This is a genomic window from Bacillus sp. FJAT-27001, assembly GCF_019039175.1.
Taxonomy (GTDB): Bacteria; Bacillota; Bacilli; order Bacillales; family Bacillaceae; genus Bacillus; species Bacillus velezensis.
Map to the genome: position 1 here is coordinate 22,028 of NZ_JAHOAA010000009.1, position 57,671 is coordinate 79,698.

The 57,671-nt window shown below is 43.7% G+C and carries 57 protein-coding genes and 1 pseudogene (1 of these 58 cut by a window edge); 37 read left to right on the forward strand and 21 right to left on the reverse strand.

Features of this window, described 5'->3' with window-relative positions; translation table 11 throughout:
• Positions 1–270 precede the first annotated feature (270 nt).
• From gyrA to dnaA, 7 genes are all read right to left on the reverse strand, one after another.
• Entirely contained in the window at positions 271–2,730 is a 2,460-nt protein-coding gene (gyrA, locus tag BGM27_RS18460) for a DNA gyrase subunit A (RefSeq protein ID WP_007409912.1), read from the reverse strand.
• 215 nt (positions 2,731–2,945) lie between these two features.
• Positions 2,946–4,862: a DNA topoisomerase (ATP-hydrolyzing) subunit B gene (gyrB, locus tag BGM27_RS18465; protein WP_007409911.1), complete on the reverse strand. Its 1,917-nt coding sequence runs from the start codon at positions 4,860–4,862 to the stop codon at positions 2,946–2,948.
• Positions 4,863–4,918: 56 nt separating this feature from the next.
• Positions 4,919–5,164: an extracellular matrix regulator RemB gene (gene remB / locus BGM27_RS18470; protein ID WP_004392908.1), complete on the reverse strand. Its 246-nt coding sequence runs from the start codon at positions 5,162–5,164 to the stop codon at positions 4,919–4,921.
• 17 nt (positions 5,165–5,181) lie between these two features.
• Positions 5,182–6,294, reverse strand: coding sequence for a DNA replication/repair protein RecF (gene recF, locus BGM27_RS18475; protein ID WP_007409910.1), 1,113 nt, complete (start codon positions 6,292–6,294; stop codon positions 5,182–5,184).
• A 15-nt stretch (positions 6,295–6,309) separates the two neighbouring features.
• Positions 6,310–6,525 carry a ribosome maturation protein RlbA gene (gene rlbA, locus BGM27_RS18480; RefSeq protein WP_004392910.1) on the reverse strand — a complete coding sequence of 72 codons (216 nt, stop codon included), beginning with the start codon at positions 6,523–6,525 and terminating at the stop codon, positions 6,310–6,312.
• A 134-nt stretch (positions 6,526–6,659) separates the two neighbouring features.
• Positions 6,660–7,796 carry a DNA polymerase III subunit beta gene (gene dnaN, locus BGM27_RS18485; protein WP_007409909.1) on the reverse strand — a complete coding sequence of 379 codons (1,137 nt, stop codon included), beginning with the start codon at positions 7,794–7,796 and terminating at the stop codon, positions 6,660–6,662.
• 184 nt (positions 7,797–7,980) lie between these two features.
• A complete protein-coding gene (gene dnaA, locus BGM27_RS18490) occupies positions 7,981–9,321 on the reverse strand; it encodes a chromosomal replication initiator protein DnaA (protein ID WP_007409908.1) in 1,341 nt (446 codons plus the stop codon).
• Between the two features lie 621 nt (positions 9,322–9,942).
• Between dnaA and rpmH the strand changes: the two genes are divergently transcribed.
• The 10 genes from rpmH to BGM27_RS18540 all read left to right on the forward strand — a co-directional run bounded on the left by rpmH (position 9,943) and on the right by BGM27_RS18540 (position 19,311).
• Positions 9,943–10,077, forward strand: coding sequence for a 50S ribosomal protein L34 (gene rpmH / locus BGM27_RS18495; protein ID WP_003178075.1), 135 nt, complete (start codon positions 9,943–9,945; stop codon positions 10,075–10,077).
• Positions 10,078–10,230: 153 nt separating this feature from the next.
• A complete protein-coding gene (gene rnpA / locus BGM27_RS18500; protein ID WP_004392944.1) occupies positions 10,231–10,581 on the forward strand; it encodes a ribonuclease P protein component in 351 nt (116 codons plus the stop codon).
• A gap of 160 nt (positions 10,582–10,741) precedes the next feature.
• Complete coding sequence (gene spoIIIJ / locus BGM27_RS18505; protein WP_007409906.1) at positions 10,742–11,491, forward strand: YidC family membrane integrase SpoIIIJ; 750 nt, start codon at positions 10,742–10,744, stop codon at positions 11,489–11,491.
• Positions 11,488–12,129: an RNA-binding cell elongation regulator Jag/EloR gene (jag, locus tag BGM27_RS18510; RefSeq protein WP_015418654.1), complete on the forward strand. Its 642-nt coding sequence runs from the start codon at positions 11,488–11,490 to the stop codon at positions 12,127–12,129. The genes spoIIIJ and jag overlap by 4 nt, the downstream gene beginning before the upstream one ends.
• A gap of 289 nt (positions 12,130–12,418) precedes the next feature.
• Entirely contained in the window at positions 12,419–13,798 is a 1,380-nt protein-coding gene (gene mnmE, locus BGM27_RS18515) for a tRNA uridine-5-carboxymethylaminomethyl(34) synthesis GTPase MnmE (protein WP_007409903.1), read from the forward strand.
• Between the two features lie 16 nt (positions 13,799–13,814).
• On the forward strand, positions 13,815–15,701 hold the full coding sequence (gene mnmG / locus BGM27_RS18520) for a tRNA uridine-5-carboxymethylaminomethyl(34) synthesis enzyme MnmG (protein ID WP_007409902.1): 1,887 nt from the start codon (positions 13,815–13,817) through the stop codon (positions 15,699–15,701).
• 13 nt (positions 15,702–15,714) lie between these two features.
• On the forward strand, positions 15,715–16,434 hold the full coding sequence (gene rsmG, locus BGM27_RS18525; protein WP_007409901.1) for a 16S rRNA (guanine(527)-N(7))-methyltransferase RsmG: 720 nt from the start codon (positions 15,715–15,717) through the stop codon (positions 16,432–16,434).
• A gap of 121 nt (positions 16,435–16,555) precedes the next feature.
• On the forward strand, positions 16,556–17,407 hold the full coding sequence (gene noc / locus BGM27_RS18530) for a nucleoid occlusion protein (protein ID WP_007409900.1): 852 nt from the start codon (positions 16,556–16,558) through the stop codon (positions 17,405–17,407).
• Between the two features lie 298 nt (positions 17,408–17,705).
• Positions 17,706–18,467 (forward strand): sporulation initiation inhibitor protein Soj, encoded by a 762-nt coding sequence (gene soj, locus BGM27_RS18535; protein ID WP_007409899.1) that lies wholly within the window; start codon positions 17,706–17,708, stop codon positions 18,465–18,467.
• Positions 18,460–19,311, forward strand: a complete 852-nt coding sequence (locus BGM27_RS18540; RefSeq protein WP_007409898.1) for a ParB/RepB/Spo0J family partition protein — start codon at positions 18,460–18,462, stop codon at positions 19,309–19,311. Before soj ends, BGM27_RS18540 begins: the two co-directional genes overlap by 8 nt.
• A gap of 29 nt (positions 19,312–19,340) precedes the next feature.
• Here BGM27_RS18540 and yyaC read toward each other — a convergent pair whose 3' ends face one another.
• The gene (gene yyaC / locus BGM27_RS18545; RefSeq protein WP_004392969.1) at positions 19,341–19,955 is read right to left on the reverse strand and encodes a spore protease YyaC; all 615 of its coding nucleotides are present in this window, start codon (positions 19,953–19,955) and stop codon (positions 19,341–19,343) included.
• Between the two features lie 173 nt (positions 19,956–20,128).
• Entirely contained in the window at positions 20,129–20,632 is a 504-nt protein-coding gene (locus BGM27_RS18550) for a GNAT family N-acetyltransferase (RefSeq protein ID WP_007409897.1), read from the reverse strand.
• A gap of 143 nt (positions 20,633–20,775) precedes the next feature.
• On the opposite strand from BGM27_RS18550, the gene BGM27_RS18555 reads away from it, so the two are divergent.
• The 12 genes from BGM27_RS18555 (at position 20,776) to BGM27_RS18610 (ending at position 30,126) form a co-directional block, all read left to right on the forward strand.
• Positions 20,776–21,801, forward strand: coding sequence for a YkvI family membrane protein (locus BGM27_RS18555; RefSeq protein WP_088005468.1), 1,026 nt, complete (start codon positions 20,776–20,778; stop codon positions 21,799–21,801).
• A gap of 85 nt (positions 21,802–21,886) precedes the next feature.
• On the forward strand, positions 21,887–22,093 hold the full coding sequence (locus BGM27_RS18560; RefSeq protein ID WP_004392973.1) for a DUF951 domain-containing protein: 207 nt from the start codon (positions 21,887–21,889) through the stop codon (positions 22,091–22,093).
• A gap of 46 nt (positions 22,094–22,139) precedes the next feature.
• Positions 22,140–24,143 (forward strand): molybdopterin-dependent oxidoreductase, encoded by a 2,004-nt coding sequence (locus BGM27_RS18565; RefSeq protein WP_007409896.1) that lies wholly within the window; start codon positions 22,140–22,142, stop codon positions 24,141–24,143.
• 126 nt (positions 24,144–24,269) lie between these two features.
• Positions 24,270–25,370, forward strand: a complete 1,101-nt coding sequence (gene ychF / locus BGM27_RS18570) for a redox-regulated ATPase YchF (RefSeq protein ID WP_004392975.1) — start codon at positions 24,270–24,272, stop codon at positions 25,368–25,370.
• A gap of 111 nt (positions 25,371–25,481) precedes the next feature.
• Positions 25,482–25,769 (forward strand): 30S ribosomal protein S6, encoded by a 288-nt coding sequence (rpsF, locus tag BGM27_RS18575; protein ID WP_004392977.1) that lies wholly within the window; start codon positions 25,482–25,484, stop codon positions 25,767–25,769.
• A gap of 39 nt (positions 25,770–25,808) precedes the next feature.
• On the forward strand, positions 25,809–26,327 hold the full coding sequence (gene ssbA, locus BGM27_RS18580; protein WP_004392979.1) for a single-stranded DNA-binding protein SsbA: 519 nt from the start codon (positions 25,809–25,811) through the stop codon (positions 26,325–26,327).
• Between the two features lie 43 nt (positions 26,328–26,370).
• Entirely contained in the window at positions 26,371–26,610 is a 240-nt protein-coding gene (gene rpsR, locus BGM27_RS18585; protein WP_004392983.1) for a 30S ribosomal protein S18, read from the forward strand.
• Between the two features lie 186 nt (positions 26,611–26,796).
• Complete coding sequence (locus BGM27_RS18590) at positions 26,797–27,378, forward strand: bifunctional transcriptional activator/DNA repair enzyme AdaA (RefSeq protein ID WP_007409895.1); 582 nt, start codon at positions 26,797–26,799, stop codon at positions 27,376–27,378.
• The gene (locus tag BGM27_RS18595) at positions 27,375–27,932 is read left to right on the forward strand and encodes a methylated-DNA--[protein]-cysteine S-methyltransferase (protein WP_007409894.1); all 558 of its coding nucleotides are present in this window, start codon (positions 27,375–27,377) and stop codon (positions 27,930–27,932) included. Before BGM27_RS18590 ends, BGM27_RS18595 begins: the two co-directional genes overlap by 4 nt.
• Positions 27,929–28,687, forward strand: a complete 759-nt coding sequence (gene xth, locus BGM27_RS18600) for an exodeoxyribonuclease III (protein WP_007409893.1) — start codon at positions 27,929–27,931, stop codon at positions 28,685–28,687. The genes BGM27_RS18595 and xth overlap by 4 nt, the downstream gene beginning before the upstream one ends.
• A gap of 62 nt (positions 28,688–28,749) precedes the next feature.
• Positions 28,750–29,694, forward strand: coding sequence for a LacI family DNA-binding transcriptional regulator (locus BGM27_RS18605; protein ID WP_007409892.1), 945 nt, complete (start codon positions 28,750–28,752; stop codon positions 29,692–29,694).
• A gap of 51 nt (positions 29,695–29,745) precedes the next feature.
• The gene (locus BGM27_RS18610) at positions 29,746–30,126 is read left to right on the forward strand and encodes a VOC family protein (RefSeq protein ID WP_007409891.1); all 381 of its coding nucleotides are present in this window, start codon (positions 29,746–29,748) and stop codon (positions 30,124–30,126) included.
• 32 nt (positions 30,127–30,158) lie between these two features.
• Here BGM27_RS18610 and BGM27_RS18615 read toward each other — a convergent pair whose 3' ends face one another.
• Positions 30,159–31,490, reverse strand: coding sequence for an MFS transporter (locus tag BGM27_RS18615; protein ID WP_007409890.1), 1,332 nt, complete (start codon positions 31,488–31,490; stop codon positions 30,159–30,161).
• Between the two features lie 214 nt (positions 31,491–31,704).
• Here BGM27_RS18615 and BGM27_RS18620 point away from each other — a divergent pair, with 214 nt between their 5' ends.
• On the forward strand, positions 31,705–32,601 hold the full coding sequence (locus BGM27_RS18620; RefSeq protein WP_007409889.1) for a CPBP family intramembrane glutamic endopeptidase: 897 nt from the start codon (positions 31,705–31,707) through the stop codon (positions 32,599–32,601).
• On the opposite strand, the gene BGM27_RS18625 is transcribed toward BGM27_RS18620, so the two are convergent.
• The gene (locus BGM27_RS18625; RefSeq protein ID WP_020954394.1) at positions 32,598–34,667 is read right to left on the reverse strand and encodes a thioredoxin domain-containing protein; all 2,070 of its coding nucleotides are present in this window, start codon (positions 34,665–34,667) and stop codon (positions 32,598–32,600) included. The genes BGM27_RS18620 and BGM27_RS18625 overlap by 4 nt on opposite strands.
• 149 nt (positions 34,668–34,816) lie before the next feature.
• Positions 34,817–35,728, reverse strand: coding sequence for a DMT family transporter (locus BGM27_RS18630; protein WP_007409886.1), 912 nt, complete (start codon positions 35,726–35,728; stop codon positions 34,817–34,819).
• Positions 35,729–35,857: 129 nt separating this feature from the next.
• On the opposite strand from BGM27_RS18630, the gene BGM27_RS18635 reads away from it, so the two are divergent.
• Positions 35,858–37,306: an aminotransferase-like domain-containing protein gene (locus tag BGM27_RS18635; RefSeq protein WP_007409885.1), complete on the forward strand. Its 1,449-nt coding sequence runs from the start codon at positions 35,858–35,860 to the stop codon at positions 37,304–37,306.
• A gap of 300 nt (positions 37,307–37,606) precedes the next feature.
• Here BGM27_RS18635 and BGM27_RS18640 read toward each other — a convergent pair whose 3' ends face one another.
• On the reverse strand, positions 37,607–38,392 hold the full coding sequence (locus tag BGM27_RS18640; RefSeq protein ID WP_007409884.1) for a 3-hydroxybutyrate dehydrogenase: 786 nt from the start codon (positions 38,390–38,392) through the stop codon (positions 37,607–37,609).
• Between the two features lie 118 nt (positions 38,393–38,510).
• Here BGM27_RS18640 and BGM27_RS18645 point away from each other — a divergent pair, with 118 nt between their 5' ends.
• Together BGM27_RS18645 and BGM27_RS18650 are read left to right on the forward strand one after the other, a co-directional pair.
• Complete coding sequence (locus BGM27_RS18645; protein ID WP_007409883.1) at positions 38,511–39,419, forward strand: LysR family transcriptional regulator; 909 nt, start codon at positions 38,511–38,513, stop codon at positions 39,417–39,419.
• Positions 39,420–39,523: 104 nt separating this feature from the next.
• Positions 39,524–39,925, forward strand: coding sequence for a carboxymuconolactone decarboxylase family protein (locus BGM27_RS18650; RefSeq protein WP_007409882.1), 402 nt, complete (start codon positions 39,524–39,526; stop codon positions 39,923–39,925).
• 210 nt (positions 39,926–40,135) lie between these two features.
• Here the strand turns inward: BGM27_RS18650 and BGM27_RS18655 are convergent, their stop codons facing one another.
• Together BGM27_RS18655 and BGM27_RS18660 are read right to left on the reverse strand one after the other, a co-directional pair.
• Entirely contained in the window at positions 40,136–41,002 is an 867-nt protein-coding gene (locus BGM27_RS18655) for a DUF1259 domain-containing protein (RefSeq protein ID WP_007409881.1), read from the reverse strand.
• Positions 41,003–41,354: 352 nt separating this feature from the next.
• Positions 41,355–41,786 (reverse strand): GNAT family N-acetyltransferase, encoded by a 432-nt coding sequence (locus BGM27_RS18660; protein ID WP_007409880.1) that lies wholly within the window; start codon positions 41,784–41,786, stop codon positions 41,355–41,357.
• Positions 41,787–41,906: 120 nt separating this feature from the next.
• Between BGM27_RS18660 and BGM27_RS18665 the strand changes: the two genes are divergently transcribed.
• From BGM27_RS18665 to BGM27_RS18685, 5 genes are all read left to right on the forward strand, one after another.
• Complete coding sequence (locus tag BGM27_RS18665; protein WP_007409879.1) at positions 41,907–42,359, forward strand: MarR family winged helix-turn-helix transcriptional regulator; 453 nt, start codon at positions 41,907–41,909, stop codon at positions 42,357–42,359.
• A gap of 183 nt (positions 42,360–42,542) precedes the next feature.
• On the forward strand, positions 42,543–43,421 hold the full coding sequence (locus BGM27_RS18670) for a YitT family protein (protein WP_007409878.1): 879 nt from the start codon (positions 42,543–42,545) through the stop codon (positions 43,419–43,421).
• Positions 43,422–43,532: 111 nt separating this feature from the next.
• Positions 43,533–43,994, forward strand: coding sequence for a MarR family winged helix-turn-helix transcriptional regulator (locus BGM27_RS18675; RefSeq protein ID WP_169510223.1), 462 nt, complete (start codon positions 43,533–43,535; stop codon positions 43,992–43,994).
• Positions 43,995–44,007: 13 nt separating this feature from the next.
• Complete coding sequence (locus BGM27_RS18680) at positions 44,008–44,646, forward strand: nitroreductase family protein (RefSeq protein ID WP_004393039.1); 639 nt, start codon at positions 44,008–44,010, stop codon at positions 44,644–44,646.
• Between the two features lie 30 nt (positions 44,647–44,676).
• Positions 44,677–45,045: a DUF1304 domain-containing protein gene (locus BGM27_RS18685; RefSeq protein ID WP_007409876.1), complete on the forward strand. Its 369-nt coding sequence runs from the start codon at positions 44,677–44,679 to the stop codon at positions 45,043–45,045.
• A gap of 84 nt (positions 45,046–45,129) precedes the next feature.
• Here the strand turns inward: BGM27_RS18685 and BGM27_RS18690 are convergent, their stop codons facing one another.
• Positions 45,130–45,708 carry a LysE family translocator gene (locus BGM27_RS18690; RefSeq protein WP_022537149.1) on the reverse strand — a complete coding sequence of 193 codons (579 nt, stop codon included), beginning with the start codon at positions 45,706–45,708 and terminating at the stop codon, positions 45,130–45,132.
• A gap of 126 nt (positions 45,709–45,834) precedes the next feature.
• Here BGM27_RS18690 and BGM27_RS18695 point away from each other — a divergent pair, with 126 nt between their 5' ends.
• Entirely contained in the window at positions 45,835–46,707 is an 873-nt protein-coding gene (locus tag BGM27_RS18695) for a LysR family transcriptional regulator (protein WP_007409874.1), read from the forward strand.
• Positions 46,708–46,876: 169 nt separating this feature from the next.
• Here the strand turns inward: BGM27_RS18695 and BGM27_RS18705 are convergent.
• A pseudogene (locus BGM27_RS18705) lies at positions 46,877–46,984 on the reverse strand (LysR family transcriptional regulator); the annotation flags it as partial.
• 235 nt (positions 46,985–47,219) lie between these two features.
• Between BGM27_RS18705 and BGM27_RS18710 the strand changes: the two are divergent.
• Together BGM27_RS18710 and BGM27_RS18715 are read left to right on the forward strand one after the other, a co-directional pair.
• Positions 47,220–48,362 (forward strand): delta-aminolevulinic acid dehydratase, encoded by a 1,143-nt coding sequence (locus BGM27_RS18710; RefSeq protein ID WP_007409872.1) that lies wholly within the window; start codon positions 47,220–47,222, stop codon positions 48,360–48,362.
• 103 nt (positions 48,363–48,465) lie between these two features.
• Positions 48,466–49,416 (forward strand): DMT family transporter, encoded by a 951-nt coding sequence (locus tag BGM27_RS18715; protein WP_007409871.1) that lies wholly within the window; start codon positions 48,466–48,468, stop codon positions 49,414–49,416.
• 43 nt (positions 49,417–49,459) lie between these two features.
• Here the strand turns inward: BGM27_RS18715 and BGM27_RS18720 are convergent, their stop codons facing one another.
• A complete protein-coding gene (locus BGM27_RS18720; protein ID WP_007409870.1) occupies positions 49,460–51,637 on the reverse strand; it encodes an anthranilate synthase component I in 2,178 nt (725 codons plus the stop codon).
• Between the two features lie 278 nt (positions 51,638–51,915).
• Here BGM27_RS18720 and BGM27_RS18725 point away from each other — a divergent pair, with 278 nt between their 5' ends.
• The 3 genes from BGM27_RS18725 (at position 51,916) to BGM27_RS18735 (ending at position 54,712) form a co-directional block, all read left to right on the forward strand.
• On the forward strand, positions 51,916–52,545 hold the full coding sequence (locus BGM27_RS18725; protein WP_007409869.1) for a response regulator transcription factor: 630 nt from the start codon (positions 51,916–51,918) through the stop codon (positions 52,543–52,545).
• A gap of 389 nt (positions 52,546–52,934) precedes the next feature.
• The gene (locus tag BGM27_RS18730; protein ID WP_007409867.1) at positions 52,935–54,152 is read left to right on the forward strand and encodes an MFS transporter; all 1,218 of its coding nucleotides are present in this window, start codon (positions 52,935–52,937) and stop codon (positions 54,150–54,152) included.
• A gap of 50 nt (positions 54,153–54,202) precedes the next feature.
• A complete protein-coding gene (locus tag BGM27_RS18735) occupies positions 54,203–54,712 on the forward strand; it encodes a DinB family protein (RefSeq protein WP_007409866.1) in 510 nt (169 codons plus the stop codon).
• Between the two features lie 77 nt (positions 54,713–54,789).
• Here BGM27_RS18735 and BGM27_RS18740 read toward each other — a convergent pair whose 3' ends face one another.
• The 3 genes from BGM27_RS18740 to BGM27_RS18750 all read right to left on the reverse strand — a co-directional run.
• Positions 54,790–55,452, reverse strand: coding sequence for a GntR family transcriptional regulator (locus BGM27_RS18740; protein WP_007409865.1), 663 nt, complete (start codon positions 55,450–55,452; stop codon positions 54,790–54,792).
• A gap of 79 nt (positions 55,453–55,531) precedes the next feature.
• On the reverse strand, positions 55,532–57,088 hold the full coding sequence (locus BGM27_RS18745) for a glycoside hydrolase family 32 protein (RefSeq protein ID WP_094031903.1): 1,557 nt from the start codon (positions 57,086–57,088) through the stop codon (positions 55,532–55,534).
• A 61-nt stretch (positions 57,089–57,149) separates the two neighbouring features.
• Positions 57,150–57,671: the 3' portion of a glycoside hydrolase family 68 protein gene (locus tag BGM27_RS18750; RefSeq protein ID WP_015240964.1), read on the reverse strand. The gene runs 900 nt beyond the window's last position; 522 of the gene's 1,422 nt are visible here — the last part of the coding sequence; its start codon lies off the right edge, out of view; its stop codon occupies positions 57,150–57,152.

Sequence of the window (57,671 nt, forward strand, 5' to 3'; positions counted from 1 at the left end):
GTGCGATTTATTTAAAACTTTGAATTAACAGGTACGTTTTGTCTTGTTTAGTTTTCAAAGAACTTTGTTGCTTCTCTCGAAGCGACCTCTTAATCATAACATTTTCAGTTTGCTAGGTCAATACTTTTTTAAAAAATATTTTCGCTAGGCTTGCCTTTCTATTAAAAAGACAACAAAAATGATTATATCAGCATCATCACTATGTGTCAAAGCTTTTTTTCATTTCTTTATATAGTAAAAGCGCAGCCTGCTACAGCTGCGCTTCTACGTTTATACTTCTTCCGTTTCTTCCGGCTCTTCTTCATTCTTTTCCACAAGCGCCACAGTGGCTACATGCTCTTGATCAGACATGCGGATCAGACGGACGCCTTGTGTTACGCGTCCCGTAGTGGAGATATCATTAATATCCATTCTGATTAACACGCCGCTTGCCGTAATAATCATTAAGTCCTCTTCGCCTTTTGTTGCTTTCACGGTTACTAACGGACCGTTGCTGTCAGTGATTTTACATGTTTTAAGGCCTTTTCCGCCCCGGCTTTGAACTCTGTATTCTGAAGCCGGTGTGCGTTTGCCGTAGCCGTTTTCTGTCACTATGAGGACATGGGAGTCTTCTTCAAGAATCTCCATGCCTACAACGACATCATCGTCTGTCAGCGTGATGCCTTTAACACCCGCAGCTGTGCGTCCCATTTGTCTTACATCTTCTTCAGGGAAACGGATCAGCAAACCGTTCTTCGTTCCGATGATGATTTGTTTCTTGCCGTCAGTCAGGCGGACGGCCATCAGTTCATCGTCTTCCCGGAGACCTAGGGCGATCAGCCCGTTATTCCGTATATTCGCAAACTGGGACAGTGCCGTACGTTTCGACACCCCTTGTTTGGTCGTAAAGAAGAGGTATTGCTCCTCATCAAACGTGCTGACCGGAATAATGGCATTAATCCATTCGCCTTTTTCAACCTCCAGAAGGTTAATAATCGGAATGCCTTTTGCCGTACGGCCGTATTCAGGGATTTCATATCCTTTAGAACGGTATACCTTCCCTTTATTAGAGAAGAACAGGATCGTATCGTGCGTTGATGTGGAAATTAAGTGTTCCACAAAGTCATCTTCATTCGTTCCCATTCCCTGTACGCCTTTTCCGCCCCGTTTTTGGCTGCGGTATGTGGACGCCGGGAGACGTTTAACATAGCCGTTATGGGTCAGTGTGATGACGATATTTTCTCTCTCGATAAGATCTTCATCTTCAATTGTTTCAAGACCGGACGTCACGATTTCAGTGCGTCTCTCATCATTGAAACGCTCTTTGATTTCATTGAGCTCTTCACGGATGATCTCAAGAACTCTTTCTTCATTGGCTAAAATATCTTTCAGCTCGGCGATAAGCGCAACAAGTGATTGATATTCCTCTTCAATCTTTTCGCGCTCCAGACCGGTTAATCGCTGAAGGCGCATATCCAGAATGGCTTGCGCTTGTTTTTCAGTCAGTGAGAATTGTTCGATCAAACCTGTTCTCGCAATTTCAGCCGTCTGGGAATTGCGGATAAGAGAAATAACGGCATCTAAATGATCGAGAGCAATTCTTAAACCTTCCAGAATGTGAGCTCTCGCTTCCGCTTTGCGGAGTTCGTAAGCCGTTCTGCGCCGGATCACAACCTTTTGGTGATCAAGATAATGCTCCAGACATTGTTTCAGGCTTAGTACCTTCGGCTGTCCGTCAACGAGCGCCAGCAGGTTGATTCCGAAAGACGTCTGCAGGGCCGTTTGTTTGTACAGGTTATTCAAAATGACGTGAGCATTGGCGTCACGGCGAATCTCAATGACGATTCTCATTCCGTTACGGTCGGATTCGTCACGCAGATCCGTAATTCCTTCGATTTTTTTGTCCCGGACAAGATCTGCGATTTTTTCAATTAATCTCGCTTTGTTCACCTGATAAGGAAGTTCCGTGACAATAATTCTTTCTTTTCCCGATGATGTCTCTTCGATTTCAGCCTTAGCCCGGATCGTAATGGATCCCCGTCCGGATTCATATGCCTTGCGGATGCCGCTCCGGCCTAAAATCTGACCTGCAGTCGGAAAATCCGGGCCCGGGATGTATTCCATCAGCTCCTGGTTTGTAATCTCAGGATTCTCACTTACGGCAAGCACGCCTTCAATGACTTCCCCAAGCTGATGCGGAGGAATATTTGTCGCCATTCCGACCGCAATACCGGCAGCTCCGTTGACGAGCAGATTCGGAAATCTCGAAGGCATGACGACAGGTTCTCTTTCTGCGCCGTCATAGTTATCTTGATAATCAATCGTATCTTTCGTAATGTCCCGAAGGATTTCCATTGCGATTTTTGACATTCTCGCTTCTGTGTAACGCATCGCGGCCGCTGAGTCGCCGTCAACCGAACCGAAGTTGCCGTGTCCGTCAACAAGCATGTAGCGATAGTTAAAATCCTGCGCCATTCTGACCATTGATTCGTAAACCGCTGAGTCACCGTGCGGGTGGTACTTACCGATAACTTCACCGACGATACGGGCAGATTTTTTATATGGTTTGTCACTGGTCATGCCTAAATCATTCATCGCGTACAAAATCCGTCTGTGAACCGGCTTCAGACCGTCACGCACATCCGGAAGCGCCCGGGATACGATAACGCTCATTGCATAGTCCAGGAAGGATGTCCGCATTTCCTGACTGATATTGACTTCACGTACTTGTGGTGTGTTTTGTTCACTCATTAAAAAAACCTCCCTGAAGTATCACATGAAATAATGTGGGAGTAGATTGTCCATTATGATCTTCAATACGATTTCACTATTCTCCATTATATCAATAAACTTGTGTTTATACACATTAATTTAGTAGAATATACGGGTTTTGCGGGTTTTCAGAGGCTTTAGAAGCCGCTTTGAGAAAAAAGCCTTATTTCTTAACGAAAATAAGGCTTTCTTGGTTAAATATCAAGATTTTTCACGTATCTGGCGTTTGCTTCTATGAAGTTTCTCCGCGGTTCTACTTTGTCACCCATCAGCATTTCAAAAGTCTCGTCAGCGTCCATTGCATCTTCAAGATTGACTTGCAGAAGCGTTCTGGTCGCAGGGTCCATTGTCGTTTCCCAAAGCTGAGTCGCGTTCATTTCTCCAAGACCTTTATAACGCTGGAGGCCGGGCTTAGGTGATTGCGGAAGCTCTTTTAACAGCTCATCAAGCTGCTTATCGTTATAAGCGTATTCCACCCGTTTTCCCTGCTGCACTTTGTAAAGCGGCGGCTGGGCAATGTAGACATAGCCGTTTTCGATGATTTCCCGCATGTATCTGTAGAAGAACGTTAATAAAAGCGTTCTGATGTGGGCGCCGTCAACATCGGCATCCGTCATGATGACCACTTTATGATAACGCGCTTTTTCAAGATTAAAATCTTCTCCGATTCCTGTTCCGAGGGCCGTGATCATTGATCTGACCTCATTGTTTGAGAGAATCTTATCAAGTCTGGCTTTCTCAACGTTCAGTATCTTACCGCGCAGCGGCAGAATAGCTTGGAAATGACGGTCCCGTCCCTGTTTCGCTGATCCGCCCGCAGAGTCACCCTCTACGATATACAGCTCGGAAATGCTCGGATCTTTAGAAGAACAGTCCGCCAGTTTGCCCGGCAGATTGGAAATCTCAAGCGCACTTTTGCGGCGGGTCAATTCCCGCGCTTTTTTCGCTGCCATCCGCGCTCTTGCGGCCATTAAACCTTTTTCAACGATTTTGCGGGCTGAGTCCGGATTTTCAAGAAGGAATGTTTCCAGCGCAGAAGAAAACAGCGTATCAGTGATCGTTCTCGCTTCGGAGTTGCCGAGCTTGGTTTTCGTCTGCCCTTCGAATTGCGGATCAGGGTGCTTAATTGAAATAATGGCAGTCAGCCCTTCTCTCACATCATCCCCGCTTAAATTCGGATCATTTTCTTTGAAAATCCCTTTTCTTCTTGCATAGTCGTTTATGACACGGGTCAGACCGGTTTTAAATCCGGCTTCGTGCGTCCCGCCTTCGTATGTGTTGATATTATTCGTGAAAGAATAAATATTGCTTGTATAGCTGTCGTTGTATTGCAATGCAACTTCAACCGTTATGCCGTCTTTCTCGCCTTCGATATAAATCGGCTCTTCATGAACGACTTCTTTGGAACGGTTTAAGTACTCAACATAGCTTTTGATTCCGCCTTCGTAGTGGTACTCGTTTTTCCGTTCTTGTCCTTCACGTTTGTCTTCAATCGTAATGTTTACGCCTTTTGTCAGGAAGGCCAATTCCCGGACACGGTTTGAAAGCAGGTCATAGTCGTATTCGGTTGTTTCTTTGAAAATTTCCGGATCCGGAACGAAGTGCGTAATCGTTCCGGTCTTATCAGTATCACCGATCACTTCAAGATCGGCCACAGGTACACCGCGCTCGTACGCCTGATAGTGGATTTTTCCGTCACGATGAACCGTAACGTCAAGAGTGGTCGACAAGGCGTTTACGACAGATGCCCCTACACCGTGAAGACCGCCGGATACTTTATATCCGCTTCCGTCAAATTTACCGCCGGCGTGGAGAACGGTCATGATGACTTCAACCGCAGGGCGGCCCATCTTCTCCTGGATACCGACCGGAATTCCGCGCCCGTTGTCCTTAACGGTAATGCTGTTATCTTTTTCAATCTCGATGTTAATATCTGTACAATAACCGGCCAGGGCTTCGTCAATACTGTTGTCGACGATTTCCCACACCAAGTGGTGAAGGCCTTTGCTGTTAGTTGATCCGATGTACATCCCCGGTCTCTTTCGAACAGCTTCCAAACCTTCTAATACCTGTATCTGATTCTCATCATAACTATTTTGCTGCTGTTCCATAGCCATGCACATTCACCTACACTTTTCTTAAACGATATATTCATTGTAAAGATCCGCTAAGAATCTATTTCTAACATAAATTGCGCACGTTTCTTCAGTGTGCCGGAAGATAAGGGAGAGTAATATATATTCTCAGTCGTGACTACGATAGACTTTGGCGTGCCGTTTACGGACGGCACTACTTTTTCTTTCTGTCTGTCCAGAAATTCTTCAACGATCGGCGATACATTGACCTTGCAGTCAAAAATGCCGACGATATCGCGTGTTGAAACGACAAAGTCGTCACCTAAATGAATATACAATCGCTCACCTCATTTCTTCACTTCACTAACGTACCGTTTTCCACACGGAACATTCCTGCTTGATGTAAGGTATCGTGGTCAATGCCATCCACGCTTGTCGTGGTGACAAATGTCTGCACACGGCCTTGGATCGTATGAAGCAAATGGGACTGTCGGTAATCATCCAGCTCGCTTAGTACATCATCCAAAAGTAAAATGGGGTATTCTCCGATTTCTTCATGAATCAAATCTATTTCGGCCAGCTTCAAAGACAAAGCCGTCGTACGCTGCTGTCCCTGCGAACCGTACGTCTGCACATCGCGTCCGTTCACATAAAAAAGGACATCATCCCGATGCGGTCCGAATAATGTGACGCCTCGTTCTATTTCTTTTTCTTTTAATTTCGAAAAAGACTCCTGGTAGCTGTTACCTATTTTCGACAAATCTTTGGGATCTGATACATCAAGCGCCGTGTGGTACTTAAGCGTCAGTTCTTCAAGTCCCCGGGAAATGCCGGAATGGATCGGCTGCGCCCATTTTTCAAGCTGCGCCGTAAACTGCAGACGTTTGGCGACAACTTTTGCGGCTGCTTCAATCAGCTGATCAGTGAGAACGTCAAGCATGGTCCGGTCAGTCTGTTTCCGGCTTTGCAGCTGTTTCAGAAAATGATTCCGCTGTGAAAGGATTTTCTGATAAAGAGATAAATCATACAGATAAACGGCAGAAACCTGCCCGATCTCCATATCGAGAAATCTCCTCCTCACCTGAGGGCTTCCTTTGACGAGATTTAAATCCTCAGGGGCAAACATAATGGTGTTCAGCGCTCCGACATACTGACTGAGTTTTTGCTGCTCTATATGATTGACCTTGCCCTTTTTACCTTTTTTGGAGATGACAAGCTGCATCGGGATGTCCCCGTTTCGCTTCATCACTCTTCCTTCTATTTTAGCATAGTCTTCGTCCCACCGTATAAGTTCTTTGTCATTTGAGGTGCGGTGTGATTTTGCCATCGAAAGGACATAGATGGCTTCCATCAGATTGGTTTTGCCTTGGGCATTTTCCCCGATGATCACATTCACCTTGTTTTCGAATTGAAGCTCAGCGCGCTCATAATTACGGTAGGATGTTAATTCTAAATTTTGGATATACAACCGCTGTCACCCGCTTTAATTGACGACTTGAAATGAACCAAATCCTTCAATCGCGACCACGTCTCCAACGTAAAGCTTTCTGCCGCGGCGATTGTCAGGTTCATTGTTGACAGTCACCTCATGCTCGCTCAGAAACCACTTCGCCATGCCGCCGGACTGAATCACATCGGCTAATTTTAAAAACTGGCCAAGCGTAATCATTTCTGTATCAATCGAAATCGGATTTGCCATAATATCGACCTCTTTCAAATATCACTAATATCTAATTGTACTAAAAAATCCTGAAATAAGGAAAGGGAAAACTTGAGGGAGCGGCTGATGAATAGAAAAGCTGCCGAACTAAGCCGGCAGCACATTCTGTTTGATTAATACGTTCTGACCGGAAGGATGAGCTGAACGATGGTTTCATCATTCGGCGTACGGATAAGAAACGGTCTCATCGCTCCCGTAAAACTGATACGGATGTCCGCTCCTTCAAGTACTTTCAGTGCGTCCATCATATATTTTGGACTGAATGAAATATTTAATTCCTCGCCGTCAATCTGGTCAGCCAGCACAGCTTCGACCACTTTCCCGATTTCCGGAGAATTTGATGAAATCTCCAGCGAATCCGCCGGTTTGGCAGAAAGCTTTACAACGTTGTTGCGGCCTTCTCTCGCCAATAAAGAAGCACGGTCTATCGCCTGTAAAAATTCCTTCGTGTTCACGACGATTTCCGTTTTGCTTTCCTGCGGAATTAAGCTGGTCGTGTCCGGATAGTTTCCGTCAAGCAATCTTGAGAAGAACAATACGTTTTTCGCTTTGAACAGAACTTGGGTTTCTGTAATGACGATATCAACCAGTTCTTGGTTGTCATCAAGAATTTTGCTCAGCTCGGTTAAGCTTTTCCCAGGAATGACCACGTTATAAGAGCTGTCTTCCGGAATATCAAGCTTCGCCTTTCTTAAAGCGAGTCGGTGGCTATCCGTGGCAGTGCATAATAATTCACCGTTTTCGACTTTCCAGTTTACACCTGTCAAGATAGGGCGTGTTTCTGAGGCGGACACAGCGAACACGGTTTGGCGAATCAGGTTTTTCAAAAGATCCGTCGGAATCTGAATGGCGTGATGCTCTTCGATTTGCGGCAGATGCGGATATTCATCTGCATCAAGGCCGTTTAAATTAAATTCGGCTTTTCCGGAACGGATAATCGTTAAATATTGATTTTGAACTTCGATTTCAACAGTCGCCATCGGCAGTTTTTTAACGATTTCACTGAAGAAACGCGCTTGCAGCACGATACTTCCCGGCTGATCGATCGTCACGATTTCTTTATCATCATCTTCTTTCGGAATGAATGACTCGATTGAAATATCAGAGTCACTTCCTGTGAAAGATACACCTTCATCTGAGGCGACGATCTTAATACCAGTGAGAATGGGAATTGTGGTTCTGGATGAAACGGCTTTTAGAACGTCTTGTACACTTTCGACTAAACGATCTTTTTGAATCGTAAATTTCATGTTTATCCTCCTAACGGATAATATAATTAATATATTTTAAAAATAGCAGTAGTAATAGTAGGGCCTGTGGATTTGTGGATAAGTTGTGAAAAAGACAGGAAACACAGCCTATCCACATGTGGACAGACTGTGTATGGCTATGAAATAGTTATTCACACTTTCCCCGATTCATCCGAGGGCACTATTATTTAAGCAGTTCTTTTATTTCTTTCACCTGCTGCTGAAGCTGCTCGTCATCAATCAGCAGTTTTGAAATCTTTTCATGGGCGTGAATGACGGTTGTATGGTCTCTGCCGCCAAATTCTTCCCCGATTTTAGGCAAAGAAGAATCCGTCATTTCTCTTGAAAGATACATCGCAATTTGTCTTGGGAACGCCACGGATTTCGTTCGCTTTTTCGCTTTGAAATCTTCAAGCTTAATGTTGAACTGCTGTCCGACAATCCGCTGAATCTCTTTTATCGTAATGACCTTCGGCTTAGAAGACGGAATAATATCTTTCAATGCTTCTGCAGCCAGGTCTGCGTTAATGTCTTTATTGATTAAGGATGAATAGGCGACAACCCGGATTAATGCCCCTTCCAGTTCGCGGATGTTGCTGTCAATCTGATTCGCGATGTAAAGCATGACCTCGTTCGGAATATCAAGACCTTCCGCCTTCGCTTTTTTTCTCAGGATGGCAATCCGCGTTTCCAGATCCGGCGGTGTGATATCCGTAATCAATCCCCATTCGAACCGCGAACGCAGGCGGTCTTCAAGGGTTGGGATCTCTTTCGGCGGTCTGTCGCTGGAAATCACGATTTGTTTGCTTTCTTCATGAAGCGTGTTGAATGTATGGAAAAACTCTTCCTGTGTTTGTTCTTTTCCGGCTAAAAATTGAATATCATCTATCAAAAGTACATCAACGTTCCGGTAGCGATTGCGGAAATCAACGGCTTTATTATCGCGGATTGAGTTGATGAATTCATTTGTGAATTTTTCAGAAGACAGGTACACCACTTTGGCTGAAGGATTATGATCAATGACATAATGGCCGATCGCGTGCATTAAGTGGGTTTTTCCTAAGCCGACTCCCCCGTATATAAATAAAGGGTTGTACGCTTTAGCGGGTGCTTCCGCCACAGCCAGTGATGCTGCATGGGCGAATCGGTTTCCCGATCCGATGACGAATGTGTCGAATGTATATTTCGGGTTGAGCATGCTTTGGGGAAAATCAGACGGTTCCTCTTTTGCCGCTTTTTTCACTTGCGGTTTCGGTAAAAAGTTTTCTTCGTCCTGATTTTGAGGAATGACAAATTTGACGCTCAATTCTTCCCCGGTTAATTCGTATATGGTATCTGCAATGAGATGTAAGTACCTGGACTCCAGCCAGTCTCTGGCAAATTCATTGGGAGCGGTGATGGTTAAGGTATCCCCTTGCAGCGAATGGGCTTTCGTCGACTTCATCCAAGTTTCGAAACTCGGTTTGCTTAGCTTTTTCTCAATTTGAGCTAGAGCTTGATTCCAAAGATCCAATATATTCTCCATTATCCGGCACAGCCCTCCTTTTCTTTAAAAATCAGCGCCCTTTCCCTGTTATAGAACACAAAAAAAGAGCATATGGCTCTGACCATTCGTACACACGAAATGTTGAAAACATATAGTATAGTAGAAAAACAGCTTTTCGACAAATTCCACAAGTTGTGGACAACAATCTACACAAGCTGTGTGAAAACAATCCACAACTTATCCACAGTTTGTGGATAAAGAGAATGGGCTGGATAAGTAATTAAGAGTTAAAACACAAATATAATATCAAATTAAGCGAGGACTTGCAATGGTTCTCGTAATCTTATCCACAAACCTGACAACTTGTTGAAAAATCTTTGTCCACAGGGGTTAGCAATGTGAAAATGTTGTCGATAACGACTGTGGATATTAAAAAAAGGCCAAAAAATTATCCACATGTCGTTTTTCCGGGGGAGCGCGGCTTTTTTTTTGCGTTAAAAAAAGGAATATGAAAAATAAGGTTTCTAAACTGGTTAAGGTATGTTATCCTATTATGGTTGTAAGAAATAAAAGCACTGCTGAAGTTGACAATGAATAGGCAGCACAAATATAATAAGTAAGACTGTCTTTAACAGCTATTCCTCGAGGGAGGTGTCATAAATGAAAAGAACATTCCAACCGAATAACCGTAAACGCAGTAAAGTTCATGGCTTCAGAAGCCGTATGAGTTCAAAAAACGGTCGTCTAGTATTAGCACGCCGTCGCCGCAAAGGCAGAAAAGTATTATCAGCTTAGGCCACTGAATAATGTCAGTGGTCTTTTTTCACATTAAGAGAGTGAGATGTCATGCGTCGCCCGGTACTGGAGAAATTTCTTCAGTATTCCGGCGGCCCGTTTTTTTTAGATAGAAATAAAAGTTTCTGCGAGTGAATATCGGAGTGAATTAAAGTGAAGAAGCGAAATCGGTTAAAGAAAAATGAAGATTTTCAAAAAGTGTTTAAACGCGGAACGTCTATGGCAAACCGCCAGTTCGTGCTGTATACGCTTGATCAGCCGAAACAGGAAGAGCTCCGGGTAGGGCTTTCTGTCAGTAAAAAAATCGGCAATGCCGTCGTGCGCAATCGGGTGAAGCGGTTAATCAGACAGGCTGTTCAGGAGGAAAAAGAGCTGCTCAAGCCGAAAGATTTTATTATTATCGCAAGAAAACCCGCCGGCGACCTCAGTTTTGAAGAAACGAAAAAGAGTCTGCAGCACTTATTCAGAAAAACCTCATTATATAAGAAATCTTCGTCAAAATAGCTCATATTTTGTTTTCTTCACGTTTTTAAAAGCGCTTCCTTTTATTTGGCGAAAAATGAACGCCATTTGAAACTGAAAGATGCTAAAATACATACAAGGTTCATAAAGATTGGTATAGGAGGAAACGTTCTTGAAAAGGAGAATATGGTTACTACTGAGTATGGTCGGTATGCTCGTGCTGCTGGCCGGGTGCTCGAGTGTGAAAGAGCCGATTACGGCGAATAGTCCGCATTTCTGGGACAAATATGTTGTGTATCCATTGTCAGAAGTCATTACGTACGTAGCGAAACTGACGGGCGATAACTATGGTTTATCGATCATCATCGTTACGATTTTAATTCGTCTGCTGATTCTGCCGCTGATGATCAAGCAGCTTCGAAGCTCAAAAGCGATGCAGGCGCTGCAGCCTGAAATGCAGAAGCTCAGAGAAAAATACAGCTCTAAAGATCAAAAAACGCAGCAGAAGCTTCAGCAGGAAACGATGGCCCTGTTTTCAAAGCACGGGGTAAACCCGCTGGCGGGATGTTTCCCGATCCTGATTCAAATGCCGATTTTGATCGGATTCTACCACGCCATTATGCGTACGCAAGCCATATCACAGCACAGCTTTTTATGGTTTGATTTAGGAGAGAAGGATCCTTACTATATTCTTCCTATCGTTGCCGGTGTGGCCACTTTTGTCCAGCAGAAGCTGATGATGGCCGGAAATCCGACTCAGAATCCTCAAATGGCAATGATGGTATGGATTATGCCGATCATGATCATCGTATTTGCGATCAACTTCCCGAGCGCGCTTTCTCTGTATTGGGTAGTCGGAAACCTGTTTATGATTGCTCAGACATTCCTTATTAAAGGACCTGACATTAAACACGATCCGGAAACGCAGAAAGCGGGAGGAAAGAAAAAGTGAAGAAGGTGACTGCTGCGGGACGGAATGTCGAAGAAGCAGTTCAATCAGGCCTTCAGGAACTTCAACTGACGAAAGATCAAGTAGAAATAACGGTGGTGCAAGAAGAATACAAAGGGTTTTTGGGTATTTTCGGAAAAAAGAATGCGATCGTAGAACTGGAAGAGAAAAAAAATCCTGTTCATGAAGCGAAAGTGTATTTGGAAGAAATCATCCATTCCATTGCCGGACCTTCTGAGATTGTTACGGAAGAAAACAAGAAAACAGTCTGTTTTCACATTAAAGGTGAAAAAGCGGCGCTGCTTATTGGCAAAAGAGGACAAACACTCAATGCCCTGGAAACATTGACGCAGCTTGTTTTGAACCGCGGCTCCGGCCAGTATCGCCAAGCCGTTGTCGACGCTGAGAATTATCGGCGGAAAAGAAGAGAAATTCTGGAGCAGCTGGCAAACAGGCTGGCCAAGCAAGTGTCGAAAACGAAAAAAGATGTGCATTTAGAACCGATGCCGTCAGGTGAAAGAAAAATCATCCATGACGCGCTGTCAAAGCATCCAAATATCAAAACGTTTTCTACCGGTGAAGGCCGGTACCGCCATCTCGTTATTTCCCATAAAGATAGCAGAAAACCGAAGTCCGGGTAAAATCGGAACTTCGGTTTTTTTATTGGTAAAAATGGCTCTATTCCTAAGCAGAATCGCACTTTTTGCGTTTAAGTTTTTTCTTTTTCGGTCTATGCTGTTGATAAAAAAGGTTTTAGGAAATAAAATTAATTGTTATTCACATGTGGATAAGTTAAAGTAATAAGGGATGAATTTCTGCCTTTGTGGATAACGTATCTTCCACTTCAAACCAAACTATGTTATCTTTTAATTTTGGCGTAAATAAAATTTTTTATATAGATGGAAACAGAGATAAAGAGAGGTGAACAGCATGGATACAATTGCAGCGATTTCAACTCCGATGGGTGAAGGCGCGATTGCGATCGTTCGGCTGAGCGGCCCTGAAGCCGTAAAGATCGCCGACAAAATGTACAAGGGTCCGAAAGGCAAAACGCTCAGTTCGGCAGAATCGCATACCATTCATTACGGGCATATCGCGGACAGCACGACGGGACGGATTATTGAGGAAGTCATGGTGTCTGTTTTAAGAGCGCCCAGAACATTCACAAGGGAAGATGTCATTGAAATCAACTGTCATGGGGGTATTGTGACGGTTAATCAGGTGCTCCAGCTTGCTTTAAGAGAAGGTGCGAGACTGGCAGAACCCGGTGAGTTTACGAAGCGCGCATTTTTAAACGGACGGATTGACCTTTCACAGGCGGAAGCGGTGATGGATCTGATCAGGGCCAAAACGGACCGTGCCATGAATGTCGCCATGAACCAGATGGAAGGACGGCTTTCCGCGCTTGTCCGCCGTCTGCGTGATGAGTTGTTAGAAACACTTGCCCATGTTGAGGTTAATATAGATTATCCGGAATATGATGACGTCGAAGAAATGACGCATCAGCTTTTAGTGGAGAAGGCAAGCGGCGTGAAGAAAGAAATCGAGGCGCTGCTCCGTACGTCTGAGCAGGGGAAAATTTTGCGTGAGGGACTGTCTACCGTGATCATCGGCCGTCCGAACGTCGGAAAATCCTCTCTGCTTAACAGCCTTGTCCATGAAACGAAGGCGATCGTAACTGATATTCCGGGAACGACGCGTGATGTGATTGAGGAATATGTCAATGTCCGAGGCGTGCCGCTTCGGCTTGTCGATACCGCCGGAATCCGTGAGACAGAAGACATCGTCGAAAGAATCGGTGTGGAACGGTCACGGCAGGTTCTGAAGGAAGCGGATCTCATTTTGCTTGTGCTTAACCACAGCGAAGAGCTTTCTGAAGAAGATGTGAAATTGTTTGAAGCGGTTGAGGGAATGGATGTCATTGTCATTATGAATAAGACGGACCTTGAGGCTAAGATTGACGCTGAGCGCGTCAAGGAACTGGCGAAAGGCCGGCCTGTCGTCACGACCTCATTGCTGAAAGAAGAAGGCATTCAAGATTTAGAGGAAGCGATTCAGTCGCTATTTTATACAGGAGCGATCGAAAGCGGAGATCTCACCTATGTCAGCAACACCCGTCATATCTCGATTCTGCATCAGGCAAAGCAAGCGATTGATGATGCGCTGAACGGAATTGAACAGGATGTTCCGATTGATATGGTGCAAATTGATTTGACAAGGTGCTGGGAGCTGCTGGGCGAAATCATCGGTGATGCCGTCCACGAAAGCTTAATTGATCAGCTCTTTTCACAATTTTGTTTAGGTAAATAAAAGGGAGGAAAAAACCATGGGGTATGAAGCAGGCCAATACGACGTGATTGTCATCGGCGCCGGGCATGCCGGTGTTGAGGCTGCCCTCGCATCCGCGCGCCAGGGAGCCAAAACGCTTGTTTTGACGATCAATCTTGATATGGTTGCGTTTATGCCATGTAATCCGTCTGTCGGCGGCCCCGCGAAAGGGATTGTCGTCCGCGAAATTGACGCGCTCGGCGGAGAAATGGCTAGAAATATAGATAAAACTCATATTCAAATGAGAATGCTGAATACAGGAAAAGGTCCGGCCGTACGGGCGCTGCGTGCGCAGGCGGATAAATTCCAATATCAGCACGAAATGAAGCATACGCTGGAAAAAACACCGAATTTGACACTTCTTCAAGGGATTGCCGAGCGTTTAATCATTGAAGACGGGGAGTGCCGTGGTGTCATTACGCAAACCGGTGCTGAATATAAGGCAAAAACGGTCGTGCTGACAACCGGAACGTATTTAAGAGGGCGGATCATTCTCGGTGATCTGTCTTACTCAAGCGGTCCGAATAACCAGCAGCCGTCTATTAAACTTTCTGAGCACTTAGAGGAGCTCGGTTTTGATCTCGTCCGTTTTAAAACGGGCACGCCTCCTCGTGTCTCAAGCGATTCCATTGATTACAGCAAAACAGAAATCCAGCCGGGGGACCCGATTCCGCGCGCTTTCTCATATGAAACGGTTGAATACATTACCGATCAGCTGCCTTGCTGGCTGACTTACACGAGTCCTGAGACTCATGAGATCATCGACAGCAACCTGCATCGTTCGCCAATGTATTCCGGTATGATTAAAGGAACGGGACCGAGATACTGCCCTTCGATTGAAGATAAAGTCGTTCGGTTTAATGATAAACCGCGTCATCAGATTTTCCTTGAGCCGGAAGGCAGAAATACGCAGGAAGTATACGTTCAAGGTTTATCCACGAGTCTTCCTGAGGACGTGCAGCAGCGGATGCTGGCGACCATTCCGGGACTGGAAAAGGTGCAGATGATGAGAGCCGGATACGCGATTGAGTATGACGCGATTGTACCGACGCAGCTCTGGCCTACACTGGAGACGAAAAAAATCCCTAACCTGTACACGGCCGGTCAAATTAACGGTACATCAGGTTATGAGGAAGCAGCCGGGCAAGGAATTATGGCAGGGATCAACGCAGGCCGCAAAGCGCTTGGAAAAGAAGAAGTGATCCTCAGCCGTTCCGATGCTTATATCGGTGTATTGATTGATGATTTGGTAACGAAAGGAACCAATGAACCGTACCGTCTGCTGACTTCACGGGCGGAATACAGACTGCTGCTCCGTCACGACAACGCGGATCTTCGTCTGACGGAAATCGGCCACGATATCGGCTTAATTTCTGATGAGCGCTATGAAGCGTTTGAGAAGAAAAAAGCGGCGATCGAGGCAGAGAAAAAACGTCTCTGGTCTGTTATTATCAAGCCGTCTCCTGAGAATCAGGAATATATCCGTTCACTCGGCGGAAGCGAGCTGAAAGACGGAGTGCGCGGCACAGATTTAATGAAACGTCCGGAAATGAACTATGAAACAGTGACAAAACTTGCGCCTGCAGATTCTCCGGTTCCGCAAGATGTGGCGGAACAAGTGGAAATTCAGGTGAAATATGAAGGATATATCGAAAAATCCTTGCAGCAAGTGGAAAAGCTGAAGAAAATGGAAAACAAAAAAATCCCTGATCGGATTGATTATGACGCCATTAAAGGAATTGCTACTGAAGCCCGTCAAAAGCTGAAAGAAGTGCGTCCTTTATCAGTTGCTCAAGCGTCCCGTATTTCCGGCGTCAATCCGGCAGACATTTCAATCCTGCTGGTATACCTGGAGCAGGGCCGTATTGCCAAGGTAGCTGAATAGAAAGGATGACGGCATGAATATAGAGGAATTTACATCCAGTTTAGCGGAGAAAGGGATTTCCCTTTCTGACCGCCAGCTGGAGCAATTCGAGTTGTATTACCGGATGCTCGTGGAATGGAACGAAAAAATGAATCTGACATCCATCACTGAGAAAAAGGAAGTTTATCTCAAGCATTTTTATGATTCGATAACGGCGGCATTTTATATTGATTTTGAAAAGGTTACCACTCTTTGTGATGTCGGCGCCGGCGCCGGTTTTCCAAGCCTGCCCATCAAAATCTGCTTCCCGCATCTGCATGTCACCATCGTCGATTCACTGAATAAGCGGATTACGTTTTTGGAAACTCTCTCTGATGCTTTACAATTAGAGCATACGACATTTGTCCATGACAGAGCGGAGACATTCGGACAACGGAAAGACGTACGGGAAAGCTTCGATCTCGTGACGGCCCGTGCGGTGGCGCGTCTGTCGGTCCTGAGTGAGCTTTGTCTGCCGCTGGCCAAGAAAAACGGCGTATTTGCGGCACTAAAAGCAGCAGCAGCTGATGAAGAGCTGAAAGCGGGGCAAAAGGCGATTAAAGTATTGGGAGGGGAGCTTGAACAAGTTCATTCCTTTACACTTCCTGTTGAAGAAAGTGAACGGAACATCATGATCATTCGCAAGACGAAAAGCACTCCGAAAAAATATCCGAGAAAACCGGGTACTCCAAATAAATCGCCAATTGAAGGGTAATTTAGACAGCCTGATGTGACAATTCCATCATATTTTCTGCAAAATTGATGAAGATACAGCAGGAAAAACCATGAGAAAATAGAATTATAAAAATGGCAGTTTTTAAAGGTGGTGTAGGTACATGAAGCATTCATTCTCTCGTTTCTTCGGGTTTGGTGAGAAGGAAGAGGAACCGGAGATAGCTGAGCATGATACAAACAAAGAAGAGATACTCGAAATACCGGTACATGCTATCGTTCCCAACCGTTTTCAGCCACGCACCATTTTCTCAGATGAAAAAATCAAAGAGTTAGCAATGACTATCCATACACACGGCATCATTCAGCCGATTGTTGTCAGACATACAGAAGATGAAGGACAATATGAGCTCATTGCGGGTGAAAGGCGCTGGAGAGCGGTACAGACGCTTGAATGGGAGAAGATTCCCGCAATTATTAAAGATTTTTCTGATACGGAAACAGCATCTGTCGCTTTGATTGAAAACCTGCAAAGGGAAGAATTGTCCTCCATTGAGGAAGCTCATGCGTACGCAAGGCTGTTAGAACTTCATGATTTAACACAGGAAGCCTTGGCGCAGCGCTTAGGAAAAGGCCAGTCAACGATTGCGAACAAGCTCCGATTGTTAAAGCTCCCGGAACCCGTCCAGGATGCGATTATGGAGAAAAAAATTACGGAACGTCATGCAAGAGCACTGATTCCGCTCAAACAGCCGGAGTTTCAGGTCACATTGCTTGCGGAAATCATTGAGAAAAGCTTAAACGTTAAGCAGACGGAAGACAGAGTGGTGAAAATGCTTGAACAGAATAAGCAGAAACCAAAGCCGAGACGCAAAGCATTCAGCAGGGATACAAGAATTGCGATGAATACGATTCGTCAGTCACTGTCTATGGTAGAAGACAGCGGCGTCAGGCTGAACACTGAAGAAGAAGAATTCGAAGAGTACATCCAGCTTACCATTCGGATACCTAAATAAAAACTCTCCTGATCAGCAGGGGAGTTTTTATTTTAATCAAAAAACTATTTTGAGATAATGATAGATTTATTGTGCACTATACATTATATATGTAAAATTTTATCTTTTTGTGTCGTGAATTGTCTTTTTACAGTCAAAAAAGTCACTTTATCGGAGAACTTATATTAGAAAGTGTCTTTTTCGTTTACATTTTTTTCACTTGCTGATAAACAAATTATGAAAAAAATAAAACGCTTTACTCTTTTTTTGATAAGATAGAAACAAGACAGTACATGTTCATGTGAAGGTAGGTGACATCGTGGGAAAAATCATAGCAATTACGAACCAAAAAGGCGGAGTCGGGAAGACGACGACTTCTGTTAATCTGGGGGCTTGCTTGGCTTACATAGGTAAAAGGGTTCTTCTTGTTGATATTGATCCGCAGGGCAATGCAACGAGCGGATTAGGGATTGAAAAAGCCGATGTGGATCATTGTGTGTACGACATTTTAGTAGATGATGCAGATGTTACAGATATTATTAAACCGACTTCAGTAGAGAACTTAGATGTCATTCCGGCCACGATCCAGCTTGCGGGAGCGGAAATCGAATTGGTTCCGACGATCTCACGGGAGGTCAGGCTGAAAAGAGCATTAGAATCTGTGAAACAAAATTACGATTACATGATTATTGATTGTCCTCCGTCTCTCGGGTTATTAACGATTAATGCGCTTACCGCTTCAGATTCAGTCGTTATCCCGGTTCAGTGCGAATACTACGCTCTTGAAGGATTGAGTCAATTATTAAATACAGTTCGGCTTGTGCAAAAACATTTAAATACCGACTTAATGATAGAAGGAGTGCTTCTGACGATGCTTGATGCCAGAACGAATCTCGGCATTCAAGTGATAGAAGAGGTAAAGAAATACTTTAGAGATAAAGTGTATCAAACCATTATCCCTCGAAATGTCCGTTTAAGTGAGGCGCCGAGTCACGGCAAGCCGATCATATTATACGATCCGCGTTCGAGAGGTGCGGAAGTATATTTAGATTTAGCAAAGGAAGTGGCAGCGAATGGCTAAAGGCGGGCTCGGAAAAGGGATTAACGCGTTGTTTAATCAGGTTGATTTGTCTGAAGAGACAGTGGAAGAGATTAAAATCAGTGATTTGCGCCCCAATCCTTATCAGCCAAGAAAACAATTTGACGATGAGTCATTAGCTGAACTGAAGGAATCCATCATTCAGCATGGCATTCTTCAGCCCATTATCGTGAGAAAATCATTGAAGGGCTATGATATTGTAGCCGGCGAACGCCGTTACCGCGCCGCAAAACTTGCCGGTAAAGAGACAGTGCCGGCTATCGTGCGGGATTTATCTGAATCGCTGATGCGGGAAATCGCTCTTTTGGAAAACCTTCAGCGTGAAGACTTATCACCGCTTGAAGAAGCTCTGGCATATGACTCACTGCTGAAGCAATTGGATTTAACCCAGGAACAGCTCGCTAAACGGCTCGGAAAAAGCAGGCCTCATATTGCCAACCATTTAAGACTGCTGACGCTTCCGGAAAGCATCCAGAACCTCATTGCAGAAGGTACGTTATCCATGGGACACGGCAGAACCTTGCTTGGTTTGAAAAATAAAAACAAGCTTGAACCGCTTGTGAAGAAAGTGGTTGAAGAACAGCTGAACGTCCGTCAGCTTGAGCAGCTGATTCAGCAGTTAAACAACAATGTTCCACGTGAAACAAAGAAAAAAGAACCTGTTCAAGATGTGGTGTTAAAAGAGCGGGAATCGTATTTGCAAAATTACTTCGGAACAACAGTAAATATTAAGAGACAAAAGAAAAAAGGGAAGATTGAGATTGAGTTTTTCTCAAATGAAGATCTTGAACGTATCCTAGAACTATTGTCTGAAAGAGAAGCGTAAAAACCATCTTTTTAAAAAAAGATGGTTTTTTATATACGTCTTGTCAACTTATGAAACGGACTGAGCCGTTCCTGCCGGCCTTCTGATTTATCTGTCAGCTGTAACCCCTCTGCTAAAACATTTGCCATGCTCATAACAAGATGAAGCCTCGTATTCTGCAGGACAAAATACTCCATAAACCCGCTGACATTGACGATTCCATTGATATGGACGTCACCGATTTCAGGAAGATCTTTTTGAACACCTGCTCCGGGCTTCAGCGGCCCATCGCCGATTTGAAATGACCCTACGCTTTTGACGCGGCCTAAACAAGCATCAACCGCTATAATAAACGGATTTTTATGTAGATGTTGAATATCTTTCAGCTTGTCTTTCATATTGACGGCGTGAACAGGATCTGACAGCGTGCCGTAAACGTGCAATCTGCCTAAATTCATTTTTTCTAACTTTGTTCCTACGAGCGGACCTAATGAATCTCCGGTCGACCGATCTGTGCCGATACACACGGTGACTAACGGTCTGCCGGCTGCTTTACGTAAAGATGAAGTAAGGATCGCTTGTATTTGATTCGCAGCAGAAGAATCCGTATGAGATACATATTGTTTTGCCCGTTCTTGAGAAAAAAGCCCGCCTTTTCGATTCATAAGGTTCACTTCCTTGTCATGTCATACGAGTATTACATTGTTGTTTTTGGTGTTGTATGGTTGTTTACAGTATATCCAGCGCTTCCTTTTTTTATGCTTAAGCGTGATCAGCATGCCGGTTGTTTGAAAAGAGCGGGATAGAAAAAAGAACCCAGAGCGATTGTTCTCTAAGTTCATGAAAGAAATAAGACCATTTGATCTACATCAACATATCGCTGATGATCCAATTTCAGCGCTCTTTTTTCTGTAGAGAAGAGGATAAATCCTAACTGAGCGTAGAGTTTTTTTGCGGGTTCATTTGTTGAGGTAACAGAGAGATGAAGCTGTTCTGTGTCCTTCATCTTTTTTGCTCGGCTGATGGCTTCCGTCATTAAAGCTTTTCCCGCGCCTGACCCTCGGTGTTTGGGGGAAATATACATAGAACCGATAACCGCAATGTGTCTTAGTTTAAACAGCGGATGCTTGGAGATCTTGAGGATTCCTATCAGTCTGTCTTGTTCAAAGGCGCCAAGCACGATGGCATTGTCGGCTTCAAGCCTGGCTTTAAATTTTTCGGACGGCCATTCTTTCTCCTCATCGTAGCTGACGGCAAATGCGTCCGGGTGATCTTTTAAAGCTTTGAGCCTGATATCGGAATAAGGCTGGGTATCATTTGCGGTTAAACGCCTGATGTACATGGTTTGAGCTCCTTGCATAAGTGAATTTTTCTGAATAGTCAATCGTCGTTATCATACCATATTTGTCCCATTTGTATGAATGTTTGCCGCTGTCACTCAATATAGTAGCAATATGCGGAGATGATCTGAAATTTTATGAGGTGATGAGGGTGTGGAGAGCCGGGATGAAGTGGATGCTGCTCATATTAAGCAGCCAGATTGGGGCTGGGTATGCAAGCGGGCAGGAAATATGGCAGTTTTTCGGTGTCGAAAGCGGACTGGCTATTGTATTGTTTACAGTCATGTTTACGATTTCGGCTTATATTGTGTTGAAGATCAGCTATCGGGTTCAATCAACGCACTTTTTACCTGTGCTTGAGCATCTGATGGGGCCGGCTCTTGCTAAAGTCTATGATGTGCTTATTATGTTTTATTTGTTTTCAATGACGATGGTTATGATTGCCGGCGGCGGTGTGACGCTGCAAATGTACAAGCTGCCGTTTTGGATCGGTATTTTTCTTCTTTGCATTGTGACCGTCGGTTTATTCTTTTGGGATATAAAAGGAATATTATCTCTGAATAGTATTTTGATACCGATTCTTGTAGCGGGGCTGTTATATGCATTGGTCTTTTTTCAGACAACCCATCATTACACGTGGACGATAGATTTGACCCGCCAGTATAATTGGCCGGCAAGCATTACCTTCACGTCTTTAAACATCCTTTCTGTTGTCGCTGTTCTTTCTTCAATCGGGAAAGATATGAAGGGACTGGGAGAAGCGAAAATCGCAAGCGTTGCAAGCGGGCTGATTTTCGGTATGATTTCATTTGTTTACAATGAAACGCTTGTACAGCTTTCAGGCAGTCTTACACAATATGAGATTCCTCTTTTCGCCGTCCTTGAAGGCGCTCCTTATCCGTTATTTCTTTGTATGGCCGCCGTGCTTTTTTTAGCCATCTATACGACAACCGTGACCGGTCTGTTCGGGCTGTCCAGCCGCATGCTTGCATTTGTGAAATTGCCGAGATGGACGCTCGTATCTCTTCTTTTAGCTGTGATGGTGCCTTTTACGACAATCGGTTTTTCAGATTTGATCGCGATTTTATATCCCATTTACGGGCTTTTAAGTCTTTATTTGCTGGTATGTCTTCTTCTTTACCCTATTTTAGGGAGATGGAAAAAAGTATAATGCTCATTTTGGGTGCGGCCGTTGCTCTTATCCTGTCTTTTTTTGTACAATAAATAAAGCAGTCTATGGAGAGAGGTGAAGGGTCTTGGCGGATAAAGACTTTGGCCTGAATGATATTGTTGAAATGAAGAAACCGCATCCTTGCGGTGAAAACAGGTGGAAAATCATTCGGATGGGAATGGATATTCGGATCAAATGCACGGGTTGTTCCCACAGTGTTATGATTCCGAGAAGAGATTTTGAGAGAAAGCTGAAAAAAGTACTCGTCAAGCATGAGGAGCCTACATCATAAGGGCTGGCGCTCATGCTTTTTCATATAGAGGAGAGGAAGAGGCCCGATGAGCAAAGTGCATCAGTCAGCGTGCCCGCTGAATTGCTGGGACAGCTGCGGCTTTTTGGTGACAGTTGAGGATGGAAAGGTGACGAAAGTAGACGGAGACCCGAATCATCCCATTACGGAAGGGAAAATTTGCGGCCGGGGCAGAATGCTGGAGACGAAAACGAATGCGCCGGAACGGCTTCGTTTTCCTTTAAAAAAGATAGACGGCGAATTTGTCCGCATTTCCTGGGAGCAGGCGTTAGATGAAATTGCTGAAAAAATGGCGGTGATTAAGGAGACGTTGGGCACTGCCGCAGTGCTGCACAGTCATGATTACGCCAATAACGGTCTTTTGAAGGCGCTCGACCAGCGTTTTTTCAATGGATACGGCGGTGTGACGGAGATTGCGGGCAGCATATGCTGGGGTTCCGGCATTGAAGCGCAGCGCTGGGATTTCGGGCGTTCTTACGGGCATGGACCGCTTGATATTTATCACAGCAAGCATGTGATCGTATGGGGCAGAAACGTGTCCCGGACGAATATGCACCTCTATCATCATCTGCAGCAGGTGAAGAAAAAAGGAGCGACACTGACGGTCATTGATCCTATTTTTAACCCGACTGCCAAGCTTGCCGATCGGTATATATCCGTCAAACCCGGCATGGATGGATGGCTTGCGGCGGGTGTTTTAAAAATATTATGCCAAACCGGCAGAACCGATTCCGATTTCATTCAAAGGCATTCGGTCGGTTTTGAAGAAATAGAAAAGCTTCTGCAGACGATTTCTATTGAGGAGATCATTGAGAAAACAGAAACGTCTTTAGAAGTGATTGAATATCTTGCTGATTTATATGCTGACGGTCCCGCCTCCACTTTTATGGGTCTTGGGATGCAGAGATATAAAAACGGGGGCGGGACGATACGGTGGATTGACGCTTTAGCTGCGGCGAGCGGAAATGTCGGTATCAAAGGCGGCGGCGCAAACTTCGGAAATGTGCAAGTCGGTGAAAGCTTTACAAAGGCCGAGCTCACCCGGCCTGATCTGAAGAAAAGTTCGAGAACGTTTTCGATGATGACTCAAGCCGAAGAGGCGCTGAATGCAGCCGATCCGCCGATTGAGATGATCATCGTGACGTGCGGCAATCCGCTGACACAGGTGCCGAATACAAAAAAAGTGAAGGAAGCATTTGAAAAAACACCGGTCACAGTGGCCATTGATTCGGTCATGACCGATACGGCGAAGCTCTGTGACTATGTGCTGCCGACGGCCGTTGTTTTCGAAGAGGAAGATATTTATTATTCCAGCATGTATCATCACTATGTTCAATATGGCAAGAAGCTTGCGGAACCGCAGGGAGAGGCAAAATCAGACCGCTGGATCTGGACGGAACTCGCAAAGCGTCTCGGATTCGGGGAGCTCTTTGATTACAGTACGGAAGATTTCTTAAAAATGGGGCTCTCTTCTTTGGAGAAAGAAGGAATCACCCTTGAGCAATTAAAGGAAAAAGGACATATGCCGCTTCCGGTCAAACAGGTTCCGTGGAGTGATTTTCAATTTTTAACCCCGAGCGGAAAATTTGAATTCGTCTCGTCACTGGCAGAAGAGAAAGGATACAGCGGCCTCCCTCAATTGGAGGTGCCGGAGGAGTCTGTTTATCATGACGCCGGACTGGCCGGGAAATATCCGTATACGCTGCTGTCCATTCACCCGCAGCGCTCCAATCATTCACAGCACGTGCCGTTTATTGAAAAGCTTCAGCAGATTCAGGTGGATCTGTCGCCGGATATCGCCGAGGAGCTTTCACTTCAAGACGGAGATACGGCAGAGGTATACAATGACCGCGGCCGTCTGCGCGGCAGGGTGAAAATCATGAAGCAGGCTCACCCGAAGACGGTGAATATAGATGAAGGCATGTGGGCGGCATTCGGAGGCTCCGTCAACATGCTCACAAAGGATTCAAATTCCGATAATGGAATGGGAAGTACGCTTTTTGACTGTCTGGTAGCGGTTAAAAAAGGATAATCTAAGGAGAGAGAGGGCGGGAAATGCTTTTTTCTCAGCTTGTCTTTTCCTATGAACCTCCTTATAATTGCTCTAGGTTTACAATACGTTTATACGATGATGGTTTGATATAGAGGAGATGAAAGAATGGCTTTAACTGCTGGAATTGTCGGTTTGCCGAATGTCGGAAAATCGACGTTATTTAATGCAATTACCCAGGCTGGTGCCGAATCAGCCAACTACCCGTTCTGTACAATTGATCCGAACGTGGGAATCGTGGAAGTGCCGGATGAACGTCTGCAAAAGCTGACTGAATTGGTGAACCCGAAAAAAACGGTGCCGACTGCGTTTGAATTCACTGATATCGCGGGGATCGTAAAAGGCGCATCAAAAGGTGAAGGACTCGGAAATAAGTTTCTTTCTCATATCCGTCAGGTAGATGCGATCTGCCACGTTGTACGCGCATTCGCTGATGACAATATTACGCACGTGTCAGGGAAAGTCGATCCGATTGACGATATTGAAACGATCAATCTTGAATTGATTCTTGCCGACATGGAGACAGTCGAAAAACGCATCACGCGTGTAAGCAAGCTTGCTAAGCAAAAAGACAAAGAAGCGGTTTTTGAATTTGACATTCTGTCTAAATTAAAAGAAGCTTTCGAACAAGAAAAGCCTGCCCGTTCCGTTGAATTTACGGAAGAACAGCAAAAGCTTGTGAAGCAGCTTCATTTGCTTACGTCAAAACCCGTGCTTTATGTAGCAAATGTAAGCGAGGATGAAGTGGCTGATCCTTCAGATAATGAATATGTTGCGAAAATCCGGGAGTACGCCGCGGGTGAAAACGCCGAAGTTATCGTCGTCTGCGCGAAAATTGAATCTGAAATTGCTGAATTGGAAGGCGAAGAAAAACAAATGTTCCTTGAGGAGCTCGGCATCGAAGAATCAGGTCTTGATCAGCTGATTAAAGCGTCATACTCTCTTCTCGGCCTTGCGACATACTTTACGGCGGGCGAACAGGAAGTGCGCGCATGGACATTCAGAAAAGGCATGAAAGCTCCTGAGTGTGCGGGTATCATCCACACTGACTTTGAACGCGGCTTTATCCGCGCTGAAACGGTTGCTTATGAAGACCTTTTGGCAGGCGGCGGAATGTCCGGAGCGAAAGAAGCCGGAAAAGTGCGTCTGGAAGGTAAGGAATATGTAGTCCAAGACGGAGATGTCATTCATTTCCGATTTAATGTATAGGACACAGTTGTAAAGGGACAAGAGCTTTGGTATAATATAAACTTGTGAGTAATAGAATTATTGCTCCTTGCCCATTATAGGGCCGCTTAGACCAAAAGGAGGTGCAAACAGATGAAAAAGTACGAAGTTATGTACATTATCCGTCCGAACATTGACGAAGAGTCAAAGAAGGCAGTTATCGAGCGTTTCAACAACGTATTGACTTCTAACGGAGCGGAGATCACTGGAACAAAAGATTGGGGTAAACGTCGTCTTGCTTACGAAATCAACGATTTCCGTGACGGTTTCTACCAAATCTTAAACGTTCAGTCTGAAGCTGCAGCGGTTGCTGAATTCGACCGTTTAGCTAAGATCAGTGACGATATCATTCGCCACATCGTTGTTAAAGAAGAAGAATAAGCAATTTGAAATATATAATGTTAAAAGGTGGTCTTTCATATGCTTAACCGAGTTGTATTAGTCGGAAGACTGACAAAAGACCCAGAGCTTCGTTATACGCCAAGCGGTGCGGCTGTCGCCACGTTCACTCTTGCTGTGAATCGTACATTCACGAACCAGTCCGGAGAACGTGAAGCCGATTTCATTAATTGTGTCACTTGGAGAAGACAAGCCGAAAACGTTGCAAACTTTCTTAAAAAAGGAAGCCTTGCCGGCGTAGACGGCCGACTCCAGACAAGAAATTATGAAAACCAGCAGGGACAGCGTGTCTTCGTGACAGAAGTCCAAGCTGAAAGTGTTCAATTTCTTGAGCCTAAAAACAGCGGCGGTTCTGGATCAGGCGGATACAACGAAGGAAACAGCGGCGGAGGCCAATACTTTGGCGGAGGCCAAAATGATAATCCGTTCGGCGGAAATCAGAACAACCAGAGACGAAATCAAGGGAACAGCTTTAATGATGATCCATTTGCCAACGACGGCAAGCCGATTGACATCTCGGATGATGATCTTCCGTTCTAATAGATTATCGCTATATTCATAACGAGAAAGGTGGGAAATGACAATGGCAGGAGGACGCAGAGGCGGTCGTGCGAAACGCCGTAAGGTTTGTTACTTCACTTCTAACGGCATTACGCACATCGATTACAAAGATGTAGATCTTCTTAGAAAGTTTGTTTCTGAGCGTGGTAAAATTTTACCTCGCCGTGTAACTGGAACAAACGCGAAATACCAACGTAAATTGACTATCGCGATCAAACGCGCACGTCAAATGGCTTTACTTCCATACGTAACTGGCGAGTAAGCCGAAAAAAGAGCAAGAGCCTGCGGGCTCCTGCTCTTTTTTTATATCAGTCCCCCTCCATCCTGCCGAAATGTTTCACATGAAACATGGAAGTGCTTCTTACACCTTTGTTATCTTGCTCCTCTATTCAAAAACGCGTACTTATGCAATGAATTTGTTTATACTGAAAAACAGGGGGTGGCTGAGATGGAGACAGACAGAAATATCCTGACTGATGAAAAGTGGAGCGCAATCATACATAATGATGCTTCTTATGACGGGGCATTTTATTATGCAGTAAAAACGACGGGAATTTTCTGCCGGCGTTCTTGTAAATCGAGAGTTCCGAATAAAGAAAACGTGCTGGTGTTTGATACGGCTGATGCAGCGCTCGAGAAACATTTTCGTCCCTGTAAAAGGTGCCGGCCGAACGGTCTTCGTCTTCCTGATGAAGAATGGATTGCTCAAATCATTGAATACATTGAACGCCATTATCACGAATCCCTGACTCTGAGTGTACTGGCCGAAATGTGTCACGGCAGCCCCTATCATTTACAGCGGACATTTAAAAAAATCAGGGGAATATCCCCGATTGCGTATATACAGAAAATAAGATTGTCGAAGGCGGAACACCTTTTAAAGCATACTGATATGACAGTCATGGAGATCGCTCTGACTGTCGGAATTCCAAACACAGCGCATTTCGCCACCCTTTTTAAAAAGGGAACCGGGAGTTCGCCCACAGAATACAGAAAAACGGCCAAAATGGGACAGGGAGGTTCAATATGAGTAAAGAGCCTATGATCTATTGGACACTCTTCACACGGAATGATTGGAGCCTGTATACAGCCGCCACATCTAAGGGGCTTTGCTTTATAGGGTCAAATCATGGAAGCTTTGAAGAGCTTGAGCAGTGGGCAAAAAAATCACTGCCGCAATACCGATTGGCACGTGATGATGAAAAGCTGGCGCCTTACACGGCAGAGCTGTCCGAGTACATTGACAATGGCAGATCAGCTTTTTCAGTGCCGGTGGATCTTTACGGGACAGAATTTCAGCTTGCTGTATGGAAAGCGCTTATGGACATACCGTACGGCGAGATATACTCCTATTCGGATATAGCAAAAATGATTCAGAAACCGGCAGCCGTAAGAGCCGTGGGCGCTGCGATTGGAAAAAATCCGGTATTGATTACGGTTCCGTGCCATCGCGTCATCGGAAAAAACGGGAAACTGACCGGATTCAGAGGCGGTTTAGAAATGAAAAAGCAGCTGCTGGCATTAGAGGGCGGAAACATTGAAACACTGGAATACCGGCTGAGCCGGACAGGAGGGATCACATGAAACTGATGTCTTGGAATGTAAACGGCTTGCGTGCCGTGATGAAAAAGATAGATATCAATACTTACGTTCAGGAAACGGAAGCCGATATTCTATGTCTGCAAGAAACAAAAGTACAGGACGGACAAGTATCATTACAGCCTGAAGGATATCACGCCTATTGGAACTATGCGGTGAAAAAAGGCTACTCAGGCACGGCTGTTTTTTCGAAAGAAAAGCCGCTGCACGTGCTCTATGGACTGGGGATTGACGACCATGATCAAGAAGGACGGGTGATCACGCTTGAATTTGAGCATGTGTTTGTCGTCAACTGTTATACGCCGAATGCCAAACGCGGATTAGAGCGAATTGATTACCGTCTTCAATGGGAAGCCGATTTTAAGGATTATCTGCAGAAGCTTGACCGGAAGAAGCCCGTGATCTTATGCGGCGATCTGAATGTCGCACACAGGGAGATAGACTTAAAAAATCCGAAAGCCAACCGGAAGAACGCCGGTTTCTCGGAGCAGGAGCGGGAAGCGTTCAGCGCCCTGCTGAACGCGGGATTTACCGACTCATTCCGCTATTTATATCCTGATCGGGAAGGCGCCTATTCCTGGTGGTCTTACAGGACGAACGCACGTGAGAAAAACATCGGCTGGCGGCTTGATTACGTCATTGTTTCAGACAGACTGAAGCAGCGGATCAGCCAAGCGGCCATTTGTGCCGATATCATGGGTTCTGACCATTGCCCTGTTGAAATGACAGTGGATTTATGATGAGATAGCAGTAAGAGAAATCCACTCTTGCTGCTTTTTTATCACTGAAAATGGAGGAGCACATGGCAAATATAAAAGAGATTGCGAAACTGGCGAATGTGTCGGTGGCCACCGTATCACGCGTATTAAACCGACACCCGTACGTATCTGAGGAGAAAAGGCGTCTTGTGAATCAAGTGATGAAGGAGCTGGATTATACCCCTAATCGAACCGCCATTGATCTGATTCGCGGAAAGACCAATACAATCGGCGTGATTTTGCCGTACAGTGACCATCCCTGCTTTGACAAAATTGTAAACGGTATCACGAAGGAAGCGTTTGCCCATGATTACGTGACAACCCTTCTCCCCACCAACTATGACCCCGCTATAGAGATGACATATTTCGAACTGCTGAAAATGAAAAAGATTGACGGACTGATTGTCACGTCCCGCGCGAATGAATGGGAGACCGCCGTGCCTTACCTGGAATACGGTCCCATTGTCGCTTGTGAATATACACAGCATCAAGAGATTCCCTGCGCTTATAATGACAGGCAGGCAGCATACAGAGAAAGCTTTTTGTATTTGAAAAACCGCGGACATCAAGACGTTGCTTTTACATGTGTGCGGGAAGCGGAAAAAAGCCCGAGTACAGCCGACAAGGTAACCGCATATAAGGCGGTTTTCGGCTCTCTTGATGAAACCCGCATTCTGGTCGGATGCCATGATATGGACGACGGAAAGCGTGCGGGTGAGCACTTCTGGGGTTTCGACAAGGCGCCGACGGCCATCTATGCGCACAGTGATGACGTGGCTGCCGGCTTGTACCAGTTTGCGAAAGAACAGAAATGGGACGCGGAGATCATCGGCGAGGGAAATCTGAGCGTCAGCCGGGCATTGAATATTCCATCCCTGGAACTTCATTTGGAACGGGTCGGAAAGGAAGCATTTTTATTATTTTTTCACGAAGAAACGGCTAAAAAACAAATTATGCATCAATTTCAGCGGAAAAAAGTCTTGAGCTGAAATGGGTTTCATGCTTTATAAATAGATTGAGAAAAAAAGGGAGGCGGACATATGAGAATTGAACATGCAGCGATATGGGTGAAAGATTTGGAACGGATGAAAGAGTTTTATGAGACATACTTCGGCGCCAAGGCCAATGACCTTTATCATAATGAGAAAAAAGATTTCAAATCGTATTTTCTTTCATTTGACTCTGGATGCAGGCTGGAACTTATGAAAAAAGGCGGCATTGATGAAGTTCCGTCACAGAATATGACCGGATGGGCGCATCTCGCATTTTCTACAGGCAGCAAGGAGCGGGTGAATGAATTGACGAAGACGTTTAAAAACGACGGATTTCAGGTTGTAAGCGGACCGCGCGTGACGGGTGACGGATATTATGAGAGCGTGATAGAGGATGGGGAAGGCAATTTGATAGAAATCACAGTGTAACAGTGCGGAGTGATTCCGCACTGTTTTTTTGATTAAATTTGCTGTGCATTTGTTTTCGGGCCGAAGAGGATTAACAAAACGGAACACAGAAGCCAGCAGCCGCCGATGAACAAAAAGACGCTGATGTAGCCGAGCTTAACGGCAATAAACCCGACGAGCAGGGAGCCGAATATGTTGGAAAAACGGCCGAGCCCGTACGCCAGCCCGCTCCCTGCCGAGCGATATTCCGTAGGATACGGTTCCGATGTGTAGGCGTATAGATTTGAGGTGAAGATCCGTTCCGTGACGTTAACGACAAATCCAAACACAATAATCATGACGGGAATAAACGTCATGCCGTATAACAGTCCGGCAATGGCAGTCAGAAAGGCGCTTGCTGCCAGAATCCATTTCCTTTGGAACGTTTCGGATATCATGGAACCGAGCAATGCGCCAAGCGGTGCGCCGACAGAGTGAAGCACATTGTACCACAGTGTTTTTTCCATGGTGATGCCGTTGCTTTTCAGCAGGCTGGGCACCCATGAAGCAAAGCCGTAAAAGCCAAAGGTTTCAAGAATCCATACCGCTGACAGGATGATGGTGATCTTTAAATTCCTGCCCTGAAACAGCCCTAAGTAGCCTGCGCGCTTCACTGTATGTACTTCTGCCGCCTCTTTTGGCGCGGGAAGCGGGCCTTTTTCTTTCTCTGCACGTGCTTCAAGACGGTTCATAATGGCGTTTGCCTGATCATATGCGCCCCGATTTTCGTGCCAGCGCGGCGATTCCTCAAGCCGGCGGATAAAAAAGAAATAAATGAGACCGGCCGCCCCCCATACGAATACGATCCGCCACCCCCATGAGCCTAAAGGAATGACAAAAGCGGAAACAACGTTTGTGACGGGAACGCCGATTAGCCCGATCATGGCGCAAAGGGAGATGTATTTTCCCCGTACGGAGGATGGAAAAAATTCTGCCAAATAGCTGTTCGTCACAATCATGGCGGCCGCGACGCCGAGCCCGGTCAAGAAGCGGAAAATCATTAAGGACGGAATGTCCCATGCCAGCGCATTCAGAAAAGATGAGATCGAAAAGACAAGGACAAAACAATTCAGCGCTTTTTTCCTGCCGATCCGATCGGACAGCCTTCCGCCGATGGACGCGCCTAAAAACATGCCCAGGAATGATGCGGCCGTGATGTCGGCAATGGTGGACAGCTTCACGCCCCAATGCTCAATCAGCGCCGGAGCCACGTTGCTGAGCGTAAACAGATCAGCGAGATCAAAAAAATAGATGATTCCGAGAGCGGTTAATACTTGATAATGCACACGTGAAATGGGGAGACGGTCTAATCGGTTCGCTACATTTGAGAATGTCTGATGTTTCATAAACAACCCCCTGACTTTGCAATTGTAATCAGAAAATACTGTGAATTTATCTGACGAATACATTATAAAGGTCTTTTTTTGGCAAAAACAGAGTGTAAATAACCAGAGCCAAAGGAAACGGCATAGCGCTTTCTTCTTAAAATATATAACATTTCCTATATCTGTTTCTGTTTATATTGTAAAATGTTGAAGGAAAGGAAGTTGATGCATAAATATGAATACGTTTGTACGGCCCGCAGAGGGAAAAAATAGTGTATCGAGATATCTCCTTTCTCTGTTGGTCATTGTGGGTTTGTTCTTTTTCGGAAGCATACTGACCGTGTTTTATATGTTTCTCACGTCCGCTTTCAATCCTTCACTGACGATAAATTGGGATGAGGGGGCATTAAGTGACCCGCTGGCGGATATTTATTTACAGCATATCGTCTATTTCATAGCGATTCCGGGCATTTGGATAGCGGTTCGTTTCATTATGAAACGGCGGTTTTTATCCATCATCACACCAAATCAGTCGCTGAACTGGAAGAGGATTTTCTTTGGATTCGGCACATATGTTGTGCTGATGTTTGTCGCGGGGCTGATTGATTTTACAATTCATCCGGATCGTTTCATGCTTCAGGAATTCCATGCTTCACGTTTTCTGCTGCTGTTAGCGGCGGCCGTCTTGTTGGTGCCGATTCAAACCTCTGCGGAGGAATTTCTCTTTCGCGGTTTTCTGCTTCAGTTCGCCGGAAAATTGACGGCAAATGCGGTGGTTCTGACAGTCATTATCGGCGGATTATTCGGCGCACTTCATTTCGGGAATCCGGAGATGGAAAATGGAGCTCTCTGGGCGGGAATCGGATATGTCACCATCGGCATGATCTGGACCTTTATCACGATTAAAACGGGCAGTCTGGAGATGTCCCTTGGCGGTCACGCTGCCAATAATATGTTTTTATTTATCTTTCTCACAGAGGATCATTCGGTGTACGGCGGCATTCCGTCGATATTTACAACAGCAGCCGGCGGCTATGAAATATATGATTGCATATCGACTCTGGTGATCAATATCATCTTCGCATGGCTCGCATTCCGTTTTGTGAAAAAAGAAAAGCAGCAGGCCGCCTAGGCTCTGCTGCTGATTTGTAAGGTGTTCATCGCTTCATCAATATCCGTCGTCGGCCTCCGGCAGGCGAAATTCTCGCAAATGTAGACCGTTGTCCTCCCATCGATCATTCGATAACCCGCGGCAAAGTCAGAAATGCCGGCAAGCTCTTCCGGATGTTCTGCGGCGAGAATCGTATAGGCGGGAGTGAAATGCTCCTGAAGCGCCTCAATGAAACGTTTTCTGTCCGGGTCATCTTTCCTTCCGAAAACAACGATTTCTTTTTGGGGCATTGTATGTGCCAGTACGCTTTGCATGAAGAAAGCGTTGCTGCTCGGATAGGCCTCTATTTCCCGTTTGAACACGGAAAACATCGCTTCGGCTTTTTCAATCAGTGATATATCACCCGTCAGGCGGCCGAGACGAAGCAGCTGTACGGCAGCCGCGCTGTTTCCGGAAGGCACGGCCCCGTCATAAACCTCTTTTTCCCTGACAAGAAGGGTCTCGGCATCATTCCCCGTAAAGAAGAAACCTCCGTGCCGTTCGTCCCAGAACAGCTCCAGCATGCTTGTACATAGCGTTTTCGCTTTCTGCAGATAAGACGGATGAAAACCCGCTTCATACAGTTCAAGGTAAGCCCAGATGAGAAAAGCGTAATCATCGATAAACCCTTTGTTTTTCACTTCGCCCTCGCGATAGCGGACCATGACGCGCGCGTCCGGCATGAGGTGCCGTTCGAGAAAGCGGATGGCTGTTTCCGCCATGCTGAGAAAGTCAGGCTCGTGAAATACCTTTGCGGCTTTTGCCAGCCCGGCAATCATGAGCGCGTTCCATGAGGTCAGCACTTTGTCATCTGTATGCGGATAGCTTCTGTTTTCACGGGCCTCCAGCAATTTTGTTCTTGCCTCTTCAAGACGTTCGGCCAGCTCATGTCCGGTGAGGCCGGTCTCTTCGAGGATGGCCTCACGCCGCGTGAAAATGAGGTGCGGGATGTTTTCGCCTTCAAAATTGCCTTGATCTGTGATGTTATACACCTTGCAGTAAAGCGGGCCGAGTTCATCACCGAGAAGATTCATGATTTCTTTTTTGGACCATATGTAATATTTCCCCTCACGGCCTTCGGTATCAGCGTCTAAAGCTGAGAAAAAGCTGCCGTCTTCATGCATCATTTCCCGCTGAATAAACGTTACGATCTGCATCGCAATCTGTTTGTAGCGCTCATTACCCGTGACTTGATAGGCTTCCGTATATGCGGTCAGGAGAAGGGCGTTGTCATACAGCATTTTCTCAAAATGCGGCACCAGCCATTCATTATCAGTCGAGTAGCGGGCGAATCCGAACCCGATGTGGTCAAAAATTCCGCCGTTCGCCATGCCGTCGAGTGTCTTGGTTACGCCGGCCAAAGCCTGTTCCTTGCCCGTATAGCTGTAGTAGCGAAGCAGAAACATGAGCATATGCGGCATCGGAAATTTCGGAGCCTGGCCGAACCCGCCGTACACCGTATCAAACCCGCCGGCCAGCTGGCGATACGTGTCATGAACCGCCTGTTCGCCAAGCATGCCCTCAGCCGGGTGAACCTTGACTTCAAGATGAGCGGCGGCGTTTTCGGCGATATCCTCGACATGCTGCCGGTCATTCGCAAACGTTTCGGACAGATGTTCAAGCACATCGATAAAGCCCGGACGGTTATATTTGCTCGTCTTCGGAAAATACGTCCCCGCATAAAACGGCTTCTGATCTGGTGTGACGAACACGTTCAGCGGCCACCCGCCCTGCCCCGTCATCAGCTGGCAGATTCTCATATACACGGAATCCACATCAGGCCGCTCCTCACGATCAACCTTGATGGCTATGAATTTATCGTTTAACATATCGGCGATCTCTTCGTCCTCAAAGGACTCGTGAGCCATTACGTGGCACCAGTGACACGTCGAATAGCCAATGCTGATAAGAACCGGCTTGTTTTCGCGTTTCGCTTTTTCGAAGGCTTCTTCTCCCAAAGGATGCCAGTTTACGGGGTTGTGGGCGTGTTGGAGCAGATAGGGGGACTTCTCCGTGATTAAACTGTTGGGTTTGCTATTGTTTGGCATGGGCTCACCTGCTTTCTATTAATATTTGTATGTTTAACATACCACAATCCTCTAAAAAAATTCATACACTCAACTTTGTGAACCAAACCCAAGTCATTAAAAAGGAGAACTGCTTATGACTCTATTTTCAGGGTTAAACTTCATCTACCTTATTGCTTTTTAGATAAGAAGTAAGGATTTAAAATCTTTATCGTTTTATTTACTGTTAGATAGGTGAAACACACTCCGGCGACTGTAACCATCCCGCCTGTCAGTGCAATAAACGCAGGTACTTCACCTAACCACACCCAAGAAATGACCAAGGCTATAGCGGGTGTTAAATAAAGTGAAATGGCTGCTTCTGAAGCACCGACGAGTGAAGTTACATAAGCAAGTGCAAAGTAAGGCACAACCGTTGGTAATAAACCTAAGTAAACGATAGACAATGTTGAGTTCATTGAAGCGTTCAAAAACTCTTCCCCTAAGCCAGGCAGAAATACAAGCATAGGTACTGTCCCGCCCCAAATAGTGAATGTAACGAATGGAATAAATCCATATTTTTTTATATAGCGAGCTTGAAAAACGAAATAAATACTCTCCGAAAAAGCTGCCAGCAGGATTAACAAAATGCCGTTCACTGAATTTGTATAGTTTCCTGCCCCAAATGAAATGATCGACACACCCAATAAACTTATGATAGAGCCAATCCATTTATAAAGCCCAAAATGTTCACCAAAAAACAGACGGGATAACATTGCAGAAAAAATAGGTGTCATGGTCACGAGTAAGCTTGCTGTCCCTGCGCTGACTGTTTTTTCTCCGATATTCAGCAAAATGTGATATAGTGCAAAACCTAAAAATCCTAACGATAAAATAGCAGGAATATCCTTCATGTCAGGTAAACGCATATGAGTCAAAACAGCAAAAACCACCAGCACCATTGACCCAATCAACAAGCGAAACAAAGCGAGGTGTTCCGGCGTGTAACTCTCCAAACCCGCGCGAATTCCCGGGAAAGCTGATGCCCACAACCCAATCATCAGACTGTAAGATATGCCGATTCGAACTGTTTTCTTTTGCATCTTTCTCACTCCTCTTTACAAAAACCAACCAGTTATTTAATGTGTTTCTATATTAATAAAGATTTGATGATATGACTTCAACCAGTTAAATAGATTTTGACCCAACCACTTTTAAGGAGGATCCTTTTTATGAGCGCTCCAGAAGAAAAAAAGATGAAAAAGCTTCCTAAGTACATACAAATCATTCAATTTATAAAAGAGAAAATAGGAAATGGAGAATGGCCGATTGGAAGTAAGATTCCAAGCCAGCGCACGCTTGCTAAACACTTTGAGGTGAACAGGAGCACAGTCATTACAGCTTTAGAGGAATTGACGGCGGATGGATTAATCGAAGGCAGAATGGGCAAAGGGACAGTTGTTACGAACAATACATGGACACTTTTGGCTAAGAATTCCGCTCCCGATTGGGATCAGTATGTAACCTCCGGAATCCAGCAGCCAAGCCAAAAAATCGTTCAAGAGATCAATAAATCAGAATCGAATTCTGATCTTATACAGCTCAGTAAAGGAGAACTTTCACATGAGATTTTTCCTTTAGCTGTTATGAAAGAGATCATGGGAAAGGTATCTCAAAACATAGAGGCATTCGGGTATGAGGAACCAAAAGGCTATTTGCCTTTGAGAGAGGCATTAAGCGGCTATTTAAGAACAATCGGCATTCAAGCGTCTCCTTCTTCCATTCTTATTGTTTCGGGCGCACTGCAAGCCTTGCAGCTTATATCAATGGGGCTTTTACAAAGGGGATCGACCGTATTTCTCGATCAGCCTTCCTATCTTTATTCATTACACGTATTTCAATCAGCCGGTATGAAGCTGACTGGAGTTCCTATGGATAATAATGGACTTTTGCCGGAACACATCCACATGGCAAGGGGGGAACGGGGGAGGGCTATCTTATATACAAATCCTTGTTTTCATAATCCGACAGGTATTTTAATGTCAAAAAAGAGACGAGAAGAAATCCTTGCGGCAAGTGAGAATGCACAGCTTCCCATTATTGAAGATGACATTTATCGTGAGTTATGGATAGATGAGATTCCTCCAGATCCTATTAAAACAATAGATAAAAATGGGCATGTGCTTTACATAGGCAGTTTATCGAAAACGTTAAGTCCGGGCTTGAGGATTGGATGGATCGTCGGTCCAGAACCAGTGATTGAACGTTTATCCGACATAAAAATGCAAACAGATTACGGCTCCAGTTCGTTATCTCAGAGAGTAGCGGCAGAGTGGTTTACATCCGGTGAATACCAGCAACATCTAGAACAGGTGAGAAGTCAATTAAAGGTGAGAAGGCAATTGGTCATGAGTCTCTTAGAAACCAATTTGAAGAATGTCGCTGCATGGAATATGCCGAAGGGAGGATTCTTTGTCTGGGTAAAAATATTGCCTTCACTATCTATGAAATTACTTTATACAAAAGCTTTGACAAAAGGGATACTTCTCAATCTCGGCAGTATCTATGCTCAAGAAAAAGGGAATTATATTCGCTTATCATATGCTTATGCATCTCTTGAAGACCTTCAAAAGGGAATTTATGAATTGGGTTTGATGATTAAGGAATTGGCAAGCAGATAAATATAATGATTACTAAAAGACAGGGACATGCTATCAATGACAAGAATCTGCTTGTTTTCGCGTTTCGCTTTTTCAAATGCTTCTTTTCCCCTCATGAAAACCAGTAAAAAAGCCGCCAACAAAGCGGCTTTTCTTAAGTTAAGATGCCGAATGTCAAAAAAATGTTAATTTCTGCTCTCCTTGTTTTTATTCAAACTTCAATCTGTATGGCTATGTCTCTCCTAGAAGAACAGCGGCTTGGTTCTTGAAGAGTAAATCATTTAATCCAAAGCGCTATGACTCCTGCAGATGAAATTCAGATCATTGGGCCGTATAACCGCCATCCATTACGACTGCCTGCCCTGTAACGCCTTTCGCTTTGTCACTGGCGAGGAATACTGCGTAATCAGCGATTTCTTGCACGGCTAACAAACGTTTTTGAGGAACCAAGGGGTAAATGACTTCTTCAAACACCTTTTCTTTAGAAATGCCTCTAGTCTCTGCAATATCGTTTAACTGGTTTTGCACCAATGGAGTGTCGATATATCCCGGACACAAGGCGTTGACGGTAATTCCGTATTCCGCTCCTTCCAATGCTGATACTTTAGTTAAACCGATCAGACCGTGTTTGGCGCTGCAATAAGCCGCTTTCCCTGCAAAACCAATTAAACCATTTATGGAAGCCATATTGATGATGCGGCCAAATTTTTGTTTTTTCATCAAAGGGAATACTCTTTTTGTCGCACTAAAAGGAGCAGTAAGCATTAATTTCAGCATAAATTCAAACTTATCAGTCGGGAAGTTTTCTATATCCGACACATGCTGAATCCCCGCATTGTTTACCAGAATATCCAATCGTCCAAAGGTTTCAAGTGTCTTAGAGACACTTTTTTCTACTTGTTCTTCGTTTGTTACATCACAAACCGCAGAGAGGACTTCGTATCCTTGTTCCGTAAGTTCCTCAGCTGCATGTTGCACGGCTTTTTCGTTCAAATCGGAAATCACAACTTTTGCGCCTTCTTTAGCGAATTCACGTGCAATTTCTAAACCAATTCCACTCGCCGCGCCTGTAACAAGAGCAACTTTACTTTCCAATAATTTACTCATAGTAACCCCTCCAGGATTCATTTTGGTCTCCTAAAAGTTTACACCCAGCAGTTGTATAAGTAAAATGAATAAAAAGAATATAATGTATTCGTTAAACTTATGGAATGGAGATCATACGATGGATATACGCCAAATCACTTACTTTCTTGAAGTTGCTAAATCCAACAGTTTTACTAAGGCATCAGAAAATTTGCATTTGTCACAGCCTGCCTTAAGTAAGATGGTGAAAAGTTTGGAAGAGGAATTAAAGGTTGAGCTCATTGATCGATCAGCCAGACAAATCGCTTTGACAGATGCAGGCGAAATTGTATTTGAGCAAGGCCAAATGATTATGAAGTCAATAGATGACTTGTCGACGAACTTATACGATCTTTTACATTTAAAAAAAGGAAAAGTGAAAATTGGAATACCGCCGCTTATCGGTGTCTTGTTTTTTCCTAAAATCATTAGAGGATTTAAACAATTGTATCCTGATGTGAACATCAAGCTGATAGAACATGGGGGAAACAAGGTGAAACAGGAGGTTGAAGATGGGGTACTGGATCTTGGCGTGGTTATTGAACCAGTGGACGAAGAGCAGTTTGATATCATTCCATTGCTTAATGAAGAACTGATGCTCTTCGTTCATTCCGCTCACCCGCTTGTTCATAAAGAGATTGTGGAAATGCAAGACTTGAAAAATGAACCTTTCATCCTGTTTAGTGAAGACTTTTCTCTTCACGATCGGATTATTCAAGAGTGTATTAGAGCCGGTTTTCGTCCAAATATCGTTTATGAAAGTTCTCAATGGGATTTTATCAGCGAAATGATTGGAGAAGAACTAGGTATCTCCATTTTCCCTCAGTCTATAGTGAAAAAGACTGATCAAAGTTTAGTTAAGGCAATTTCCATTGTCAATCCATCAATTCCTTGGAAAGTGGCGATTATTTTAAAAAAAGGTAAATATGTTTCACACGCAGTACGCGAATTTATCCGGTATATTTCATTTTTTTGTAAGAGTAATTACGCAGATCAAGATAACTCATGAAAAAAATGAATGGTTTTTATAGTTTTTATGTATTTTACGGTTAGAGAGGGCTGCGATATATTATCTTATGTCAGAAAATAAGTACTTTTCAGGAGGAAATTCAAATGGATCAAAGCCGTTACCAACAAGGTTTAGACAAATTAATGGAGTACACTTTAACAAGCGATGATAAAATCTCTACGCATTTAAAGATTTCTGAAGACTTGAAAGATATCGCCCCAGATGTAAGTAAGTACATGATAGAATTTGCTTATGGAGATATATATTCACGACCGGGATTAACCAATCAACAACGTGCGCTTGTTACCATTTCATCCCTTGTAACGCAAGGAACCGAGCCGCAGCTTGAACTTCATATCAATACAGGGCTTACATCCGGATTAACACCGACTGAGATTGTAGAGAGTATCACCCAATTGGTTCCTTATACAGGATTCCCGCGTGTACTTAATGCTCTTTCAGTGGCTAAGAAGGTGTTTGCACAACGACATGTAGAAAACCATTGAGAAATAAAGAGCTTGTATGGAATGCGGGTTGAATTAGTATAAACTCATCAATAGAATATACACAAAACGACAGCCTATAAGGCTGTTTTTTAATAGTCTCGCTTATCATAAAAAAGTCTGTGCCAGGCCTATATATGGTCTCTTTTTTGTTTTCGGTTGATCATATGTAAAAGCGATTATATTAATCGCTTTTTAATACTTCGAAACATGCTAAGCTTTGACCTCTTTATCAGTAAGCACTTTTAAAGCATCTCTCACTTTTAAGGCGAAGTTGACAGGTTTATCAATCGATTCGAAATGAATATACATCAGTCTCGGTTTATCAAACAGCCAGTGATTGTGAAGTGACGTTACAATCAGATCATGTTTCCGAAGAACGCTGATAAATGGATTGATTTCTTTTTGCAGAATGACAGTTTCTCCGCTGCAAAGAGCACGGCCGTCTTTTGTCATTGATTCAAATGAAAACATTTGCGGAATGAGCAAAAATGATTTTCCGGGCCGTCCAAGCACTACAGGTTTTATATTCGTTCGTGATCTCATTACTGTACAAATTCCATTTTCAAACGTATGCATGGTTCCGCCTAGAATATCGTTGAACTCGTCACAAAGACCATGCCGTTCAATCATTTCCCCGTCAGTTTTTGGTACCGCACGCACAGTTTTAGTAGTTAAAACCCTCAGGGCCTCTCTCACTTTTCTTGCAAAAGTGAGAGGTTTATCAATTGATTCAAAATGCATAAACATCAGACGCGGTTTATCAAACAGCCAATGGTTATGAACGGCAGTTACGATGATACCGAATTTGCGCAGCTCACTCATTAACGGGTTCACTTCTTCTTGCAGTAAAACAGTCTCACCTAAACATAAAGCTCTGCCTTCCCGATCCATGCTTTCAAATGAAAAGGCCTGAGGAATAAAAGGAAATGCCTCGGCTCTTCTTCCGAGTACCACCGGATGAATGTTGCTTCGAAATCTTGTCGCCGTACATACGCCATTTACGACACTGGGCGTTGAATTAAGAATTCTAGCAAATTCTTTGCAGAGCCGTGATGGCTCCATACTCGTTTCTTCCACTTCATATCTCCTCCTGGAATCTATTTATAACGTACGTAGTATTAAAGATATGTGAAGATAGAAAAAATGTAACGCGTCAGCAGTCCATATTAGAGAGAATCAGTCTTTCTTGTATAATTTGAGATTTTCTTCCCTTTTTACAATCTCTTTAACTGTTAATTTTTAATAGATTAAAAGCTTAAATTGGTAGTTTTATTCCAGCTTTGATTTTTTTGTGGCGGTCATTTGTGACAAGCATCGGCTGAGCACACATACCTTTTAGTTGTGAGTTTCAGAATATGAAAAAAAGCCTTTATACAAGGCTTTCGGTAAATAATTCATACAGCCGTTTGGCTGCTCATTCAGTGACAGCTCACAGCTCTTTTGTCATCAAGACATGCGGGATGCCGTCTTCCATAAATTCCGGTGAATCTGTCTGATAGCCCAGTTTGTGATAAAAGCCTTCCGCATGTGTTTGTCCATGCAGTTTACATTGGGTGATGCCTTTTTCTTTTACCATGTTTTCTAATTCGCGTATGATGACTTTGCCCAACCCGTATTTGCGGTAAGGCTTCAGGATGCAGATTCGTTCGAGCTTGCCTGTATGGTTTACAATGCGGACGCGTCCTGTGCCGGCAGGCTGATTTTCATGATAAACCAAGACATGCCCGCACTGATCCCCAAGCGTATCGAACTGATCAAATTCATCGGCTTCAGGTACTTGCTGTTCCTCAATGAATACTGCTTTTCTAATCTCAAGCGCTGCTTGCAAACCAATTTCCGTTGTTATTCTTTTTATCCTCATGATCAATCAATCCTTTTCACATATTAGTCTGGACTGCACGGCTTGCTTGTGGTCTTATAGAAGTAACGATAAAACAATTATATTGCATATGCAACAAAAACATGAAGGGTTTGAAAAGATATGACTGATATTTTGCGGGAAATCGGCATGATCGCACGGGCACTGGATTCCATCAGCAATATTGAATTCAAGGAATTAGACTTAACAAAAGGGCAGTATCTCTATCTTGTGCGTATATGTGAAAACCCGGGAGTGATACAGGAAAAAGTGGCGGAAATGATTAAAGTCGACCGAACAACAGCGGCGAGAGCAATCAAAAAATTGGAAATACAAGGGTTTATTGAAAAGCGTCCTGATGATCAAAATAAAAAAATAAAAAAACTGTTTCCGACTGAAAAAGGGAGAAAGGTTTATCCGTTATTGCAAAGAGAAGGAGAGCATTCTGCGGAGGTAGCCCTGTCCGGCTTTACATCTGAGGAAAAAGAAACCATTTTCAGCCTTCTTCAGCGGGTGAGAAAAAATATAGAACATGATTGGGAATTTGTGAAGAAGGGGAATAAAAGAGATTATTAATGGTCATTAATTCCTTTTAGTGAATGATTGCGTTGTGAATGATTAAAGTCATAAATGGATACGTTATCTGTGACATCTCCTTCCTCGGTTCCTGCTTCAACATAGCCGATAGGCTTATTTTTAACGAAAAGTATCAATTATGGTATATTTAAATAAGAAAAAATAATTGAAGCGGGGAATGATATGAGTACAATCGAAAAACAAAGACGTAAGAAATTCAGAGCGAAATCAATCGTACGGGCCATCATGGTCATCATCGGCGGAATTATTGCCGCGTATGGACTGGAAACCGTATTGATTCCGAATAGTGTATCTGACGGCGGTGTGACCGGACTCAGCATTGTCGGTTCACAGCTGTTTCATTTGCCTCTTGGGATCTTAATTGCGGTGATCAATATACCGTTTGTCTGGTTAGGATATAAGCAAATCGGGAAAGGTTTTGCGTTTCTATCAATTATCGGTATTGTCTCACTTGCCGCGGGCACGAGTTTTTTCCACCACACACCGGCTATCATTGAGGGAGATACCCTGTTAATCACCGTTGTCGGCGGGATTATTCTCGGCTTGGGAATGGGATTGGCATTGCGCAACGGCGGCGCCTTAGATGGAATTGATATGCTGGCTGTGCTTCTGTCACGGAAATTGCCGTTTGGCACGAGCGACCTCATTTTATTTTTAAACATGTTTGTGTTTATTTTTGTTTCTTTTGTATTCGGGCTGCAAGGCGCATTGCTTTCCGTCATTGCTTACTACATTGCATCTAAGGTGATCCATGTGGTTGAGGAAGGCTTAAGCGGTTCTAAAACTTTTCAGATTATCACCAATGAGCCTGCATTAATGGTAGAGACCATTCGTGAAGAATTGGGCCGGAGCGCTACTTATAAAGAAGCATACGGCGGTTTTTCTCATGAAAAATTCCAAGAAATCACATGTGTCATCAACCGTTTGGAAGAAACCAAACTGAAAGAAATTATTAATGACATTGATAAACAAGCCTTTGTGACGGTATATGATGTCGCAGAAGTAAAAGGCAGTAATTTCAGAAAAGTACATAATCATTAAGAAGCGAGCTGCCGTTAATCGGCAGCTTTTTTTAAAAAAGGAGAAAAAACTTGCAAAAATAGAATGACGGCTGTATATTATTGATATATCAAACATTGACTAGTCATTTAATTGCGCAAAAGAAAGTGGGGATGGGTTTTGACAGCATGTTGTTCAGAGGAAGGCGAGATTTTATATCAGCTCCAATCACTGCATAAAGTGATCGGCACGAAGTTTGAAGCGTGCACCGGAATCAGCCAATCCCGCCTTGAGCTTCTCGCCGTGCTTTTTTACGTCGACGAGATCAGCCAAAGCGATCTTCAGAAAAAGGTGAATATTGATGGCGCAGCCGTGACAAGACACTTGAAACAGCTTGAAGCCAAAGAAATGGTCACAAGAAGGCGGAAGCCCGAGGACAACCGAATTATACTTGTCCGGCTTACTGAACAGGGGCGGGAGAGAATCGAGGCTTCCAAAAAGGAGAAGGAGCGTTTCATAAAGGAAATGCTTGCCGGTGTCAGCGAGGAAGAACGCAGTATGTTAAAAAACGTATTGTCACAGATGCAGAATAATATAGAAAATATGAAAGCATAGGAGTGTTTTACACATGAAAACAGAACTGAAAACAAACGATTTTATGGACATTATGAAAGGACGCCGTTCCATTCGGAACTACGATCCGGCCGTGAAAATCAGCAAAGAAGAAATGACTCAAATCCTGGAAGAAGCAACGACAGCACCGTCTTCAGTCAACGCGCAGCCGTGGCGTTTTCTCGTCATTGACAGCCCTGAAGGAAAAGAAAAACTCGCGCCGCTTGCCAGCTTTAACCAAACACAAGTCAGCACATCATCTGCGGTGATCGCGGTTTTCGCAGATATGAACAGTGATGACTATTTAGAAGAAATTTATTCAAAAGCGGTCGAACTGGGCTACATGCCGCAGGAAGTAAAAGACAGACAAATCGCTGCGTTGACGGCGCATTTTGAAAAACTGCCGGAGCAAGTGAACCGTGAAACGATTCTGATTGACGGAGGACTCGTTTCCATGCAGCTGATGCTTACGGCACGCGCGCACGGCTATGACACAAACCCGATCGGCGGCTACGATAAAGAAAAGATTGCCGAGGTTTTCGGAATGGATAAAGAGCGTTATGTACCGGTCATGCTGTTATCAATCGGAAAAGCGGCAGACGAAGGATATGCTTCCTACCGTCTTCCTATCGAAACAATCGCACAATGGAAATAAGGTTGAAGTGAAGCTGAGGGGAGAGGGACAGTGGAGATTATTGCAGCTGTTTTCGTCGGAATTGTAGCTTTAGAACATGTATTTATCATGATACTTGAAATGTTTTTTATCAATTCGAAGGCAGCTAAGCGGTCCTTCAAATTGCCGAAGCATTTAGAAGGTGATCGGAATGTAGCGGTCATGTTTGCAAATCAGGGTCTGTATAATGGATTTCTGGCTGCCGGCCTCATTTGGGGGCTGATCCTCGGAGCTGATCCGATTGGCCATATGATTCAAATGTTTTTCGTCATCTGCGTGGTCATCGCGGCCATTTTCGGAGGCTTTACTTCAAACAAATCAATTGTCGTAAAACAAGGACTTCCGGCTGTTTTAGCGCTTATTTTTCTTTTATTGGCGTAGCAGACGGAAAGAGGGCTTCCGGAAAGGAAGCCCTCTTTTTTTATTCTGTTTTGAAAACCATTCCTTAGGCGGATCTTTTTTGAATTACAGATAAATGCTTACCGCAGAATAGATGAGCAGCAGACACATCACGATGCGAAACGCTTTATCGTGTTTCTCAAAGAGATGTTTAAAAACAGAGCCGAACGCCGACCACAGCAGTAAAGCCGCCCAGCCCAGGAGAACAGCCGACGCGAGCCAGAACGCAATCAATGGATACGTGTGCTGAAATGGCAATATAAAAGCGCTCATTAAGGTTAAAAAGAATAAAATACTCTTTATATTGATCATTTGAAACAGAAATCCCGATAGAAAAGACGAGCGGGTTTTTTCAGAATCGCCTTTTGATGTTTTGGGCAGCGAGATCTGCCAAGCCAAATAGAGCAAATAGACGGCTCCGGCAATTTTAAAGTAAGGTTCCACGACGGGAATCCAATGATAAACACTAATGGTAAACAGACCGCTGAGAATGCCGAGCACTGCAAATCCCGTCAGGATGCCGCCGTTAAAACGCCATGAACCGATAAAGCCGGCTCTGCGCGCTTCATTCATCATTAAAATATTGCTCGGTCCGGGTGTAATAGATGTCATTAGGACATAAGAAAGAAAAGCTATGATACTCATTAAATCACCTTCATTTGCTAATGTGATGGAACCGTTTTTTATTGTATGATAAGAATAGTTATAAATAAAATTGAAAAATAAAATCGCATTATTGATTTTTTCGATACATCTTAGAGGTGAATTCATATGGAGATCAGACATCTTATTACATTTCAGGCCATTGTAGATAAGGGAAGCTATACAGGGGCCGCGGCGAAGCTGGGATATACGCAGTCGACGATTACGACTCATATTCAGGCGCTTGAACAGGAGATCGGCGGCGCATTATTTACGTACGAAAAAAGGCGTCTGAAACTGACGCCTTTAGGGAGAGAGCTGATACCGTTAGCCGAGGATTTACTTTCCGCCCATGACAAGATCAAAAATATGCAAAGCATTCACGAGGTGAAGGGCGTTTTAAAAATTGCGGCGCCGGAGTCTTTGACCATTTCCAGACTGGGGCCGATTATCAGAGAATATTCCATGAAGTATCCGAACGTCAATATCATATTGAGCAACGGAACATGCGGGCAGAATCAGGTGGAATTAGTAAGCGGCCGCGTGGATATCGCATTTATGGTGTATCCGGAGATACAAATGGAAAAATGCATACATCATTCTTTATTGGAGGAACGCATCGTCCTCGTGGCGGGCAGTGACGCACCGGAACATTTTGACGACTATCAACAAAGCGGCAAGCACTTTTTTATTACAAATGAAGAAGGATGCAGCTATCGGACTATGTTTGAACGATTTCTCGTCAAGCATGATATCAGTCATTTACAAACAATGGAATTGTGGAGTATAGAAGCAATTAAGCAGACGGTGATGAGCGGACTCGGTTTCTCCGTTTTACCTTATATTACGGTAAAAGAAGAGGTAAAAGCGGGGAAGCTGAAAATTCTTCAGCAGTCTGAGCCGTTCGAGCGGCTTTATTCTCATATGCTGGTCAAAAAGAAAAAATGGCAGCTTCCGGCCGCTGAAGCTTTTGTGTCGCTTGTTCTTGAGATGATAGGTTAATTTGAAAGCCGATGCCTGCGCGCATCGGCTTTTTTTCGTCAGGACGGCATTGTTCAGCCGAAATGTTCAATCACATGCTGTTTGAACGTTTCAGCAACAGGAGATAAAAATCTGCCTTCTATCCAAGCGATGCTGATCACGCGCTGGCATTTTGGCCAGCTGATGCGTATTTTTGAATTGAGCGGGAGAGTGCGGGTTGTGAGATGGACAATAGCTTTGCGGCTTTTGTGACATGCTCAGTTTGTGCGAGCGTTTGGAAATATTCAAGCTGTTCCCATGAATCGCATTGGAACTGATTTCTTTATTTCATTGAAGCCCGGAAGCTCTTTAAGCAGCATGAGTATTTGCTGATTTACCTGAAAACAATAATGCCACTGACTAAATGCTCTTAGGGAATACCTTATACCCAAAAAGGAATTGCACTAATAAAATTTATATCATTCATCGGTTATTTTTTTTTCGAATAATTCTATAATTTGTTTTATCAAATACGTAGAGAGGGTGCTTTAACCATGATAGAATTATTTGAACACTCGGAATTTGGTAAATGGGATCAAAGGAGAACATCCAGAAGATTGACTCAAGATTTTGAGGTTGAGGTAAGTGCGGATAAATTATCACAACCGATTGATGTTGATGTTTATTTACAGGGCGACACCACCAGGGATATGAAAAATATGGATGATTATCCTTATCGTTCTGTTGAAAATTCAATTGAATTTATAAAAGAGTTAAGATCTCATGGGATTTATTCGATAACTCTCCGTCTTGTCGGAAAGCCCTCTGATAACCGCTGGGATATATATGATGTCTTAAAGGACCATGTGGATGCGTTTAAGACAATACGAGCACGTTATCCTAAGGGGACTCTCCATATCACAGTGGACCCATTCAGTATTGGATTAAATGAGGACGGAACATGGGGGATTAAACACAGTTCCGGTCAATTAGATTACCTGCAGACCATTGAATTAATTTCTAATATTACTTTGAGTTTCAGTCAAGCAGGAACTGACTCTATTTTAACTTTGGGAAGAATTGAAGGTGAGGTCGAAGTAACAAAAAGAGTATTAGAGAAAGTCGGTGCAGACACCACAATTACCTCGTTTTCACAAAATACAGAAACCAAAAATGCTTATATGTATTTAGAAAATACACCAGCACGCTTGGACACGGGTCAAAAAATTTTAATCGGAAACATCACAGAAATGAACTTACATACGCTTATTGATATTTACGAAGGGACAAATACAGTTATTGTAAAACCTATCGAGAATTTCCATTTAATCACATTTACATCTTTGTTTTTGAAAGATAAATATAAAATCATAGATTTTCTAACCGCTGAAAAAGTAAAAAAAGCACTAAGTAGTCATCCTTCTATGAGAGAGAAAGTTGTAGACATTCTTTTTAATATTGATGATTTTTTTGCAAAGTGCAAGAAAGTCAAAATAGGCGGTTACACTGTTTCAGGAACCTATTATTTACAAAAAAACTTTGAAAATGAGAAAGGAAAGTATTTTTCATTTAGCATTATTGATGAACTGTTAAAAAATGCTGTTTCCGCTTCAGACTCCAGTATTTCTAAAATTATTGATAGAAATGCATTATGGTATATAAAACAAAAAGGGAAACTGCTTACAGAATCGAATTAAATAATATATTAAATTAAATGTATGATAAAAAAATAACCATGAGCACCTTGCGCTATGAGCCTGGGTGTTTCATTTCTTTCATACTAAGGAAAGGTGTGAATCTATGAGCAAAATCGAAGTGAATACTCCGCCCAAACTAAATCATCCGTTTCTCGCCGGAATGTTGTTTATGATTGTTGGTACGCTGTGTTTTGCCTCAAAGTCGATCTTTATTAAGTGGGCTTACACATTCGGAGCCACCCCGGAGTCAACGCTATTTTTCAGACAATTGATTGCAACCCCTCTTTTTTGCATCATTTTTCTTATGTATCGTGCAAAATTATCTGAAAAACCGGCAAAGGCTGATATAGTCAGAGCAGGAATCACGGGTCTGCTCGTTTTTTTTCTATCTCCGCTGTTGGACTTTATCGGGCTGCATTATGTTTCAGCTATTGTAGAAAGGATGCTCGTTATGAGTTATCCGATTTTTGTCATGATTATCTCGTTTTTCGGAAAAATGGAGAAAATAACCGTTGCAGACATCATTTCTGTCGTTGTGGTCAGCATAGGAATCTTTTTTTCCATTGGCGGCTGGAACCTGCACGAATTGAGTGCTAATATATTTGGCGCTTTTCTCGTTCTTCTGTCGTCCGCGGTTTACGGACTTTATTTGGTCTTATCCGGTCAGCTTGTTCGCAAAGTAGGGAGTATCCGTATGAATGCATATGGGATGTCCTTAGCAAGCATTGCCATGGTGCTTTTTTTAATCGTCAGAAAGGGTTTTGGCTATCAGACAGAGTTATGGTCGTTTCAGCTACCCGTATATTTCCTTTTTTTAATCATCGCTGTATTTACAACAGTCGTTCCTTTTTTATTTATGCTGGAAGGTATCAAACGGATTGGGGCAGTAAGAGGGTCTTTGATTTCAATGATGGGCCCGATCATCACAATCATCTTTGGCGCCTTTTTCTTGGGGGAGCGCTTAACATGGATACAGTGGATAGGCTGTTTCATTGTCCTAAGTATGATTACTTTCTCGGAAGGCAGGAAGATCAAATTAAAGATGAAAACCTGACATGTGGAAGCCTCCCATCAGTTTAGGGAGGCCTTCACTGTATTTATTTCATATAATGAATAATGTTTTTAATAATTGTTAAGCCAACCTGATGCCGCGCTGACATGATCGATTCGGGATGAAATTGAATAGCTGCAATAGGAAGATTCCTATGTTCAACTGCCATCACAATGCCTTCATCTGAGATCGCTGTAACCCGAAGGTCTTCAGATATGGACTGTGCAAAAATGGAATGATAAAGGCCTGCCTCAAATTGGTGAGGCACGTCTTTGAATAATTTAGATTTTCCAGTCAGGTGAACCAGATGCTTCCTCCCGTGTCTCGGTTCATCTAAAATACCAAGTGATCCCCCAAAGTATTCAACAAGCGCTTGAAGTCCTAAACAGACACCGATAATTGGGATTTGTTTGCTTATACATAAATAAATGGTTTCATTCATCATAAATTCTGAGGGAAGCCCAGGACCAGGGGAAAGAAAGACTAAATCAAAATTCTCTTCTTTTAAGATTTTACGAGCATAGCTGTGTCGCATCGTGACCACATCAGCTCCGAACTGCCTTAAATAATTCGCCAGTGTATGAACAAATGAATCCTCATGGTCAACCAGAAGAATACTTTTAGAGGAAAGGACTTTGCTTTCTTGACACTTTTCTTCTCCAGCTCTCCTCATATTTCCTCTAATCGCACTCTTGAGAGCCTGTGCTTTTAATTGCGTTTCTTTTTCCTCTTCATCTGGAATAGAATCGTATAATAAAGTGGCACCAACTCTGATTTCCGCCTGATTTTCCTGCATATATATTGTTCTAAGTGTAAGACCGGTATTAATATCGCCATTAAAAGAAATATGTCCGACTGCCCCCCCATACCATTTTCGGGGTGTCTCCTCATGTTGTTCAATCCATTTAACAGCTGACCTTTTAGGAGCTCCTGTAATTGTTACCGCCCACATATGCGTGATAAAGGCATCCAGAGAATCAAAATCCGGTTTTAACTGCCCTTCTATATGATCCACTGTATGAATCAAATGTGAATAGATTTCAGGCTGTCTTCTGCCAATCACCTTGACCGTCCCAGGAACACAAATTCTCGATTTGTCATTCCGGTCAACATCAGTACACATCGTTAGCTCAGATTCATCTTTGTTCGAATTCAACAGCTTAAGGATTTGCTCTGCATCTTCTAACGCATTCTCGCCACGCTTTATTGTACCTGAAATCGGGCAGGTTTCTACCCTTCTTCCTTCTACCCGGACATACATTTCGGGGGATGATCCGACTAAGTATTCCCCGCCTAAATTAATGATGAATCCATAAGGGCTCGGATTCAAATGCTGCAGCCTAAGAAAAACATCTGACGGATTATCAGTATACTTTTCATAAAAGCAGTGCGTCGGAACAACTTCGAATAAATCACCCTTTATAAAAGATTGTGCGGCAGTTCGGACCAAATCCGCATATTTTCCTTTCATATACGCTTTCGGCTGGATTTTTACAGCGGGATGTTCATCTTGAAAATATAACTGATCACGTACCAGCGAATTTGTATCATATGATTTATATGAAAACTCATATTGCAATTGATATGCTGTTGACAGTCTGTGATCGACTATTAAAATTTCGTCAGGTATATAGAGCAGCAGATCGTTTTGATTTTCATTTCGTTTATGTTTTAATTCTGTAGGTTCAAATTGAAAAATCAGATCATAGCCAAACGCTCCATAAAACCCGAGGAATGAATCCTCCGGGGAAAAAAACAAACTCATTATATATTTTATTAAAGTAAAAATGGATGGCTGTTTACTTCTGTTTTCCTCAGAAAAAATTCCTTGTGGACCAATAATTTTTCCCTTCAATTCGGTATTTTTTTCTACAGAGATGTCATAGATTTCTTCAAAATCTGAAAGATGATCGTTTATATATTGTAAGAGCAATTTCCCTCGGTTATTTAAGGCGCGTATTTTAAATGAATCCTTGAACGACCGCAACTCAATTGGCGGATTAACAAACCCCATGTCCCAGCGTGAATAGCGGCCCGGATACTCATAACCGCTTGAAAATAAAGCGCCTTTTTGTGTATCAACACCTTTTACAATTGTATCAACATGTTCGGCTGCTGTTGCACGATTAAGCAATTTCTGAGTCCGAGTGATGACTAACCCATTTTTGGTGAAATATTGCTTACTTCCATTCTTCAACAACGGGAAGTCTTTAAGAATACTCATGTATGGTTCCTCCTTAATTTACAGGAGAAAACTGAGTTAAACAGTATAAGATTTTTCTACTTTCCTCAGCTATCCTGTCTCAACTAATCTAAACTTTGCTAATCTGTATCTTATTTTATATAACATGATTGAATATTGCAAATTATCTAAAATTAGTGTTTTTGTAATATTGACTCGGAATATACCGTTATTCTATATTTAACCAAAGAATAAATTACCAGTAGGAGAAAAGAGTTTAGATTGAGAATTAGAGGAGCTTAGTTAAGGAGAGAAAGTAAATGGAGATAAATCTTTTGTTAGTCGATGTCTATCCTTTGTTTGGTTACGGAATGAAATCGATGCTTGAAACCAAAAATGATATGGAATCAGTGAATACCCTTTATGTAAAAAGTAAGGAATATTCAATAATAAATGAGTTCCATTTTGAAATTATTGTAATTAATATAGAGCATCATAATATTAGAGAATGTATTGCTTTTTTAAAACACCTTCAAAGCACAAGGTATCGTTTAACGTCCAAAATTGTTGTAATAATAAAAAAGGGGTTGTTCCAAACCTATTTTGATGAATTGATAAACCTTGACGTTAAGGGCTTTATGACTGCCGCTTCGGATGCAGATGGGATAGCCGAGATGTTTTATTTAATTCAAAATGATCAAATAGTAATCAGCAAAGAACTATCAAAACATATGAATAAAAACAGTAACAAAAATTTAACGACTAAAGAAATACAGATATTAAAATTAATCTATAATGAAAAAACAAATAAAGAAATTTCTCATATTCTTAACTATTCGATAAGTACGGTAGAATATTATATGACTATGATTTTTAATAAACTTTCTGTTAAATCAAGAGTTGGCGCAATTAGAGAGGCGAACAAACTGGGGATATTAGCCAACAAATAACATTCAATATTCCTCATTAAGCAGACAGTACAAAAATCAGCCGATGCTTGCGCGCATCGGCTTTTGTTTTTGTCCGGAATCCTGTACATCATTTACTCTTTCATCTGACTCAAAATATCTTTCATAATAACGAAGGGTATCAATGGAAAAGCCAAAAACGGTGAAATATAACCGAATCCGATTTTTGTGGGCACTCACAAATACCCCCACACGAACGTAACAATGATAATCGCACTGATGATTTTAAACATGTGTCATTCAATCCTTTTTTATTTTTTTGCTGAAAGTTTTCTTTCTGCTCATAATGACTAATAGATGGACTGAACTCTGTTTTTTAAGAGAGCTGATCAGCAAATATGGTATGATTTACATAATCAGGGAGTGAGAAGATGAATATGAAGAGGGCATATTACGCTATTTTATACAGCCAGACCGCTATCAACTTGGGGTTCTCACTTTATACGATGGCTGTCATCTTGTTTTTGTTTACAAAAACCGGTTCGACGGCGATGGCCTCTCTTATGACGTTCGTCAGCATTGTATGTCGCGTATTGGGCAGCGCCGTTTTGCCGCTGGTCACCGGCCGGTTCACGCTTCGGTCTTTGTTAATCGGTTCTCAATTGATTCAGATCACACTGTTAGTCTGTTTGTTTTTTGTCATCCAAACCGGTTCATCCGCATTCTTTTTTCTGATGTTTTGTCTGATCGGAGGCATTTCTTTTTGCAACGGATGGTTTGCTCCGATAAAAAGCGCACTGATTGGGGAAATCATTCCTCCTGATCGAAGGGCGAAAGCGAACGGTTTATTATCTGCGGCGGATCAGACCGTTCAGTTTGCGGGGTGGTCTCTGGGCGGCGTCATCATAGCGTTCTTGGGAGAGAGCGATACAATGATCGTCACTGTCATGTTATTGGTTTCTTCGGTTTTGGGCATCATTCTGTTTCTTCAAGTACGCTTGTGTGCGCCGGCAGCAGTCAGGGAACGTTCCCTTTTTGCAGATGCGGCAAGCGGCTGGGTGTATTTATTTCAGCAAAAACAGCTCAGGGTTCTCATTGTGATGGATGTGATCGAATCGTGGGCAGGCATGATATGGATTGGGTCTGTGTCCTTGACTTATGTGCATGACGTCCTTCATAAAGGAGAGGCTTGGTGGGGGTATGTCAACGGAGTCTATTATGCAGGGACGATGATCGGCGGACTGATCATCTATAAGTTATCCGGTAAGTTTCAGCATCATCTCATTCCGCTTATGCTGACGGGAGCCTTGGCATATGGAATGTTCACGTTTATTTATGGGTTGATCACAAGCGCCGTTACGGCCCTTTTTCTGGTGCTGTGTATGGGGCCGGCTTGTGTATTACGAGATCTCACGCAGGAAACATTCCTTCAAAACATCACGACCGAAAAGACACGGGTCAATATATTAGCGGCGAGATCAGCTTTAGTTCAGTTCATTTTTATGTTTTCCATTATCGGAACGGGGGTTATCTCGGATGTATTCGGCGTGCGGTTTATTTATATTGGCGCAGGCCTCCTCTTATTAATTTCGGCTTTTATCGGATTTTCTCAGCTGCGAATGAAGAAGATGGTACAAAGCCGCATGTAGTGTAGTATAATGAGGAACGTACGTTCTATATCGAGAGAGGAGAGGGTAATGTGGGACATCTGGCACTGCAATTGTATGATTATCATCTTTGGGCAAATCAGCAAATATTCACCCGGCTTAAAGAGCTTCCGGAGGATGTGTATCGTAAGGAGATTCAAAGTGTCTTTCCGTCGATAGCCGGTGTATTGACTCATGTGTATCTGTCGGATAAGGGGTGGTTTGATGTGTTCTCCGGAGAGCGTCTGGAGGATACGCTGAAATCAGCTGAACAGCAAAAAGAGGACATCTTGTCTAAAGAGATAGAAGAGCTGGAAGATATGTTCTCGGAATTATCAGACCGGTATCAATTATTTTTGCAAAAGGAAGAAAATATCAGTCTCCCTCTTGAAATAGAGCATCCGTCAGGTGACATCATGAAAACCGCAGCGGCCGATATGATCCTCCATGTTGTGAACCACGGAACGTATCATCGCGGGAATATAACAGCCATGCTCAGACAGATGGGGTATGCTTCTGTGCCGACGGATTACGGTATGTATTTATATATAAACAAAAAGTAAACAAGACAGCCAACGCGGCTGTCTTGTGATATCCGTAAAACAGCCAAATCATATGAGTGATTTGGCTGTTTCATTTGCTATGCCATGTTCTGCAGCCGTTCTAAACTGTTTTTCCAATTCGCTTCAAGCGCTGTAAAAGCAGCGGCGGCATCTTGCTGTTCTAATGCGTGAATGATATCAGAGTGTTCATTATATGATCTGTTTAAAGCGCCGTTTTCACTGAAATAGCGGATTTCCATTCTCTGAATTTTGACTTTCAGGCTTACTAGCAATTTGTGAAGTTCGGCGTTGTCCGCAAGCAGAATGATGCGATGGTGAAATGCATTGTCCGCTTCCAGGATGGCCAGTTTATCGCCGTCTTTCATCGTTTGAAGAAGATTTTCATTCAGCTGTTTCAATTCCTGAATCACGGCATCGTCCACATGCGGGAGAGCTTGCTGCAATGCCAGTTTTTCAAGCGTCCAGACGATGGAATACAAGTTTTCCGCTTCTTTTAACTCAATCGGAGCGACAAGCGTCCATCTGTTCGCTTTTGTTATCACCAAGCCGTCATCTTCCAGCCGCAATAAGGCTTCCCGTATCGGGGTGCGGCTGATTCCCAATGTTTCCGACAAATCCTTGTCCTTTAACTTTGTTTCCGGTTTGAGCTTGCCCGTTATGATCCAGTTTCTGAGTGTGCGATACACTTCGTCCCGCATGATGGTTCTTTTCAGCACAGGTTCTTTGTTTTGATTATCCAATGGAACACCTCATGAATCGTAGTATACATATTTGCATTTTACCACAGTCCGGGCGCTGGTTAGAAATGAAGAGGGACGTCTAAGAATGAATCGAACCGAGATGCTTCATCTCAATATGCTGAAAGTCAGCGGAGCCGCCTTCAGAAAAGAGCGTGATTCCCTGATCTTCGTGTTTTGGGAACACTTCATTTGTCAAAACGGTTTTTCCGTCGTCTGCAAATACTTCAATACTTGTTTTATCCACGAGAATTTTCAGATGGACGCGCCCTTTGTTTCCGTCAAATGGGGCTTTGCTTTCGGCGTATGCACCGGTTTTATCAGGCTGGTCTGTAAACGATCTGTTCACATAGGCATAGCCGTCTTCTGCCGAAATACCGACATCAATATGCCGACTTTGGTCTGCTGATTCTCTGAGTCTGACGCCTGCATTTTTGATATCTGACCAAGCGATATCCATATCAAGCTGATATGTATCACCTTTGATCGGCAGTGTCTCTGAACCGTTCACCTGTTTGTGTTCTATGCTGTCAGTTGAAGAGGTTAATTGGTTCAATGCTTCAACCGGCTCTGACACAAGGCTGTATGTGCCGCCGTCCTGCTGCTGAAGGCGGATTTCACGGACGATAGAATCCGTACCGTTAAAGCCGTTTTTTAGTGTCGGTGTTTCATTCGGATAATCCCAATTGTTCATCCATGCCAGCGCATAGCGTTTTGTCAGCGGATCTTCGCTATTACCGTCCTCAAATGTGACGCCGCCGTACCAGTCAAAGCCGTAATCGAGCCATTGCGGTTCTTCTTGATCGGCGGAAAATTCCTTCCCGTCAAAGTTTCCGGTCCAATACGCGTACGTATTCGGTTTGCCTGCGGGTTTGCCGTTTGCGCTTGCGCCCAGAACCCACTTGGCTGTTCCGTCATCTGCACGCATCATATAAAGGTCGGGGCATTCGACGAGGCCGATCTGCTGAGTGATAAAACCGCCCGTGTATTTCCAATTTTTTAAATCGGGTGATTCATAAAAACCGATTTTTTCGCCTTCGGCCATGGCCATCACCCATTTGTCATCCTGTTCATCCCAGATCACTTTCGGGTCCCGGAAATCCTTAGTTCCCGGATTTTTCATCACGGGCTGATCACTATAGGAAGTAAACGTTTTTCCTTTGTCCGTGCTGTACCATAAATATTGTTCCTGGGCTTTTGTTTTGGCTGTCGGCTGCGTTGTGACGGCGACCAGCGCGTTTTTGCCGAAGCCCGCGGTGTTGTGTTTATCAATGACGACAGAACCGGACCATATATCGCCGTTTTCGTTGGTGTATTTCGGAATAGCCGTGCCTTCGTCCGTCCAGTGCACCAAGTCCTCTGATACGGCGTGCCGCCATTCTGTGCCGTTGCCGTTCGGGTAATCCCGATTATAAAGATAGTAGTAATGATATTTTCCCTCGAAAAAAATGGGCTTTTGAGGGTCGTTTTTCCATTTGTCCGGGGTCGTAAAATGATACGCCGCACGGTAATCTTTCTTATGCTCCGTGTTTGTGTCAGAGGAATTGTGGCTTTTGTTCGGCAGTAAGCCGACAAACAGGAACGCACCCAAAAAGATCAATATTACAACGGGCCATTTTCGTGCCATGATTGAGTTCACCATCTTGTTGAGAAATAAAAGAAAATGCCAATGAAGTATCGGCATTTTCTTTTTGTTGTTATTAGTTGTTAACCGTAAGCTGTCCTTGTTCAAGGATGCTGTTTTTAACAACGGATGTTTTCTTGCCTTTGATGTTCATTAAGAAGCTTGGCGCAAATGTTGCCTTTTTATCCTCAAAGAAGCCTCTGTTTGTCATGTAGCTTGTGATCACGACATTGTTGCCTTTGGCTTGCGGCACTGCGAAGTGAGAGTAAGTGAACGTTACATCGTTAGGATCAAGACCCATTTGCAGTACAAGACCAGTTTTGTTCAGCGGCTTGTAAGGACCTGTTAAAGAGTTTGATACATAACCAAGCATGTAGATATCGTTGGAGTTAATACCGTCGATCGTCATTTTTGAACCGCGTGAATCAGTGAACAGATACCATTTGCCGTTCATTTTGAAAACATTCGCGCGCTCGATTTCATCAGTTACCGTGTTTGAAGTGATCAGCGGCTTCATGACTTTTTTCAATGTGTAGTCATTGTTTAATTCTACGATGCCGAGGGCGCCGTTCGCTAATTCAGCATCGCGTTTTTTAGC

Bases quoted from the DNA above. Each gene is read 5' to 3' on its own strand.
- gyrA (WP_007409912.1), bottom strand. From the start codon at position 2,730: ATGAGTGAACAAAACACACCACAAGTACGTGAAGTCAATATCAGTCAG.
- gyrB (WP_007409911.1), bottom strand. From the start codon at position 4,862: ATGGAACAGCAGCAAAATAGTTATGATGAGAATCAGATACAGGTATTA.
- rlbA (WP_004392910.1), bottom strand. From the start codon at position 6,525: ATGGCAAATCCGATTTCGATTGATACAGAAATGATTACGCTTGGCCAG.
- dnaN (WP_007409909.1), bottom strand. From the start codon at position 7,796: ATGAAATTTACGATTCAAAAAGATCGTTTAGTCGAAAGTGTACAAGAC.
- dnaA (WP_007409908.1), bottom strand. From the start codon at position 9,321: ATGGAGAATATATTGGATCTTTGGAATCAAGCTCTAGCTCAAATTGAG.
- rpmH (WP_003178075.1), top strand. From the start codon at position 9,943: ATGAAAAGAACATTCCAACCGAATAACCGTAAACGCAGTAAAGTTCAT.
- spoIIIJ (WP_007409906.1), top strand. From the start codon at position 10,742: ATGGTCGGTATGCTCGTGCTGCTGGCCGGGTGCTCGAGTGTGAAAGAG.
- mnmE (WP_007409903.1), top strand. From the start codon at position 12,419: ATGGATACAATTGCAGCGATTTCAACTCCGATGGGTGAAGGCGCGATT.
- mnmG (WP_007409902.1), top strand. From the start codon at position 13,815: ATGGGGTATGAAGCAGGCCAATACGACGTGATTGTCATCGGCGCCGGG.
- rsmG (WP_007409901.1), top strand. From the start codon at position 15,715: ATGAATATAGAGGAATTTACATCCAGTTTAGCGGAGAAAGGGATTTCC.
- noc (WP_007409900.1), top strand. From the start codon at position 16,556: ATGAAGCATTCATTCTCTCGTTTCTTCGGGTTTGGTGAGAAGGAAGAG.
- BGM27_RS18540 (WP_007409898.1), top strand. From the start codon at position 18,460: ATGGCTAAAGGCGGGCTCGGAAAAGGGATTAACGCGTTGTTTAATCAG.
- yyaC (WP_004392969.1), bottom strand. From the start codon at position 19,955: ATGAATCGAAAAGGCGGGCTTTTTTCTCAAGAACGGGCAAAACAATAT.
- BGM27_RS18550 (WP_007409897.1), bottom strand. From the start codon at position 20,632: ATGTACATCAGGCGTTTAACCGCAAATGATACCCAGCCTTATTCCGAT.
- BGM27_RS18555 (WP_088005468.1), top strand. From the start codon at position 20,776: ATGAGGGTGTGGAGAGCCGGGATGAAGTGGATGCTGCTCATATTAAGC.
- BGM27_RS18565 (WP_007409896.1), top strand. From the start codon at position 22,140: ATGAGCAAAGTGCATCAGTCAGCGTGCCCGCTGAATTGCTGGGACAGC.
- ychF (WP_004392975.1), top strand. From the start codon at position 24,270: ATGGCTTTAACTGCTGGAATTGTCGGTTTGCCGAATGTCGGAAAATCG.
- rpsF (WP_004392977.1), top strand. From the start codon at position 25,482: ATGAAAAAGTACGAAGTTATGTACATTATCCGTCCGAACATTGACGAA.
- ssbA (WP_004392979.1), top strand. From the start codon at position 25,809: ATGCTTAACCGAGTTGTATTAGTCGGAAGACTGACAAAAGACCCAGAG.
- rpsR (WP_004392983.1), top strand. From the start codon at position 26,371: ATGGCAGGAGGACGCAGAGGCGGTCGTGCGAAACGCCGTAAGGTTTGT.
- BGM27_RS18590 (WP_007409895.1), top strand. From the start codon at position 26,797: ATGGAGACAGACAGAAATATCCTGACTGATGAAAAGTGGAGCGCAATC.
- BGM27_RS18595 (WP_007409894.1), top strand. From the start codon at position 27,375: ATGAGTAAAGAGCCTATGATCTATTGGACACTCTTCACACGGAATGAT.
- xth (WP_007409893.1), top strand. From the start codon at position 27,929: ATGAAACTGATGTCTTGGAATGTAAACGGCTTGCGTGCCGTGATGAAA.
- BGM27_RS18605 (WP_007409892.1), top strand. From the start codon at position 28,750: ATGGCAAATATAAAAGAGATTGCGAAACTGGCGAATGTGTCGGTGGCC.
- BGM27_RS18610 (WP_007409891.1), top strand. From the start codon at position 29,746: ATGAGAATTGAACATGCAGCGATATGGGTGAAAGATTTGGAACGGATG.
- BGM27_RS18615 (WP_007409890.1), bottom strand. From the start codon at position 31,490: ATGAAACATCAGACATTCTCAAATGTAGCGAACCGATTAGACCGTCTC.
- BGM27_RS18620 (WP_007409889.1), top strand. From the start codon at position 31,705: ATGAATACGTTTGTACGGCCCGCAGAGGGAAAAAATAGTGTATCGAGA.
- BGM27_RS18625 (WP_020954394.1), bottom strand. From the start codon at position 34,667: ATGCCAAACAATAGCAAACCCAACAGTTTAATCACGGAGAAGTCCCCC.
- BGM27_RS18630 (WP_007409886.1), bottom strand. From the start codon at position 35,728: ATGCAAAAGAAAACAGTTCGAATCGGCATATCTTACAGTCTGATGATT.
- BGM27_RS18635 (WP_007409885.1), top strand. From the start codon at position 35,858: ATGAGCGCTCCAGAAGAAAAAAAGATGAAAAAGCTTCCTAAGTACATA.
- BGM27_RS18640 (WP_007409884.1), bottom strand. From the start codon at position 38,392: ATGAGTAAATTATTGGAAAGTAAAGTTGCTCTTGTTACAGGCGCGGCG.
- BGM27_RS18645 (WP_007409883.1), top strand. From the start codon at position 38,511: ATGGATATACGCCAAATCACTTACTTTCTTGAAGTTGCTAAATCCAAC.
- BGM27_RS18650 (WP_007409882.1), top strand. From the start codon at position 39,524: ATGGATCAAAGCCGTTACCAACAAGGTTTAGACAAATTAATGGAGTAC.
- BGM27_RS18660 (WP_007409880.1), bottom strand. From the start codon at position 41,786: ATGAGGATAAAAAGAATAACAACGGAAATTGGTTTGCAAGCAGCGCTT.
- BGM27_RS18665 (WP_007409879.1), top strand. From the start codon at position 41,907: ATGACTGATATTTTGCGGGAAATCGGCATGATCGCACGGGCACTGGAT.
- BGM27_RS18670 (WP_007409878.1), top strand. From the start codon at position 42,543: ATGAGTACAATCGAAAAACAAAGACGTAAGAAATTCAGAGCGAAATCA.
- BGM27_RS18680 (WP_004393039.1), top strand. From the start codon at position 44,008: ATGAAAACAGAACTGAAAACAAACGATTTTATGGACATTATGAAAGGA.
- BGM27_RS18690 (WP_022537149.1), bottom strand. From the start codon at position 45,708: ATGAGTATCATAGCTTTTCTTTCTTATGTCCTAATGACATCTATTACA.
- BGM27_RS18695 (WP_007409874.1), top strand. From the start codon at position 45,835: ATGGAGATCAGACATCTTATTACATTTCAGGCCATTGTAGATAAGGGA.
- BGM27_RS18710 (WP_007409872.1), top strand. From the start codon at position 47,220: ATGATAGAATTATTTGAACACTCGGAATTTGGTAAATGGGATCAAAGG.
- BGM27_RS18715 (WP_007409871.1), top strand. From the start codon at position 48,466: ATGAGCAAAATCGAAGTGAATACTCCGCCCAAACTAAATCATCCGTTT.
- BGM27_RS18720 (WP_007409870.1), bottom strand. From the start codon at position 51,637: ATGAGTATTCTTAAAGACTTCCCGTTGTTGAAGAATGGAAGTAAGCAA.
- BGM27_RS18725 (WP_007409869.1), top strand. From the start codon at position 51,916: ATGGAGATAAATCTTTTGTTAGTCGATGTCTATCCTTTGTTTGGTTAC.
- BGM27_RS18730 (WP_007409867.1), top strand. From the start codon at position 52,935: ATGAATATGAAGAGGGCATATTACGCTATTTTATACAGCCAGACCGCT.